Annotated in this window: 46 protein-coding genes and 1 pseudogene (2 of these 47 running past the window's edge); 25 read left to right on the top strand and 22 right to left on the bottom strand. The window is 68.6% G+C overall.

Features of this window, described 5'->3' with window-relative positions; translation table 11 throughout:
• Positions 1-272 carry the 3' portion of an SPW repeat protein gene (locus ACJH71_RS15620; protein WP_406758906.1) on the top strand. It extends 172 nt beyond the left edge of the window, so 272 of the gene's 444 nt are visible here — the last part of the coding sequence; the start codon falls outside the window, past its left edge; the stop codon is at positions 270-272.
• Positions 273-327: 55 nt separating this feature from the next.
• On the opposite strand, the gene ilvD is transcribed toward ACJH71_RS15620, so the two are convergent.
• Positions 328-2,049 carry a dihydroxy-acid dehydratase gene (ilvD, locus tag ACJH71_RS15625; RefSeq protein WP_406758907.1) on the bottom strand — a complete coding sequence of 574 codons (1,722 nt, stop codon included), beginning with the start codon at positions 2,047-2,049 and terminating at the stop codon, positions 328-330.
• A gap of 76 nt (positions 2,050-2,125) precedes the next feature.
• On the opposite strand from ilvD, the gene ACJH71_RS15630 reads away from it, so the two are divergent.
• From ACJH71_RS15630 to ACJH71_RS15645, 4 genes are all read left to right on the top strand, one after another.
• A complete protein-coding gene (locus ACJH71_RS15630) occupies positions 2,126-2,698 on the top strand; it encodes a DUF305 domain-containing protein (protein ID WP_406758908.1) in 573 nt (190 codons plus the stop codon).
• The gene (locus tag ACJH71_RS15635; protein ID WP_406758909.1) at positions 2,695-2,988 is read left to right on the top strand and encodes a metal-sensitive transcriptional regulator; all 294 of its coding nucleotides are present in this window, start codon (positions 2,695-2,697) and stop codon (positions 2,986-2,988) included. The genes ACJH71_RS15630 and ACJH71_RS15635 overlap by 4 nt, the downstream gene beginning before the upstream one ends.
• A gap of 79 nt (positions 2,989-3,067) precedes the next feature.
• Positions 3,068-4,279, top strand: a complete 1,212-nt coding sequence (locus ACJH71_RS15640) for an MFS transporter (RefSeq protein ID WP_406758910.1) — start codon at positions 3,068-3,070, stop codon at positions 4,277-4,279.
• A 160-nt stretch (positions 4,280-4,439) separates the two neighbouring features.
• A complete protein-coding gene (locus tag ACJH71_RS15645) occupies positions 4,440-5,570 on the top strand; it encodes a L,D-transpeptidase family protein (RefSeq protein ID WP_406758911.1) in 1,131 nt (376 codons plus the stop codon).
• 45 nt (positions 5,571-5,615) lie between these two features.
• On the opposite strand, the gene ACJH71_RS15650 is transcribed toward ACJH71_RS15645, so the two are convergent.
• On the bottom strand, positions 5,616-7,622 hold the full coding sequence (locus ACJH71_RS15650; RefSeq protein ID WP_406758912.1) for a M13 family metallopeptidase: 2,007 nt from the start codon (positions 7,620-7,622) through the stop codon (positions 5,616-5,618).
• 51 nt (positions 7,623-7,673) lie between these two features.
• Here ACJH71_RS15650 and ACJH71_RS15655 point away from each other — a divergent pair, with 51 nt between their 5' ends.
• On the top strand, positions 7,674-8,396 hold the full coding sequence (locus tag ACJH71_RS15655) for a hypothetical protein (protein ID WP_406758913.1): 723 nt from the start codon (positions 7,674-7,676) through the stop codon (positions 8,394-8,396).
• Entirely contained in the window at positions 8,393-9,106 is a 714-nt protein-coding gene (locus ACJH71_RS15660) for a hypothetical protein (protein WP_406758914.1), read from the top strand. Before ACJH71_RS15655 ends, ACJH71_RS15660 begins: the two co-directional genes overlap by 4 nt.
• A gap of 24 nt (positions 9,107-9,130) precedes the next feature.
• On the opposite strand, the gene ACJH71_RS15665 is transcribed toward ACJH71_RS15660, so the two are convergent.
• Together ACJH71_RS15665 and ACJH71_RS15670 are read right to left on the bottom strand one after the other, a co-directional pair.
• Complete coding sequence (locus tag ACJH71_RS15665; protein ID WP_406758915.1) at positions 9,131-9,625, bottom strand: helix-turn-helix domain-containing protein; 495 nt, start codon at positions 9,623-9,625, stop codon at positions 9,131-9,133.
• The gene (locus ACJH71_RS15670) at positions 9,622-12,621 is read right to left on the bottom strand and encodes an MMPL family transporter (protein WP_406758916.1); all 3,000 of its coding nucleotides are present in this window, start codon (positions 12,619-12,621) and stop codon (positions 9,622-9,624) included. Before ACJH71_RS15670 ends, ACJH71_RS15665 begins: the two co-directional genes overlap by 4 nt.
• 382 nt (positions 12,622-13,003) lie before the next feature.
• On the opposite strand from ACJH71_RS15670, the pseudogene ACJH71_RS15675 reads away from it, so the two are divergent.
• Positions 13,004-13,303: pseudogene (locus tag ACJH71_RS15675) on the top strand (hemophore); the annotation flags it as partial.
• 19 nt (positions 13,304-13,322) lie between these two features.
• On the opposite strand, the gene ACJH71_RS15680 reads toward ACJH71_RS15675, so the two are convergent.
• Entirely contained in the window at positions 13,323-14,507 is a 1,185-nt protein-coding gene (locus ACJH71_RS15680; RefSeq protein WP_406759025.1) for a YbhN family protein, read from the bottom strand.
• Positions 14,508-14,660: 153 nt separating this feature from the next.
• Between ACJH71_RS15680 and ACJH71_RS15685 the strand changes: the two genes are divergently transcribed.
• Complete coding sequence (locus ACJH71_RS15685) at positions 14,661-15,809, top strand: AI-2E family transporter (protein ID WP_406758917.1); 1,149 nt, start codon at positions 14,661-14,663, stop codon at positions 15,807-15,809.
• Here the strand turns inward: ACJH71_RS15685 and ACJH71_RS15690 are convergent.
• The 3 genes from ACJH71_RS15690 to trmB form a co-directional block, all read right to left on the bottom strand.
• Complete coding sequence (locus ACJH71_RS15690) at positions 15,769-18,675, bottom strand: MMPL family transporter (protein ID WP_406758918.1); 2,907 nt, start codon at positions 18,673-18,675, stop codon at positions 15,769-15,771. The genes ACJH71_RS15685 and ACJH71_RS15690 overlap by 41 nt on opposite strands.
• A gap of 74 nt (positions 18,676-18,749) precedes the next feature.
• Positions 18,750-19,445, bottom strand: coding sequence for an NYN domain-containing protein (locus ACJH71_RS15695; RefSeq protein ID WP_406758919.1), 696 nt, complete (start codon positions 19,443-19,445; stop codon positions 18,750-18,752).
• Complete coding sequence (gene trmB, locus ACJH71_RS15700; protein WP_406758920.1) at positions 19,445-20,206, bottom strand: tRNA (guanosine(46)-N7)-methyltransferase TrmB; 762 nt, start codon at positions 20,204-20,206, stop codon at positions 19,445-19,447. The genes ACJH71_RS15695 and trmB overlap by 1 nt, the downstream gene beginning before the upstream one ends.
• Before the next feature lie 217 nt (positions 20,207-20,423).
• Between trmB and ACJH71_RS15705 the strand changes: the two genes are divergently transcribed.
• From ACJH71_RS15705 to fadD4, 4 genes are all read left to right on the top strand, one after another.
• On the top strand, positions 20,424-21,368 hold the full coding sequence (locus ACJH71_RS15705) for a hypothetical protein (RefSeq protein ID WP_406758921.1): 945 nt from the start codon (positions 20,424-20,426) through the stop codon (positions 21,366-21,368).
• Positions 21,365-22,852, top strand: coding sequence for a hypothetical protein (locus tag ACJH71_RS15710; RefSeq protein ID WP_406758922.1), 1,488 nt, complete (start codon positions 21,365-21,367; stop codon positions 22,850-22,852). Before ACJH71_RS15705 ends, ACJH71_RS15710 begins: the two co-directional genes overlap by 4 nt.
• Positions 22,853-22,983: 131 nt before the next feature.
• Positions 22,984-24,804, top strand: coding sequence for a phosphoenolpyruvate carboxykinase (GTP) (locus tag ACJH71_RS15715; RefSeq protein WP_406758923.1), 1,821 nt, complete (start codon positions 22,984-22,986; stop codon positions 24,802-24,804).
• A gap of 141 nt (positions 24,805-24,945) precedes the next feature.
• Positions 24,946-26,487 carry a fatty-acid--CoA ligase FadD4 gene (fadD4, locus tag ACJH71_RS15720; protein ID WP_406758924.1) on the top strand — a complete coding sequence of 514 codons (1,542 nt, stop codon included), beginning with the start codon at positions 24,946-24,948 and terminating at the stop codon, positions 26,485-26,487.
• A 6-nt stretch (positions 26,488-26,493) separates the two neighbouring features.
• On the opposite strand, the gene ACJH71_RS15725 is transcribed toward fadD4, so the two are convergent.
• Positions 26,494-27,870: a PGRS repeat-containing protein gene (locus ACJH71_RS15725; protein WP_406758925.1), complete on the bottom strand. Its 1,377-nt coding sequence runs from the start codon at positions 27,868-27,870 to the stop codon at positions 26,494-26,496.
• A gap of 319 nt (positions 27,871-28,189) precedes the next feature.
• Here ACJH71_RS15725 and ACJH71_RS15730 point away from each other — a divergent pair, with 319 nt between their 5' ends.
• Complete coding sequence (locus ACJH71_RS15730) at positions 28,190-30,475, top strand: PGRS repeat-containing protein (RefSeq protein WP_406758926.1); 2,286 nt, start codon at positions 28,190-28,192, stop codon at positions 30,473-30,475.
• Between the two features lie 75 nt (positions 30,476-30,550).
• Here the strand turns inward: ACJH71_RS15730 and ACJH71_RS15735 are convergent, their stop codons facing one another.
• Positions 30,551-31,702, bottom strand: coding sequence for an acyl-CoA dehydrogenase family protein (locus ACJH71_RS15735; protein WP_406758927.1), 1,152 nt, complete (start codon positions 31,700-31,702; stop codon positions 30,551-30,553).
• Positions 31,703-31,729: 27 nt separating this feature from the next.
• On the opposite strand from ACJH71_RS15735, the gene ACJH71_RS15740 reads away from it, so the two are divergent.
• Entirely contained in the window at positions 31,730-32,698 is a 969-nt protein-coding gene (locus ACJH71_RS15740; protein WP_406758928.1) for a MaoC family dehydratase, read from the top strand.
• Between the two features lie 101 nt (positions 32,699-32,799).
• Here ACJH71_RS15740 and ACJH71_RS15745 read toward each other — a convergent pair whose 3' ends face one another.
• The 3 genes from ACJH71_RS15745 to ACJH71_RS15755 are packed head-to-tail and all read right to left on the bottom strand — an operon-like array spanning position 32,800 to position 35,927.
• A complete protein-coding gene (locus ACJH71_RS15745; protein WP_406758929.1) occupies positions 32,800-33,957 on the bottom strand; it encodes an acyl-CoA dehydrogenase family protein in 1,158 nt (385 codons plus the stop codon).
• A gap of 1 nt (position 33,958) precedes the next feature.
• Positions 33,959-35,026, bottom strand: a complete 1,068-nt coding sequence (locus tag ACJH71_RS15750) for an acyl-CoA dehydrogenase family protein (RefSeq protein ID WP_406758930.1) — start codon at positions 35,024-35,026, stop codon at positions 33,959-33,961.
• Positions 35,027-35,030: 4 nt separating this feature from the next.
• The gene (locus tag ACJH71_RS15755) at positions 35,031-35,927 is read right to left on the bottom strand and encodes an alpha/beta hydrolase (RefSeq protein WP_406758931.1); all 897 of its coding nucleotides are present in this window, start codon (positions 35,925-35,927) and stop codon (positions 35,031-35,033) included.
• Positions 35,928-36,016: 89 nt separating this feature from the next.
• Here ACJH71_RS15755 and ACJH71_RS15760 point away from each other — a divergent pair, with 89 nt between their 5' ends.
• The gene (locus ACJH71_RS15760; protein WP_406758932.1) at positions 36,017-37,249 is read left to right on the top strand and encodes an alpha/beta hydrolase fold domain-containing protein; all 1,233 of its coding nucleotides are present in this window, start codon (positions 36,017-36,019) and stop codon (positions 37,247-37,249) included.
• Between the two features lie 44 nt (positions 37,250-37,293).
• Positions 37,294-38,712, top strand: a complete 1,419-nt coding sequence (locus tag ACJH71_RS15765; protein WP_406758933.1) for a WS/DGAT/MGAT family O-acyltransferase — start codon at positions 37,294-37,296, stop codon at positions 38,710-38,712.
• Positions 38,713-38,715: 3 nt separating this feature from the next.
• Here the strand turns inward: ACJH71_RS15765 and fadD12 are convergent, their stop codons facing one another.
• The gene (gene fadD12, locus ACJH71_RS15770; RefSeq protein ID WP_406758934.1) at positions 38,716-40,350 is read right to left on the bottom strand and encodes an acyl-CoA ligase FadD12; all 1,635 of its coding nucleotides are present in this window, start codon (positions 40,348-40,350) and stop codon (positions 38,716-38,718) included.
• Between the two features lie 5 nt (positions 40,351-40,355).
• Positions 40,356-41,096 carry a 1-acyl-sn-glycerol-3-phosphate acyltransferase gene (locus tag ACJH71_RS15775; protein ID WP_406759026.1) on the bottom strand — a complete coding sequence of 247 codons (741 nt, stop codon included), beginning with the start codon at positions 41,094-41,096 and terminating at the stop codon, positions 40,356-40,358.
• Positions 41,097-41,285: 189 nt separating this feature from the next.
• Between ACJH71_RS15775 and ACJH71_RS15780 the strand changes: the two genes are divergently transcribed.
• Genes ACJH71_RS15780 through ACJH71_RS15795 form a run of 4 tightly spaced genes read left to right on the top strand, consistent with a single transcriptional unit; the run spans position 41,286 to position 45,138 of the window.
• Entirely contained in the window at positions 41,286-42,116 is an 831-nt protein-coding gene (locus ACJH71_RS15780) for an arylamine N-acetyltransferase (RefSeq protein ID WP_406759027.1), read from the top strand.
• On the top strand, positions 42,116-42,742 hold the full coding sequence (locus tag ACJH71_RS15785) for a S1 family peptidase (protein ID WP_406758935.1): 627 nt from the start codon (positions 42,116-42,118) through the stop codon (positions 42,740-42,742). The genes ACJH71_RS15780 and ACJH71_RS15785 overlap by 1 nt, the downstream gene beginning before the upstream one ends.
• 50 nt (positions 42,743-42,792) lie before the next feature.
• Positions 42,793-44,628, top strand: a complete 1,836-nt coding sequence (locus ACJH71_RS15790; RefSeq protein ID WP_406758936.1) for an acyl-CoA dehydrogenase — start codon at positions 42,793-42,795, stop codon at positions 44,626-44,628.
• A gap of 15 nt (positions 44,629-44,643) precedes the next feature.
• The gene (locus tag ACJH71_RS15795; protein WP_406758937.1) at positions 44,644-45,138 is read left to right on the top strand and encodes a hypothetical protein; all 495 of its coding nucleotides are present in this window, start codon (positions 44,644-44,646) and stop codon (positions 45,136-45,138) included.
• A gap of 7 nt (positions 45,139-45,145) precedes the next feature.
• Here the strand turns inward: ACJH71_RS15795 and ACJH71_RS15800 are convergent, their stop codons facing one another.
• From ACJH71_RS15800 to ACJH71_RS15810, 3 genes are all read right to left on the bottom strand, one after another.
• Positions 45,146-45,901 carry a hypothetical protein gene (locus ACJH71_RS15800; RefSeq protein ID WP_406758938.1) on the bottom strand — a complete coding sequence of 252 codons (756 nt, stop codon included), beginning with the start codon at positions 45,899-45,901 and terminating at the stop codon, positions 45,146-45,148.
• Positions 45,902-45,966: 65 nt separating this feature from the next.
• Positions 45,967-47,439 (bottom strand): aldehyde dehydrogenase, encoded by a 1,473-nt coding sequence (locus tag ACJH71_RS15805; RefSeq protein WP_406758939.1) that lies wholly within the window; start codon positions 47,437-47,439, stop codon positions 45,967-45,969.
• A gap of 54 nt (positions 47,440-47,493) precedes the next feature.
• On the bottom strand, positions 47,494-48,261 hold the full coding sequence (locus ACJH71_RS15810; protein WP_406758940.1) for a class I SAM-dependent methyltransferase: 768 nt from the start codon (positions 48,259-48,261) through the stop codon (positions 47,494-47,496).
• A 123-nt stretch (positions 48,262-48,384) separates the two neighbouring features.
• Here ACJH71_RS15810 and ACJH71_RS15815 point away from each other — a divergent pair, with 123 nt between their 5' ends.
• Positions 48,385-49,539 (top strand): glycosyltransferase family 4 protein, encoded by a 1,155-nt coding sequence (locus ACJH71_RS15815; RefSeq protein WP_406758941.1) that lies wholly within the window; start codon positions 48,385-48,387, stop codon positions 49,537-49,539.
• A gap of 12 nt (positions 49,540-49,551) precedes the next feature.
• Here the strand turns inward: ACJH71_RS15815 and ACJH71_RS15820 are convergent, their stop codons facing one another.
• A complete protein-coding gene (locus ACJH71_RS15820) occupies positions 49,552-50,886 on the bottom strand; it encodes an amidase (protein ID WP_406758942.1) in 1,335 nt (444 codons plus the stop codon).
• 115 nt (positions 50,887-51,001) lie between these two features.
• On the opposite strand from ACJH71_RS15820, the gene ACJH71_RS15825 reads away from it, so the two are divergent.
• Together ACJH71_RS15825 and ACJH71_RS15830 are read left to right on the top strand one after the other, a co-directional pair.
• The gene (locus ACJH71_RS15825; RefSeq protein WP_406758943.1) at positions 51,002-51,427 is read left to right on the top strand and encodes a thiol-disulfide oxidoreductase DCC family protein; all 426 of its coding nucleotides are present in this window, start codon (positions 51,002-51,004) and stop codon (positions 51,425-51,427) included.
• Complete coding sequence (locus tag ACJH71_RS15830) at positions 51,428-52,207, top strand: PhzF family phenazine biosynthesis protein (protein ID WP_406758944.1); 780 nt, start codon at positions 51,428-51,430, stop codon at positions 52,205-52,207.
• Here the strand turns inward: ACJH71_RS15830 and ACJH71_RS15835 are convergent.
• Positions 52,185-53,894: a hypothetical protein gene (locus ACJH71_RS15835; RefSeq protein ID WP_406758945.1), complete on the bottom strand. Its 1,710-nt coding sequence runs from the start codon at positions 53,892-53,894 to the stop codon at positions 52,185-52,187. The two genes, ACJH71_RS15830 and ACJH71_RS15835, sit on opposite strands and share 23 nt — an antisense overlap.
• A 7-nt stretch (positions 53,895-53,901) precedes the next feature.
• Positions 53,902-55,170: a DUF3068 domain-containing protein gene (locus ACJH71_RS15840; protein ID WP_406758946.1), complete on the bottom strand. Its 1,269-nt coding sequence runs from the start codon at positions 55,168-55,170 to the stop codon at positions 53,902-53,904.
• A gap of 104 nt (positions 55,171-55,274) precedes the next feature.
• Between ACJH71_RS15840 and ACJH71_RS15845 the strand changes: the two genes are divergently transcribed.
• The gene (locus ACJH71_RS15845; protein ID WP_406758947.1) at positions 55,275-56,465 is read left to right on the top strand and encodes an acyltransferase family protein; all 1,191 of its coding nucleotides are present in this window, start codon (positions 55,275-55,277) and stop codon (positions 56,463-56,465) included.
• On the opposite strand, the gene ACJH71_RS15850 is transcribed toward ACJH71_RS15845, so the two are convergent.
• A protein-coding gene (locus ACJH71_RS15850; protein ID WP_406758948.1) for a DUF2236 domain-containing protein crosses the window boundary here: on the bottom strand, positions 56,402-57,671 show its 3' portion. Its footprint extends 59 nt past the window's final position; only the last 1,270 of its 1,329 coding nucleotides appear in the window; the start codon falls outside the window, past its right edge; its stop codon occupies positions 56,402-56,404. The two genes, ACJH71_RS15845 and ACJH71_RS15850, sit on opposite strands and share 64 nt — an antisense overlap.

Below are 57,671 nucleotides of genomic sequence, written 5' to 3' on the forward strand. Positions count from 1 at the left end.
GGCTGGCCGTCAACAACCTGGTCGTGGGACTCTGCGTCGCATTCTTGGCGTGCGGGATGGCGGCGGCGCTGGACCGCATGCACGGCCTGGCGTGGACCCTGCCGGTCTTCGGCGTGTGGTTCATGGCATCGCCCTGGATCCTGCTGCACGGATCACCGAGCACCGAGATGATCTGGTCCAACGTGATCACCGGTGCGGTGTTGACGATCCTCGGCCTTAACGCCGCGTACTTCGGTATGCGGGCGCGGGGTGAGTCAGCCCGGCACGCCTGATCACCCGATCGCGAAGAGTCCCCCGCGGGCTGGTGGGCCCACCGACCGCCGAAGGCTAGCCGCAGACCGCGCCGATGGCGGCGGAGCCCACCAGCTTGCGATACTTGGCCAGGACGCCGGTGGTGTAACGCGGCGGCGGCGGGGTGAAACCCTGGGCGCGCGTGGCGAATTCGTCCGGATCCGCCACCACGTCCAGGGTCGCGTTGGCCACGTCGAGGCGGATCTTGTCGCCGTCACGCAGGAACGCGACCGGCCCGCCGTCCACCGCCTCGGGGGCGATGTGGCCGACGCACAGGCCGGTGGTGCCGCCGGAGAACCGGCCGTCGGTCAGCAGCAGGACGTCCTTGCCGAGGCCGGCGCCCTTGATCGCGCCGGTGATCGCCAGCATCTCCCGCATCCCGGGTCCGCCCTTGGGGCCCTCGTAGCGGATCACCACGGCGTCGCCGGCGCTGATCGTGCCGTCTTCCAAAGCGTCCAAAGCGGCCCGCTCGCCGTCGAAAACCCGTGCGGTGCCCTCGAACACGTCGGTGTCGAAGCCCGCGGACTTGACCACCGCGCCCTCCGGCGCCAGCGAGCCACGCAGAATGGTGATGCCACCGGTCGGGTGGATGGGGTTGGTCAGCGCGTGCAACACCTTGCCGTCGACGACCGGGGGGTTGAGCTCGGCGATGTTCTCCGCCATCGTCTTTCCGGTGACGGTCAGGCAGTCGCCGTGCAGCAGACCGGCTTCCAGCAACGTCTTCAACATGACCGGCACCCCGCCGATCTTGTCGATGTCGTACATGACGTGCGCCCCGAACGGCTTGACGTCGGCAAGGTGCGGCACCTTGGCGCCCACCCGAGAGAAGTCGGCCAGGGTCAGATCCACCTCGGCTTCGCGGGCGATAGCCAGCAGGTGCAGCACCGCGTTGGTCGACCCGCCGAACGCCATCACCACCGCGATCGCGTTCTCGAACGCCTCTTTCGTCAAGATGTCACGAGCGGTGATACCCCGGCGCAGCAACTCCACCACGGCCTGGCCGCTGGCGCGCGCATACCCGTCACGGCGCCGGTCGATCGCCGGTGGGGAGGCGCTGCCCGGCAGTGACATGCCCAGCGCCTCAGCCGCACTGGCCATGGTGTTGGCGGTGTACATGCCGCCGCAGGCGCCCTCTCCGGGGCAGATCGACCGCTCGATGATGTCGACGTCCTCGCGAGACATCAGCCCGCGCGAACAGGCGCCGACCGCCTCGAACGCGTCGATGATCGTCACTTCGCGCTCGGTGCCGTCGGACAGCTGGGCGTAGCCCGGCATGGTGGAGCCCGCGTAGAGGAAGACCGAGGCCAGGTCCAGGCGTGCCGCAGCCATCAGCATCCCGGGCAGCGACTTGTCGCAGCCGGCCAGCAGCACCGAGCCGTCGAGTCGCTCGGCGCACATCACGGTCTCGACGCTGTCGGCGATGACCTCGCGGGAGACCAGGGAGAAGTGCATGCCCTCATGGCCCATCGAGATGCCGTCGGAGACCGAGATGGTGCCGAATTCCAGCGGGTAGCCGCTGGCCTCCAGAACGCCCTCTTTGGCGGCTTTGGCCAACCGGTCCAGGGACAGGTTGCAGGGCGTGATCTCGTTCCACGAGGAGGCCACACCGATCTGGGGCTTGGCGAAGTCGTCGTCGCCCATGCCGACGGCGCGCAACATGCCGCGGGCGGCGGTCTTCTCCAGGCCGTCGGTGACGTCACGACTGCGCGGTTTGATGTCGACGGACGCCCCGGCGGCGTCGGTGCTCCCAGAATTCACCAGCTCAGTATGCCGCTAGGGTCGGACCGGGCAAAACGAATAAATACCCCGCGGGGGTATGCGCTAAAGTGGGCGCATGAGAACGCTCCTGACCGTCGTCGTCGCGGCCGGTGTCGGCATGGCCGCCGGCGGGTGCCATCACGCGCCCACGCCGGTGCCCGAGACGTCGACCAGTTCGGCGGGAATGGCCATCGGCAGTCCGGCGGACGTGACGTTTCTGGAGGACATGGTGATCCACCACCAGCAGGGCTTGGAGCTGGCGGCTCTGGCGCCCGGCCAGAGCGCGAACCCTGCGCTGGTGGCGTTCGCCGACCAAAGTGCAACCCAGCAGCGCACGGAGCTACAGGGATGCCAGGCGCAACTGTTGCAGTGGGAGGTCCCCGGCGGTCATTCCGGCCGGGACCACGCCGCTGAGATTCCCGGCATGGTGGACCAGGCCACCATCGACAAGCTGCGCGGTCTGCGCGGACAGGCGTTCGACACGTTGTGGCTGCAGTCGATGATCGCCCACCACCGTGGCGCTATCGCGATGGCGCAGAACGAAATCGAACACGGCGAGAGTCCTGAGGCCATCAGCATCGCGCATTCGCTCGTGCCGTTTCAGCAAGCCGAGATCAACCAGATGAACCAACTGTTGGGGGCGCCATGACCACCGAAGCTCCGGGATACTCCCCGCGCAAAGACAACTACGCCAAGCGGTTGCGCCGCATCGAGGGCCAAGTGCGTGGCATCGCCAAGATGATCGAGGACGACAAGTACTGCATCGACGTCCTCACCCAGATCAGCGCGGTCAACAGTGCGCTGCGGTCAGTGGCACTGAACCTGCTCGACGAGCACCTGGCGCACTGCGTCAGCGGGGCCGTTGCGGCCGGCGGCGCGGAGGGCGACGCGAAACTCACCGAAGCTTCTGCCGCAATCGCGCGGTTGGTTCGTTCCTGACCCCTGCGCCGCTACCATGTGACCCAGCAGTTACCGGGAGCGCCATGCGGCACACACCACTCGACGCTGCCCCCAACACATGACTGTCGAAACCGGAAATGCCCGATTGAGGCCGTGGACGCCACAGACCACGGCACGGTTGGCGATCCTGTCCGCGGCGGCGTTCATCTACGCCACTGCCGAGATCCTGCCGGTGGGTGCGCTGCCCGCCATCTCGGCCGGCCTGGGCGTGAGCGAGGCGCTGGTCGGGACCTTGCTGGCCTGGTACGCGGTGGTGGCAGCGGCGACCACGCTTCCGCTGGTGCGCTGGACCGCATTCTGGCCGCGCCGCCGGGTGCTGCTGCTGACCCTGGTCTGCCTGACCGCCTCGCAGGTGATCTCGGCGCTAGCGCCGAACTTCGCCGTGCTGGCCGGCGGGCGGGCGCTGTGCGCCGTCACGCACGGCCTGATGTGGTCGGTGCTGGCGCCCATCGCCACCCGACTCGTGCCACCCAGCCATTCGGGCCGCGCGACGACGGCGATCTACGTCGGCACCAGCCTGGCACTGGTGGTCGGTATCCCGCTGACCTCGGCGATGAGTCTGCTGTGGGGTTGGCGGCTGGCCGTAGTGGTGATCACGGTGGCGGCGGCGGCCATCACCCTGGCAGCCCGACTTGCGCTGCCGGCCCTGGTGCTCAGCACCGACCAACTGGCGCTGGTCGGCAACCATCACCACCGCAACGGGCGGCTGGTGGCGGTGAGCACGCTGATGCTGATCGCCGTCACCGGGCACTTCATCTCCTACACCTTCATCGCGGTGATCATCGGTGACGTGGTCGGTGTCCCAGGGGCGCGGCTGGCCTGGTTGCTGGCCGCTTTCGGTGCTGCCGGGCTGATCGCGATGCCACTGTTGGCGCGACCGGTGGACCACCGGCCCAAATTGGTCACCGGCGGCTGCATGGCTGCGATGTCGGCGGCGTTCGTCGTCCTGGCGGCGCTGTCGATCGGGGGGCATCACACCACCGGCACCACGGTGGCGGGGGCGGCCGCGATCGTGCTGTGGGGGGCGATGGCGATGGCAGTCTCGCCGATGCTGCAGTCGGCGGCGATGCGCACCGCACCCGACGACCCCGACGGTGCGTCGGGGCTGTACGTGACGGCGTTTCAGGTTGGCATCACCGGCGGCTCGCTGGCCGGCGGGCTGTTGTTCGAGCGGGCCGGGACCTCGGCCATGTTGGCGGCGTCGGCGGTGCTGGTCGGCATCGCCGCAGTCGGCATCGTGGCCAGCAAGCGCCTGTTCATCGTTCCCTGACGGTCCTGGCTCGGTAACGTTCGCCACTTCGCTGACAGCCAAAGCCGCTGTTCAGAAACCTCCTTTCCGTCGTTGTGTGCGGAATTCCATCCGCCGTCGGAGTTAGCTGGCAACCGTCCTGTGAGACACTGGGATCAAGATCGTGACCGGAGGTAGGTAGATGTCGGGATGGAAGCTCGCGCAACTCGGCGCGTGGCTCAGCACCGCTGGCTTGGCCGCGAGTCTCACGCTCGGTTGCGGATCAGCACTGGCCGACCCGCCCCAGCAGCCCGGCGACCCGGCCGCAGCGGATGCCGGCCCGGCCGATCCAGCCGCGCCGCCGCCCCCGCCGGAGTTCCCGCCGCCCCCGCCTGAGCTGCCGCCTCCGCCGCCGCCGGGCGACCCGATGGCGTTCCCGCCGCCGCCACCACCCGAGCTCGCGCCCGGCCTACCCGCCGCGCCCGAGGGGGTCCCCCCGGGTCCAGACCCGCAGGCGGTTCCGGCAGGGTCGGCGGACCCGTCGGCCCCGGCGCAGCCCGGTGCGGTGCCGGCCGCCGCCACCGGGCCGGTCGTCGGGCAGAATCCGGAGCCGTTCACCGGCACGGCGCCGTTCCTGCCGCCGTCCTTCAACCCGGTCAACGGCTCGATGGTGGGTGTCGCCAAGCCGATCATCATCGACTTCCAGCGGCCGATCGCCGACAAGGCGATGGCCGAGCAGGCCATCCACATCTCGTCGAACCCGCCGGTGTCCGGCAAGTTCTACTGGATGACGCCTAGCCAGGTGCGATGGCGTCCGCTGAACTTCTGGCCCGCCCACACCGTCGTCAACATCGACGCGGGTGGCACCAAGTCGAGCTTCCGCACCGGGGACTCCCTGGTGGCCACCGCCGATGACAAGACGCACCAGATGACGATCACCCGAGACGGCAAGGTGGAGAAGACCTTCCCGATGTCAATGGGGATGAGCGCCGGGGGACACGAGACCCCCAACGGCACCTATTACGTGCTGGAGAAGTTCCCCACGGTGGTGATGGATTCCTCCACCTACGGGGTTCCGGTGAACTCCAGTTGGGGATACAAGCTGACCGTGCAGGATGCGGTCCGGATCGACAACAGCGGCGGGTTCGTGCACAGTGCGCCGTGGTCAGTGGCCGATCAGGGCAAGCGCAACGTCAGCCACGGCTGCATCAACCTCAGCCCGGCCAACGCCAAGTGGTTCTACGAGAACTTCGGCAGCGGCGATCCCGTCGTGGTGAAGAACTCCGTCGGTACCTACACCAAAAACGACGGCTCCCAAGACTGGCAGATGTAGGGGGCGCGCCCTCAACCACTGCTCGTACCGGGCACTCGGCGGCGATCAGCTCCAGATGCGCACCCGCGAAGCGGGATCCAGGTAGAGCGCATCGTCGGGCGTGACGCCGAAGGCGTCATAGTAGGCGTCCATGTTGCGGATCACCCCGTTGCAGCGGAACTCCGGCGGCGAATGCGGATCCACCGCCAGGCGCCGGATCGCCTCGGCATCACGGGATTTCGTGCGCCACACCTGCGCCCAGCCGAAGAAAACGCGCTGGGTACCGGTCAAGCCGTCGATCACCGGGGCCTCGGCGCCGGCCAGTGACAACTGGTACGCGAGCAGAGCTATGGAAAGCCCGCCGAGATCGCCGATGTTCTCCCCGACGGTGAACGCGCCGTTCACGTGGCGGTCGCCATCCAGTTCACGCGGCACATAGTTCTCGTATTGGGCGATCAACGCGCTTGTGCGGGAACCGAATTCGGCGCGGTCGGCGTCGGTCCACCAGTCGATCAGGTTGCCGTCGCCGTCGTACTTGGCGCCCTGATCGTCGAAGCCGTGCCCGATCTCGTGGCCGATCACCGCGCCGATACCGCCGTAGTTAGCAGCGTCGTCGGCATCGGCGTCGAAGAACGGCGGTTGCAGGATCGCGGCGGGGAAGACGATCTCGTTCATCCCCGGGTTGTAGTAGGCGTTGACGGTCTGCGGTGTCATGAACCATTCGTCGCGGTCCACCGGCTGGCCCAACTTGGCCAGTTCGCGGTCGTAGTTGACCGCATAGCCACGCAGGTAATTGCCGTACAGGTCCGTTGGGTCGGTGACCAGCGCGGAGTAGTCCCGCCAGGAGGTGGGGTAGCCGACCTTGGCGGTGAACTTGTCCAGCTTGGCCAGGGCCCGCTCGCGCGTTTCCGGGGTCATCCAGTCCAGGTTGGTGATGCTCGCCCGGTAGGCCTCGCGAAGGTTTCCCACCAGCTCGTCGATGCGCGCCTTGGCGTCCGGCGGGAAATGCCGTGCCACGTAAAGCTTTCCGACGGCATCGCCCATCAGGGACTCAACCACGGACACGCCGCGCTTCCAGCGGTCCCGGATCTGCTCGGTGCCCGAGAGTCGCCGTCCGTAGAACTCGAAGTCCTCGGCGACCAGCTCCTCGGTCAGGAGACCTGCGCGAGCATGAATGACGCGCCACCGTGCCCAGTCCTGCCAGTCGGCAAAGTCCGCGCTCTCCCACAGTGCGGCGAACGCTGTCAGGAAGTCCGGTTGGCGCACCACCAGCTCGTCGAGTCCGGCTGAGGCGCCGGGGTGCACGCCAAGAGCGTCCACCCAGCCGGCCCAGTCAAAGCCGGGCGCCTCGGCCGGCAGCCCGGCGAAGGTGCGCAGGTTGTACGTCAACTCGGCATCGCGCCGCTTCACCACGTCCCAGTGCGCGGCCGCCAATCGGGTCTCCAGCGCCACGATGCGTGCCGCGGTCCCGGCGTGGTCGTCCGGTTCGCCGCCGTAGGTCAGAGCAAACATCGCCGCGATGTGTCCGGGGTAAGCGGCCAGGATCTCGGCGTGCTGTTCCTCGCGGAAGTAGGACTCGTCAGGCAATCCGATGCCCGACTGGCTCAGGTGCAGCAGGTAGCGGGTCGAGTCCTTCGAGTCGGTGTCCACATAGAGTCCGACGCCGCCGCCAACCCCGGCGCGCTGACCTGCGCCCAGCACCCGCGCCAGGGCCTCGCGGTCACCGGCGTTGTCGATCGCGGACAGCTCGCGGCGCAGCGGCTCCACACCGCGCTGGCGGACGGCCTGCTCGTCCAAGAAGCTGGCGTAGAGGTCGCCGATCCGGTGCTCGTCGGTGCCGGCCGCATCCGCACTCGCCGCGGCCGAATCGCCGGCCTCGGTGAGCAGGTCGCGGACCTGGATCTCGGCCCGGTCGAACAGAGCGCGGAAGGCGCCGTCGGTGGCACGGTCCGGTGGCATCTCGTAACCGTCGAGCCAGCGGCCGTTGACGTGACCGAACAGATCGTCCTGCGGTCTCACGCCACTATCTATATAGGTGAGATCAAGGCCGGATCGGGTGGCTGATGAGGTCACCGTCCCATCCTTCCACGGCGAACCGTAAAGCTCTCCTGTAGCGTCACCGCCATGCCTGACGAGGAACAACCCGACGTCTCCAATGAGCTGGACGACGGAATCATCGAACCCGGCGCCGACACTGCTGAGAGCGCCGCGGACCAGGACGCCGACGCTGTAGAGAAGGTCGGCAAGAAGGCCCCGGCGAAAGCCGCCAAGAAGACCACCCACGGCAAGCCCGCTCCGGCGGCCTCAGGCGGCGGCCTGTCCGGCTACGGGTGGGGGTCGGTGGTCCTCGGCTTGGTCGCAGTGGCCGCATTGGTCTTCAGCCTGATCACCTTGAAGGTGCACTACGACGACGTCAACGAGCGCGGTTACCGCAGCCGGGTCTTGCAGACCGCGGCCAGCTGGACCAGCGTGCTGATCAACTTGAACGCCGAGAACGTCGAGAAGGGCATGGCGCGGCTGCGGGACAAGACTGTCGGCGAACTCAACAGCGAGTTCGACGCGGCCCTGGCGCCCTACCGTGACGTGGTGCAGCGGATCCAGTCGCGCAGTAGCGGCCGGATCGAAGCCGTCGCCATCGAGCTGGAGCACCACGACCTCGACGAGCCGGCCGCGACCGGCAGTGACAAGCCGTCGAACCCCGGCCGCACCGACCCGGTGATGGTGATCGCCACCTCCGTCGCCGAGAACGTCGGCGGCAGACCGCAGACTGTGCACTGGGCTCTGCACCTCGACGTCACCGACGTCGCCGGCAATCTGATGATCTCCCGATTGAGGTCGATTCGATGAGCAAGCTGGAACTTCTGAAATCGCGGACGCTGTGGCGGGTATTGGCCGTCGACATCGCCGCGCCGCTGGCCGCGATCGGTGGCCTGATGCTGGTCGGGCTGCCGCTGGACTGGCCGGTCTGGTACGTGTCGCTCTGCTCGGTGCTGGTGCTGCTGATCGTCGAGGGCATGGTGGTCAACTTCGTGCTGCTGCGCCGCGATGCGGTCACGGTCGGCACCGACAACGAACGGCCCGGCCTGCGCTTCGGGGTCGTCGGCCTGGCCGCGGCGGCGCTGGTGGCCGCGGCCGTGCTCGGGTACCTGCGCTGGACGGTTCCCGACCGCGACCTGGAGGCGGACTCGGGCGAGGCGGTCAAGACCGCCGTCGCCATGGCCGAGGCTGCGGCCACGGTCTCGCCGGCCAACCCTGACGCATCGATCGAGAAGGCTGCGACCTACATGGTCCCGGACCGGGTCAACGCGTTCCGGGAGAGCATCGGCCGGACCGCCACCGAGATGGCCAACCGCAACATCGCGGTCGAGGCGCAGACGCTCAGTGCCGGTGTCGAGGCGCTCGGGCCGTCGGCCGCGCGGGTCGCGGTCGTGATGCGCAGCGTCCAGACGGTGGCGAACCAGCAGGTCAAGCAGTCGGTAGTGCCGGTGCGGGTGACGCTGACCAAGCGTGGCGGTCAGTGGCTGGTGCTGGAGATGTCACCGATCCACGCCCGCTGACGCGCGGGAGAGGGGCGACCGGCGTCAGACGACGTCGGGCGCCTCACGCGTGTGGAGCTTGACGAAACGGTCTGACAGTCGGCGCATCCGGATCATCAGCGAGGCGGGCGGGCTGATCGTGCCACTGAGGTATTCGCCGAGCGTGTCGGCGGGAACCCCGACCCGCGAGGCGAACTCCTGCTGACTCAGGCCCGACCGCTCGATCAGCACCCGCATGTGACGCCCGACCTCGGCACGCTCGTTGGCCTCCAGGTGCGCTCTGGTGCGGGTCAGGACCTCCGACAGTGCCTTGGCGATGCCGAAGGATTCGGTGCCCTCCAGCACCTCCTCGACCTGGCGTGCGGTGCGACCGTAGGGGTCGCGCTTGAGTGCTACCACGATGAGCTGCCAGGTGGCGATGTCGCCGGTCTGCAGTGCAGCACGGATAGCCGACGTGGGCCAGAACTCGACCGGCCGGTCGGTGTCGCCGGACGGCTGCCGGGGCAGCGGCCCACGGCGTCGGTCCGCGGCCAACGTCACCTCGCCTCCTCCAGCATCGCCACGGCAACTGCCAGGCAGCGCCCTTGGACGTGTTCCCAGTCCGTACTCGCTCCAAGCGCATCGTCGCCGGTGGCGTAGTCGCCGCGTGCGGTGGGCTCCGGATCGGCGAGTCGACAGACCAGCTGGGTGGCCATCCAGTGTCCGTCGGCTGGTTGACCAGAGTAGTACGCATCGATTTCGCTGAGTGCCCCAGCAACGGTTTTCGGGCCCAGCGCATCGGCGAGCTCGGCCAGACCGGCGTAATCGCGGGGGCTGTTGCGCGCCAGTGCCAGGTAACCCGCCAGGCGCAGCGTTTCGGCGCCGGTGGGGATCTGCAGCCGGTCACCGGTGGGCAGTTGAACCGCGGCGGTCTCCATCGGACGGCACCGGGTCAACGACGGGACGTCAAGCCCGATCTCGTTGGCCGCCCATGACTCGGTTTCCAGCGCGTCGAGCGCGATGGCAAGCCGGCGCCGCCACACGGTGACCGGGTGAACCGGACGGATCGTGCGGGGCTGTGCCCGGTCGGTACCGGTTCGCGACTGCCAGCCACCGGCCAGCCGGGCCAGCGCATGGCTCACCGCCCTGCCGCCCGCCGCCGCGGGTGGTCCTGCCGGCCCGGTGGCGACCGGCAGCGCTTCGATCTTGCTGGTGGCCATCTCGGCCACGCCGCAGCCGCGCAGGGCCAACGGGTCGCTGACACAGACCGCGTCGGGAACCAGCCCTTTGAGTCGGGCCGCCGACTTGACCACCACCCGAAGGTCGGCGCTGGGCGTGATCAGGGCGGAGATGTCATCGGGGATCACCACGACGTCTCCCAAATCCACTGTGGGCAGCGGCTTCTCGAAGTCCACCGACGGCAGGATCCGGGCCAGCCAACATGGCAGCCACCAGTTCCACTCGGCGAACATCGCCATCAGTGCGGGAACCAGCACCAACCGCACCACCGTGGCGTCGACCGCGATCGCCACCGCGCAGGCCACGCCCAGCTCGGCGACCAGGGGCATGCCGGCGAACGCGAATCCGATAAAGACCGCGATCATGATCAACGCGGCGCTGGTGATGGTGCGTGCGCTGGTGCTCACGCCATAGGCGACGGCGTCGTGGGTGTTGCCGGTCTGCAGGAAGCGCTCGCGGATACGGGTCAGCAGGAAGATCTCGTAGTCCATCGACAAGCCGAACGTCATCGCCAGCACGAGCGGCGGGATGAACGTGTCGATGGACCCTGTCGCGGCGAACCCGAACCGCTCCAGCCAGCCCCACTGGAACACCATCACCAGGCTGCCGTAGGCAGCGGCCACCGAGAGCACCGTCATCACGACGCCCTTGAGCGCCAAGAACACCGACTGGATCGAGACCAACAGCATCAGGAAGGCGATCAGCGCCACGAAAACCAGCACCATGGGTTCGGCGGCCGCGACCCGGTCGTCGAAGTCCTTGATCAACGCGGTCGGTCCGCCGACATCCACCTGTACGGCCGGCGAGCCGGCCGCCGCCGGCAGGTGTTCACGCATCCAGTCCACGGTTGTCCGTGCGGCCATGTCCTCGGGATCGACGGACAGCACCGCAGACAGCAGCCCGCTGCTGTTGTCATTGCCGAAGACCGGTGGGGACACCGAAGCGATGTTGGGGGCCTGCGACATCTCCTGGCGGATTGCCGCGAACGTGTCGGCGTGGGCCGGCGCCGACGCGTTCGCGCCGGGGATGGTCACCAACACCCGGACGGGTCCCAGCGCACCTGGGCCCAGGGCTTGGGCAGCTGCGGCCACCCCGCCGCGGATTTCGTGGGAGGAGTCGAACTGGCGGAGCATGCTGTTGCCCAGCGACAACGACAGGGCCGGCGCCGCGAGCGCCAGCAGGAAACCCGCGGCCACCAGGGCCGAGGCCCAAGGGCGCCGCATCACCGAAGCCGTCCAGCTGGTCCAGAACCGTGACTGTGCGGTCTGCGGGCTGCGTGCCCAGTGCAGCAGCGCCGACCGTTTGGCCACCGCCCGGCCGAACAGGGCCAGCACCACCGGGGTCAGACTGACCGACGCCAGCACCGCCACCGAGACAGCCAGGATCGCTCCGGTCGCCATCGATACCAGCACCGGCGTATTGATCAGATAGATGCCGGTCAGGGAGGCCACCACGGTCAGGCCCGAGAGCACCACCGCCAACCCGGACGTCGCCATCGCCGCATCGACGGCCTCCTGCGGTTGGCGACCGGCCCGCAGTTCCTCGCGGTAGCGCATCAGAATGAACAGTGAGTAGTCGATCGCCAGCGCGATCCCGAACATCGACACCGTCGACGTGACGAACACCGACATCGAAGTGAACATCGACAGCAGATAGACCAGCCCCATGGTGACGATCACCGTGCCGATCCCGAGAGCCAGCGGGATTGCGGCGGCCGCCAGTGAACCGAACACCGCCAGCAAGACGATCAGCACGATCGGCAGGTTCCATCGCTCGGCTGCGCCGATGTCCTGTTTGGTCTTCGCCGACGCCGCGGCGCCGAGCGCGCCCTGCCCGATCACGTAGAGGTTCACCGAACCGTTGTCGATCCGGCCGGGATGTTCGCCTTCCACGCCCAGCTTCGTGCGCAGCTTCTTGGCGACGTCGACCGCACCGGTGTTGTTGAAGTCCACCCGCAGCGACACCACGTAGGGCCGGTCGGGCCGCGGCGGCGGCTGCGTCGTATCCGGCAGCACCGTCACGCTGGGAACCTCGCCGGCGGACCGTTGGAGCAGCGCTACGGCGTCTTTCATGTCCCGGTAGGTGGCGTCGGCGCGGGGTGCGGCCACCAAGGCCAGCGGTGACGCGCCCTGCTCGGGAAAGTGATCCTCGAGTTGGTACTGCACATGCAGTGACTGCGATCCCTGGACCTCGAAGCCGCCACCGGTGAGATGTCCGGACTGGGTGGCGGCGAGGTAGAGCGAGGGAATCACAGCCAGTAGCCACCCTGTGAAGACCACCCAGCGGAATCTGCGCAGGTTGCTGCTGAAGCGCATCATGAACTGCTGGATTTCGTCTCTCCCCGCTCTCGCCCGCACTGGTGCGCCGCGTGCTGCGAGCCTACCGCAGCAACGTGTCGCGCTGGCCGTTTCTCTCGGCTCTGAGCTGCTCCGATGCCGTCCGGGAACCGCATTGTGACCAGGCCGACCTGTGCTCGGGTGGCGGCATCTGGTGGTTACTGTCAGGATGGGGAAAAGGCCGTCTTTCGATCTGCCGTTGCTGCCGGGGGGCATTGCGCGCGCACCAAAACACCTTCGAAGCGTCATCCGCAACGTGGCGGGGCTCGTCGTGGCCGATCGGGAATCTCGCCAGTTGTGAGGAGAACACGTGAACATCACCAAACTGCGTCGCAGCCCGTCGGGCAAGGGCGTCCTTGCCGCCGTGCCCGTCTTGTTGGGCGGTGCCGTCACGGCGGCGCTGCTGGCCACCCCGTCGACACCCTCGGCGACCGCGGCCAAAGACCCCTGCGTGGCCAGCGAGATCGCCCGGACCGTGGGCAAGGTGGTGACCTCGACCGGTGATTACCTGGACTCGCACCCGGACACCAATCAGGTGATGACCGGTGCGCTGCAGCAGCAGCCCGGCCCGCAGACGCTGGCAAACCTGAAGGCGCACTTCGACGCCAACCCGAAGGTCGGGGACGACTTGGCCAAGATCACCGCGCCGGTGCAGGAGGTGACCGATCAGTGCAAGCTGGCGGTCAGCCTGCCGCAGGTGCTCGGGCTCCTGCAGGCCGTGCAGGCCCAGGGCGGCCTGCCGGGTGGCGGGTTGCCCGGCGGCCTGCCCGTCGGTGGTCTGCCCGTGAGCGGACCTGGAGCCGGGGCGGTGACTCAACCGATAGCGGTTCGCTGAGGACCGGCGCGTATTCGTCGGTGTCGTGGTCGGCCGCGTTGTCGGTGCGGAAGACGAAGAAGAACACCACCCAGCCGGCGGCTGATACCAGCACCCAGCTGATCATCCGATAGATCAGCACGGCGGAGATGGCATCCGGCAAGGTCAGCCCGCTCGATACCAGCCCCGGCACCAGCACGGCCTCCACGACCAGCAGGCCACCGGGGATCAGCGGAATGGTTCCCGCCGCGCGGGCGGCGGCGTAGGCCACCGTCAAACCGGCCACCGACGCCCGCCCGCCGGTGGCATAGGCGGCGCAGGCCAGGCAGGCGACGTCGGCGATCCAGTTGAACAGGGACCAGCCGAACGCCGTCGACAGATCGCGGCGGCCCAGGCTCACCGACTCCAGTTGGCCCAGTATCTTGCGCCAGGTCGCAAGCCCGGCATCCACGGGCCGGGCGCGCACCGAGTTGACCCAGGACAGCGCGCGGACGCCGATTCCGTCGATCAGCTCCGGTCGCGAGGCGACCGCCTGCGCCAGCAGCAGGAGCGCGATGAAGCCGCCGAGGGTGAACAACAGCGAGAACGGATTGCTACGGGCACCGAGAATGAACGCGCCACCCAGGCCCAGCACGGCCAGCCCGACCGCCTGCAGCACCCCCGACATCACCAGCTGCCACGACGCCACCACTGGCGATGCGCCCCAGCGCCGTTGCTGGCGATAGAGGAAGGTCGCCGACAGCACCGGGCCGCCGGGCAGGGTGGTACTGAGCGAGTTGGCGGCGTAGAAGGCGGCCTCGGACCGCCGCTGCGTGACGTGCACACCGGCCGAGCCCAGCAGGGTCCGCTGGATCTGCGCGAAGCTGTGCATCGACGCCGCCGCGGCCAGCACCGCTCCTAACAGCCAGCGGCCGTCGGCTCGGCAGAGACTGCGCCATGCGGCAGACACCTGGTCCCAGACCAGGACGATCTCGACCGTGAGCACCGCCGCGACCAGACCCACGATTACCGGGCGCACCCAACGGTATTTGCTGCCGGGGCGCTGGGGAGCCAAGGCTTCTCGCCCGACGGCTTCGCGAACGACGACGTCTTGCGCGACGCGTTCGTGCGAAACGGGGGCGGGGGACACGAATGTAAAGGTTAGCCGCGTCACGTCGATATTCGGCTACCTGATGTGCACCCGCTGCGGCATCGTTACGCTACCGGAATGTCAGCCAGCGCAGACGAATCCGTACATCCGACGGTCCGCAAAGCGGCGGCGTGGGCCTGGCGCCTGCTGGTGCTGTTCGCCGCCGCATTGGTGGTGCTGCTGGTCATCCGGCGCCTCGAAGTGATCGTCGTCCCGGTGGCGATCGCGATGATGATGTCGGCGCTGCTGCTGCCGGGCGTGGACTGGTTGTCCCGGCACGGAGTGCACCGGGGGCTGGCGGTGTTTCTGCTGCTGCTCAGCGGTCTGGCCGTGCTTGCGGCGTTGCTGAGCTTCGTCGTAGACCAATTCATCGACGGGGTACCCGAACTGGTCGAGCAGGTCACCCAGGTGGTCAACTCGACCCAGCACTGGTTGGTCGAAGGGCCGCTGCATCTGAGCAGCGAGCAGATCGACAGCGTCGGCGACACCGTGGTCAACGGCCTACGCAACAATCAGGCCAAACTGACCAGCGGTGCGCTGTCGACGGCCGAAACCATCACCAAGATCGTCACCGGCGCTTTCGTCGTGCTGTTCACGCTGATCTTCTTCCTCTACGGCGGCCGCGACATCTGGCGGTTCACCGTGAAGTTCTTCCCGAGCCAGGTGCGCGAGCGGGTGCACGCGGCCGGTGTGGCGGGATTCGAATCGCTGATCGGCTACGTGCGGGCCACCTTCCTGGTGGCCCTGGTCGACGCACTCGGAATCGGCATCGGTCTGGCGGTCATGGCCGTGCCGCTGGCGTTGCCGCTGGCCTCGCTGGTGTTCCTGGGCGCCTTCATTCCACTGGTCGGTGCGGTGCTCACCGGGCTGCTGGCCGTCTTGGTCGCCCTGATCGCCAAGGGCTGGATCTATGCGCTGGTCACCCTGGGGCTGATCATTGCGGTCAACCAACTGGAAGCCCATGTGCTGCAGCCGCTGGTCATGGGACGTGCCGTCTCCATCCACCCGCTGGCGGTGGTGCTGGGCATCTCCACCGGCGGAATCCTGGCCGGCATCGTCGGCGCGCTACTCGCCGTCCCGACCATCGCCTTCATCGACCGAGCCGTGCGGGTGCTGATCGGAGCGTCGGATTCGGGCACGCCGGACGGCGCGGACGCCGATACACCGGACTCAGAAGCCGACGACGTCAGTAGCGACCCTCCCGACGCAGCAGTTCAGCCGCGCTGAGACCGCCGGCAGCACCACGTCGCTGCGGGCTCTGTGGGTTGTCCGCAGTGGCGTCGTCGGGTTGGTCACCGACCGCGGTGAACTTCTCGGTAGCCGGGTTCTCGGGGTCGGCTAGGGCGCCCTGAGCCGGGATGGCCGTGGTGGGGGCATTCTCGGTGTTGCCCGCGTCCCCGGTGGGCTTGGGAAGTGACCGGGTCCGCTCGTCGGACGCTTCCGGATCGGTTTCGCCTTGTCGCCCGCGCCGGGCCTGCGCCGCGTCACGGCCGCCGCGCAGCTCGCCCAGCCACGACTCGATTTCGCGTTCCTCGCCCGGGCCGGCGGGCTCCTGGCCGGGGGACGTCACTCGCTCGGTCGCCGGGTCGGCTGCCGAGAAGCGCGTCGTGGGAGGTTCGGCCGGGCCGGTGTTGATCCGATTGGTCCGGGCGTTGGACGGATTACCGCTCACCGGCCGGGTCGGCAGCTGCTCGCCGGGACGCGACCGAGCGGGGGCGGCGCGGCCCGGGGCTGGGTGGGTGGGGTCGTGCGTCGGGCGCGGGGCGGCCGCGCCCACCGGGGTCGGTGCGACCGTTGCCGTGGCGGGGCGGCGAGTCACCCGACGCCGCTCGTCCGGCAGCCGGATCTCGCCCAGACCGATCCGGTTCTGGAGGCGCTTCATCCAGCGTGGCGCCCACCAGCAGTCGTCGCCGAGCAGTTTCATCACCGACGGCACCAGGAACATCCGGACCACGGTGGCGTCGAGCAACAGCGCCGCCATCAGGCCGAACGCCAGGTACTTCATCATCACCAGGTCGGAGAACACGAACGACGCGGCAACCACCGCGAGGATCAGTGCGGCCGCGGTGATCAGCCGGCCGGTGGTGGCTGTGCCGATCCGGATCGCCTCGGTGGTCGACATCCCGGATTCTCGTGCCTCCACCATCCGGGAGACCAGGAACACCTCGTAGTCGGTGGCCAGGCCCCAGCCCACCGCAACAACCAGCGCAATGACCACCACCATCAGTGGGGTCGGGGTGAAGTTGAGCAGCCCGGCGCCGTGCCCGTCGACGAACATCCAGGTCAAGATGCCCATCGTCGACCCGATGGTCAACGCGCTCATCACCGCCGCCTTCAACGGCAGCACCAGGGAGCCGAACGCCAGGAACATCAGCAGCGTGGTGGTGATCAGCAGGAGCGCCAACATCAGCGGTCCCTTGTCGACCATCGCATGGATGCTGTCCTGTTCGAGCGCGGGTGTCCCGCCGACCAGCACGTCCAGGCCCTTGGGTGTGCTCAGGGCGCGCAGCGCCTTGATCTTCTGCGCGGCGTCGTTGCGGTTGACCAAGCCGTTCTCGATCACCCGGACGGAGGGGGACTTGGAGGCCCCGGGAAGGTAGGGGCGCTCCTTCCACATCTCGGCCGGATCGTCATCGGGCACGACGAACCCGCTGATCGCCATCGCGCGGTTGCGGATATCGGCGACCTGCTGGTCGGTGACCGGTTTGTCGGTATCGCTCGTGATGACCAGGGTCAGCTTCTCGGTACGGAAGCCGGGGAAGATCTCGTCGAAGTGCTCTTGGGCCACACGGGCGGTGTTGTCGGGCGGCAGGTACTTCTCGCTCATCCCGCCGAACGACAACTTGCCCAGCGGGATGATCAACAGGATCATCGCGATGACGATGGGGATCGCGAATGCCAGCGGTCGCTGCATCACGTAGTTGACCAGCTTGCCCCAGAACCCGGCCTCGACCTCTTCGCGGGTCTTGGTCTTCTGGGTCTTCTCGGCGAACCAGCCGATGATGCGGTTGGAGAACTCCCATTCCCGCAGGAACGGTATCCGGTAGAGGGTCCGAACCCCGAGGGCGTCCACGTTGGTGCCGAGCACACCCAGAATGGCGGGCAGCAGCGTGATCGACAGGATTGCGGCCAGCCCCACCGAGGCGAAGAACGCGTAGGTCAGCGAGTGCACGAAACCCTGCGGCAGAACCAGCAGGCTGGCGCACGAGACGATGATCAGCACCGCAGAGAACACCACGGTGCGCCCGGCGGTCATCACCGAACGCCGTACCGCCGCCTCGGTGTCGTACCCCTCGGCGATCTCCTCGCGGAACCGGCTCACCACAAAGAGCCCGTAGTCGATCGCGATACCCAGGCCGATCAGCGAGACCACCGGTTGGGCGAAGAAGTGCACCGGCCCGAAATGGGTGGTGAGCTGCAGGATGCCCGTCGCCCCGGCGATGCTCAATCCGCCGACGATGACCGGAAGACTGGCGGCGATCACCCCGCCGAACACGAAGAACAACACCACCGCCACCAACGGCAGGGCCAGCACCTCCATGCGCTGTTGGTCGCTGGCGATAGTCCCGGTCAGGGCGTTGGCGATCGGTTGCAGGCCGCCGAGTTCGACCTTGCCGCCGTCGAGCTTTTGCAGATCCGGCTCGACCGCCTGGTAATTCTTCAGGATGGTGTCGTCGTCGTCGCCCTTGAGCTGGATCGACGCGAATGCATGCTTCTTGCCTGCGTCCGCCATGTTGGCCAGTGCTTCGGGATTGGTGAAATAGCCGACCCAGCTCATGATCTGATCGGGGTGGTCATTCTTGACCTTGTTCAGGCCATTCTTGACCGCGTCGAACCATTCCGAGTCGTCGACCGTCTCGCCCTTGGGCGCGGTGAAGACCGCCACCACATGGCTGGTGCGGTCCCGGCCGTAGACCTCGTCGCCGACGATCGACGCCTGCACCGACTGGCTGCCGTCGTCGTAGAAGCCGCTCTGGGTGACGTGGTCGCCCAGGCTCATTCCGTAGACGCCGCCACCCAGGCAGAGCGCCACCATCACGCCGATTACGATGAACCGGTAGCGGTATACAGTTCGACCCCACCAGGCGAACACCTATTCGCTCCTTACTAAGGTCTGTGGAGACATCTTTCGGACTCGCGCGTCCCTGACTTCAGGCTCTCCAGTTGTCACTCTCGCGAGGTAAGCAGTGAGCTCAGCGGCCGGAACGGCTGGAGCCACGCCCCCTGTTCCGGCAGCGAATCGAGGCTGATCCGCGGCAGCCGCTCCCGGAACACACCAGGGATGTCTTCCAGGTCGACGAACTCCAAGGTATCCGAGGCTAGCGCCCAGCTCGCATGTTCGCGAAATCCGAGCACCGTGGCACCTATACCGAGACCGCAGAGTTCTTCCAGCGGTTCCCGGAACGCCTGACCGTCGGCGGAGGCCACGGCCACCGCCACCAATCCCTGCTCTTTCCGCAGTGCGATGTGTTCAAGCATGTCGGAGTCGACATCGCTGTCCTCATCGATCTTCGGCTTGGCAAAGACCGCGAAACCCACGTTACGCAACGCTTCGACCCACGGCCGGACGACGTCGGCGCTGCCGGGCGCGATGTTGGTGAACACCGTCGCCTCGGGCTCGATCCTGCTCTGCGGATGCAGCGCCGCGACCTCCGCGGTGCGGTTGAGCAACCAGCGGCCCAACGCGTCGAAACGGGGCCGCTCCACGCCGGTCGGACGTCGGCCCAGGATGGCGCCCAGGCCCATGTCCAGATTCGGGGCGTCCCATACCAGCAGCACTCGCTGCGTCGGTGTTCCCTCGTTGGTCGGGTCGGTGCCGGTCGGCTCGGCGTCCGGCCCGGCTGCGAGATCGGGGCTGGTCATCAGGCCCGTACCCAGACGAACTCGTTGATCACGCTGCCCGCAGTGCGGCCCTTCGCCTCGTATTTGGTGGTGGGCCTGGCGATGGAAATGGGCAGGCCGGCGTCCCCGGAAGGGTCGGCCACCCGGCGCAGGCCCGGCTCGCCGTCGCCGGATTCGGCAATCTGCACCGCGTAATCGGCGTGGTCGGTGGCCGCGTGCAGCACCCCGCCCGGTCGCAGTCGATCGGCGATCAACGCCATGGTGGCCGGCTGCAGCAGCCGGCGCTTGTGGTGCCGGGCTTTGGGCCACGGGTCGGGGAAGAAGACGCGTACCCCGATCAGCGATGACGGGGCGATCAGGTATTCCAGCACATCGAGGCCGTCGCCCCGCAGCAGCCGGATATTGCTCAGCTGCTCGCGGTCGATCGCGCACAGCAGCTGTGCCAGCCCGCGCTCGTAGACCTCCACGGCCATCACGTCCAGGTCCGGCTCGGCCTGTGCCATCGCCACCGTGGAGGTGCCGGCTCCGCAGCCGATCTCGAGCACCACGGGGGCTTCGCGGCCGAACCAGCGGCGCGGATCCAGGGGCTGAGGGCGGTCGGGTCCGTCGGGCGGCACGACATCGGCGCCCAGGTCGGGCCAGAGCCGTTCCCAGGTCTGGCGCTGACCGGCCGACAGTGCGGAGTGCCGGTAGCGCACGCTGAAGTTGCGGAAACGGCGTGGAGCCGTGGGGTGGACGCCAGTGACGTCTGATGCCGACTCGACGTCGCGCGGCGCATGCATGCAGTCCATGGTGGCCCATGGACGCCTCTGTACCCACTTCGCGGTCCACATTGATACCCAACAGTTGCCTGAAACGTGTCGAGCGACACGCGGTACCCATTCGCCGGATCTCTTGTTCGCGGGACTACACCGCTCACCGAATCCGGCGGTGACTCGCGCCGCGGCGGAGCAGCTGACACCATGGCCCCCCGGGGCCGATTGCGCGGGAGGCAGGGTCGTGACACAAGGGCACCAGCTCTTCGCCGATGAGCTGACCGTGCTGGCCACGCAGAACTCCGACCCACGCTTGGCGAGAATTGTCGCAGGCATCACCGCGCCGGTGCAGGTCGCGGTGCACGGCCGCCGCGGTGTCGGCCGACGCACCGTCGCCGCGGCGCTGGCCGCCGCCGAGGTTCGCGTCGCCGCGGAGCCCGCCGGGACCGAACTCGCCGAATTGGCCGTGCATGTCGTCGCCGAGGTGGTCAAGCCGGAGGACACCGCCGCATTGCATGCCGCGCGTCGGCGCCCGGTGCTGGTGGTGCTGAACAAGGCCGACCTGCGCGGGCACGAGGTCGCGGTGATGCCGGTGCCGGTTGAACCGATGTCGGCGTTGTTCGCGCTGGCCGCGCTCGGCGGTGGGCTGGACGATCGACTGTGGGAGGCGCTGGGGTGCCTGGCCGTCCGGCCCGCCGATCTGTGCTCCGCCGAGCAGTTCATCAACTGCCCGCACCCGGTGCCTCGTCAGATACGGGAGCGGTTGTGCACCACCATCGACCTTTCCGGGATCGGGGCACTGCTCGATTTGGCCCGCCGGGACGGCACCCTGGCGCAGGCTCGCGCTCGGCTGGGCCGGCTCAGCGGCGTCGACCGGGTCGTCGCCCGGCTGGAGGTGATGGGCGCCGCCGTTTACCACCGGCGGCTGACGGAGGCGGTGACCCGGCTGGAAGCGATGGCGGTCGGCGACAAACGTATCGATGAATTCCTGGTCCGCGACGCGACACTCGCCGCCCGACTGACCGCTGCGGCGGCCGCGATCGACCCACCGGATGAGCCGGTGCTGGCGCGGGCCCGCCGCTGGCACGCTCACCGCAGCGCACCGGTCGGCGCCGCTGCGCGGGCCTGCGCCGCCGACATCGCCAGGGGATCGCTGCGAGCCTGGGCGGCGACGCGGGGCCGCCCATGACCTCCTCGGGTGCAGGTTCGTCCGATCCGGGCCCCGTCGCCGGGGTCGACGCCCTCGTTGCTGAGGTCGCGCCCGGAGTGCGCCCACCGGCGGTGCGGCGCTGCGACGTGGTGGTGGTGACCGGCCCCTGGCTGGCTGGGGTCAGTGCGATGACAGAGGCGCTGGCCGACCGGATGCCGCAGTGGCTCGTGATGGAAGCCACCGACTTGGCGCCCGGGGAGGTGCCGCTGGCGGTGGTGTTCGTGGTGTCGGCAGCCGCCGCACTGACGGAGTCGGACTGCGCGCTGCTCGATACCGTGGCCGCCCACACCGACGTGGTGATCGGCGTGGTCTCCAAGATCGACGCCCACCGGCCGTGGCGGGAGATGCTGTCGGCGGCCCGCGAAACCCTCACCGGCCACGCGCCGCGCTACCGCGACGTGCCATGGGTGGGCGCGGCCGCGGCGCCCGAACGCGGCGACCCGAGGGTCGACGACCTGATCGCCGAACTGACCAAACAGCTCGCGGACGGTGACACTCACCGGCGCAACCGGCTGCGCTCGTGGGAGTTTCAGTTGCGCACCGACGCCGATCGGATCGACCGCGACGCCCGCGCGCAAGGGCGGCGGGCCCGGGTGACGCAGCTACAGGAGCAGCGGGACGAGGTGGTGCGGCAACGGCGAATGTCGAAATCGGAGCGCGTGATCGCGCTGCGCAGCCGCATCGCCCAGGCCCGCGTCCAACTGTCCTACTTCGCCGGTAAACGGTGCGCCTCGGTACGCAGCGAGTTGGGCGAAGACGCGGCGGGCATGACGCGCCGGCGGTGGGCCGAATTCGAGTCCTACGTCCACGACCGGCTGACCGAGGTGGTGGCGGAGGTCGATCAGGGGGTCACCGAGCACCTGGCCGACGTCGCCCAGGAGTTGGGGCTGGCCGGAGACCCACCGTCTGCTGCGTCGTTACCGCAGGTCGACGCCGGCAAGCCGCCGTTGGAGTCCCGGCGGCTGGAGACCCAGTTGATGGCGGTGCTGGGGATCGGCTTCGGGCTGGGCGTGGCGCTGACGTTGAGCCGGGTCTTCGCCCATCTCGCCCCGGGACTGGCCGCGGTCGGTGCGGCCGGATGCGCAGTCGCCGGCGTGGCGGCCACGGTGTGGGTGGTCAGGATTCGGGGGCTGTTGCGCGACCGGGTGGTGCTCGATCGCTGGGTGGGACAGGCCACGAGCGCAGTGCGGTCCTCGGTGCAGGAACTGGTGGCCCTGCGGGTGGTGGCCGCCGAGTCGGCGCTCGCCGCCGAGCTTGCCGGGCACAACGAGACCGAGGCTGCGCGCGTGGCCGACCGGGTTGCCGGATTGGATCGGGAACTGCGCGAGCATGCGGCCGCGACGGCTCGCGCCGCCGCGGTGCGTGATCGAAGGCTGCCGGCATTGCGGCGTGCGTTGGAGAATGTGCGCGCTGAGCTGGGTGAATCAGGCCCGGTCAACGCCGCGGTAACTGGCGAGAGATAGCCCGAGTTGCGATTGTTTCGATCCGTGTAGCTATTGACGGTAATCTCTTATTTAATGACGGTATAAGAGGTGACAGCGGCGCGCAGCTGCGGCAACGCCACCGAGTGACACAGGTTACACAGGAGAGCTCAATGACCTCAGCGACCATTCCCGGTCTGGACACCGCCCCGACGAAGCATGGCGAGTTGCTGGCCTGGGTGCGGGAGGTCGCGGAGCTCACCCAGCCCGACCGGGTGGAGTGGTCCGACGGTTCCGAGGAGGAGTGGAACCGGCTGATGGCCCTGCTGGTGGAGTCCGGCGCGGCGGTCAAGCTCGATGAGGCGAAGAAGCCCAACTCCTACCTGGCGCTCTCCGACCCCGCCGACGTCGCGCGGGTCGAGTCACGCACTTTCATCTGTAGCCGCACCAAAGAAGGTGCCGGCCCCACCAACAACTGGATGGACCCGGACGAGATGCGGGCCACCATGACGGAGCTGTACCGCGGTTGCATGCGCGGTCGCACCATGTACGTCATCCCGTTCTGCATGGGCCCGCTGGGTGCCGAGGACCCCAAGCTGGGCGTCGAGATCACCGACTCGCCCTACGTGGTGGCGTCGATGAAGGTGATGACCCGGATGGGCACCGCGGCGCTGGAGAAGATCGGCGCCGACGGCGCCTACGTCAAGGGCCTGCACTCGGTCGGCGCCCCGCTCGCCGAGGGTGAGCAGGACGTGCCGTGGCCGTGCAACTCCGAGAAGTACATCACCCACTTCCCGGAGACCCGTGAGATCTGGAGCTACGGCTCGGGTTACGGCGGCAACGCGCTGCTGGGCAAGAAGTGCTACGCGCTGCGGATCGCGTCGGCGATGGCCCACGACGAGGGCTGGCTGGCCGAGCACATGCTGATCCTGAAGCTGATCTCGCCGGAGAACAAGGCCTACTACGTGGCGGCGGCGTTCCCCTCGGCCTGCGGCAAGACCAACCTGGCGATGATCCAGCCGACCATCCCGGGCTGGCGGGCCGAGACCCTCGGTGACGACATCGCCTGGATGCGGTTCGGCAAGGACGGCCGGCTCTACGCGGTGAACCCGGAGGCGGGCTTCTTCGGCGTGGCGCCGGGCACCAGCCGCAGCTCCAACCCGAACGCGATGATCACGCTGGAGCGCGGGAACACCGTCTACACCAACGTCGGCCACACCGACGACAACGACGTGTGGTGGGAGGGCATCGACGGGGAGACCCCGGCGCACCTCACCGACTGGAAGGGCAACGACTGGACGCCCGAGTCGGACACCCCTGCCGCACACCCGAACTCGCGGTACTGCACCCCGATGTCGCAGTGCCCGATCCTGGCGCCGGAGTGGGACGACCCGCAGGGCGTGCCGATCTCGGCGATCCTGTTCGGTGCCCGCCGCAAGACCACGGTGCCGCTGGTGAGCCAGGCCCGCGACTGGCAGCACGGCGTCTTCATCGGCGCCACCATGGGCAGCGAGCAGACCGCCGCCGCCGAGGGCACGGTCGGCAAGGTGCGCCGCGACCCGATGGCGATGCTGCCGTTCATCGGCTACAACGCCGGGGACTACATGCAGCACTGGATCGACACCGGCAAGCACTCCGACGAGTCGAAGCTGCCGAAGGTGTTCTTCGTGAACTGGTTCCGTCGTGGCGAGGGCGGCCGGTTCCTGTGGCCGGGCTTCGGCGAGAACAGCCGGGTGCTGAAGTGGATCGTCGAGCGGGTCGAGGGCAACGCCGGCGGCCAGGAGACTCCGATCGGCACGGTTCCGACCGCTGCTGACCTGGACCTGGACGGGCTGGACGTGACCGCCGCCGACGTGGACCAGGCGTTGATCGTCGACGCCGAGGAGTGGCGCGCGGAGCTGCCGCTGATCGAGGAGTGGTTCGAGTTCATCGGCGACAAGCTGCCCACCGGCCTGCGCGACGAGTTCGAGGCCCTCAAGCAGCGCCTGGGCTAGCAGCCCTTTTCGAATACATCCGGAACCGCACTCGGGGGATCCCCCGAGTGCGGTTCTGTTTTGTCCGAGTCGCGGGGACGGCACGCGTGACTCACGCCCCCACTTGACAGCCGTCAAGTTTGGTCCCAGTACAGTCAGCCCATGCAGATTCGCGAACACCTCGGGGCCGCCAACCCGGCCGTCATCCTGCACCCTTCGGGCACCGTCGTCAGCTTCGCCGAGCTGGAAGCCCGGGCGAACCGGTTGGCGCACTTCTTCCGGGCCGCGGGGCTGGTGGAGGGCGACGTCGTCGCGATCATCATGGAGAACAACGAGCACATCCATGCGGTGATGTGGGCGGCGCGGCGCAGCGGCCTGTACTACGTGCCGATCAACACCCATCTGACCGCTGCCGAGGCCGCCTACATCATCGACAACAGCAACGCCAAGGCGATCATCGGCTCGGACGCGCTGCGCCAAACCTGCGCGGATCTGGCCGAGCACTCCCCCGCAAGCGGGAGGGACCCCCAGCCGGCCGGCCTGCCCGGGCTGCTGCTGATCGCCGATGGCGACTTGGAGGGCTGGCAGCGTTACCCGGAATGTGTTGCTGACCAACCGGTTACACCCATCGATGACGAAATCGAAGGTGATCTGCTGCAGTACTCGTCGGGCACCACCGGGCGGCCCAAGGGCATCAAGCGTCCGCTGCCGCACCTGCCGCCGACCGAGGTGCCGGGGCTGATGGCGATGCTGGTGTCGGTGTGGATGGGCCCGGGTTCCGTGTATTTGAGCCCCGCGCCGCTGTATCACACAGCGCCGTCGGTGTGGTCGATGCAAGTGCAGGCGGCCGGGCTGACCACCGTCGTGATGGAGAAGTTCGACGCTGAGTCCGCGCTCGACGCGATCCAGCGCTACCGCGTCACCCACGGGCAGTTCGTCCCGGCACACTTCACGCGGATGCTGAAACTGCCTGCGGGGGTACGGGAGTCGTACGACGTTTCGAGCCTCAAGCGGGTCATGCACGCCGCCGCGCCGTGCCCGGTGGAGATCAAACAGCAGATGATCGACTGGTGGGGGCCGATCGTCGATGAGTACTACGCCTCATCGGAGGCGCACGGCTCCACGCTGATCAGCGCCGACGAATGGCTGAAGCACCCCGGCTCGGTGGGCAAGGCGATGTTCGGGGCGGTGCACATTCTCGACGAGGACGGCAACGAGCTGCCCGCCGGTGAGGCCGGCGAGATCTACTTTGAGGGCGGCAACGCCTTCGAGTACCTCAACGATGCGGAGAAGACCGCGAAATCACGCCACGCGCAAGGCTGGACGACCGTCGGCGACGTCGGCTACCTGGACGACGAGGGCTACCTGTATCTCACCGACCGGCGCCACCACATGATCATTTCGGGCGGGGTCAACATCTACCCGCAAGAAGCGGAGAACCTGTTGATCACGCATCCGAAGGTGTTGGACGCGGCCGTGTTCGGGATCCCCGACGATGAGATGGGCCAGAGCGTGAAGGCGGCCGTGCAGACCGTCGACCCGGCCGACGCCACGCCTGCGTTCGCTGCGGAACTACTTGACTGGGTACGGGACCGCTTGGCGCACTACAAATGTCCGCGGTCGATCTCTTTCGAGGAGCAGTTGCCGCGCACCGACACCGGCAAGCTCTACAAGAACGAACTGGTGACCAAGTATTCGGTGTGATGCCGGTTAGGAGGCGTTGCCCGGCTGGCCGGGGGCGCCTTGGCTGCCGGCCTGGCCGTGAACGGTGCCCGGGCCTGCGGCGCCGCCAGGGCCGCCGGCGCCGGCAATAGCCCCGTCGCCCCCGTTGCCGCCCGTGCCGCCGTTGCCGCCGTCACCGCCGAAGCCGACCCCGTGCCCGCCGGCGCCGCCGTGGCCGCCGGTCCCTCCGACGCCCCCGACGCCAATAGCGTTGCCGCCGTTGCCCGCCGCGCCGCCGTTGCCCCCGTCGCTGCCGCTGGTGCCGACCGTCACCGGGGTGGCACCGCCACCGGCTCCGCCATCGCCGCCGCGACCGCCCCGGCTGCCGGTCCCGGTGGCGGTGCCGCCGTCGCCTGCGTGACCGCCCTGCCCGCCTCCGGCCGCGTCACCGCTGCCCCCGACTCTGCCGCCGTCACCGCCGTTGCCCCCGGACCCGCCGACAGTGCTGTCGCCGGTCGCCGCCCCGCCCTGGCCGCCGTTGCCGCCGGCACCCCCGCCGCCGGCCAGCTGGCCGCCGTCGCCGCCCCGGCCGCCATTGCCCCCGGCCCCGGCGGTCCTACCGTCGCCCGCGGCGGCGCCACCTTTGCCGCCGTCTCCGCCGGCGCCCCCGCTGCCGTACAGGTAATTGCCGTCGCCGCCGTTACCACCGTTGCCGGCCGAACCGCCGTCTTCGGCACCGTCCCCGCCGTGCCCACCATTGCCGCCGTTGCCCCACACGTCGCCGCCGTTGCCGCCGGTGCCGCCGTCGGCGCCCAGGCCACCAGCCCCGCCGTCACCGCCGTTCCCGAACAGTCCGGCGCTGCCGCCGTTGCCGCCGGCTACGTCGTCAAGGTTCGACGTCCAGCCGTCGCCCCCGTCGCCGAACCACAGTCCGCCGGCCCCACCGTCGGGATGGTCCGCGGTCCCATCGACGCCGTTGCAGATCACGCCGCAGCCGCCCTCGGTCAGCGGTGCGAACAGCGGGTTGACCAGGTTGTCGAACAACTGGCCTGACGGACTGTCGAGCCAGTCCTGCACGGCGTCGTGCAGCCACTCGTAGAGGCCGGCGGTACCGGACGCGTCGGCAGCTAGCGCCAGCACGTCGCTGCCACCGAGGTCCGGGCTGCTCAAGCTCCAGACGGTGGGATCCAACCAGGCCAGGCCCGCGGTCGATGCGCCCATGTCTTGGTCCGTAAACCCGAAAAGCGGGCTGAGCATGTCGACGATCCAGTCGAACTCATCCGCTTGTGCGCCGGGAGCGGGACCGACCGGAGTCAGGGCGAACGCGGCCAGGGCCGCCAGCGCCGGAACTGCCCGTCGCACGCCATGATTCGGTGCGGGATGCGCCTGGCGGACCCGCGTGGCCTTACTGAGGTGAAGCGGCATTGCTGAGCAACCTTCCGGGTGGCACACATGGTGCGAAGCGGGCGTGCCCGACCGGGTGGGCCTTCACGAGCAGGTCAGGTCCTCATCCAGACGGCGACTGAGAGTCTACATATATGGCATAAATCAGACCATTAGTACGTCTTTATGGCATTCTGCCGTACGTTCAAGTGGACATTGGTCGGCTCAAACGCTACCGTCAAGCACCGTAGGGGGACGGGCACAGATTTCATTAAGCCCAAGCAAAGTTTCAGTAAAGTTCAGAAGGGGTGGGCCAACGGTGGCACATATTCGACGCGGTAGTCACAACACTCAATCGGCAGTGCGGCGGCGCGACCGCGCGATCGGGGCGGCCGCCTCGGTCGGGGCATTCTTCGCGTTCGGAATGGCACCCCTGGCGTCCGCCCCGACCGCGCAGGCCGACGACTTCGGCCTGGACGCGTTCTGGGACATGTTCGGCGTCGGCGACAGCAACACCTCGGGCTTTGACCTGTTCGACGTCTCCGCGTGGGGTGTCCCGGGCGCGGCCGACAGCGGCCTGTTCGACGCCGACTTTGCCCAGATGTGGCAGGAGAGCTTCTACCTCCCGCTGCACGCGATGATGCAGGACTGGATCACCAGCGACTTCGGTTCGAGCGTCAACGGTGTGGTCAACCAGTTGTTCGCGCCGTTCACCGACGGCTTCTGCGGGATGATCTGCAACGGCGCCGACGGCACCGAGACCAGTGTGGACGGCCAGGCCGGTGGGTTGTGGTTCGGCGACGGCGGCAACGGCTGGGGCTCGAACCTCGAGGGCGTAGGCGGCGGCAACGGCGGCCACGCCGGCGGTATCGGCAACGGCGGTGACGGCGGCGTCGGCGGCCTGGGCGCCGATGGCGGCAACGGGGGCCACGGCGGCGAGATGTGGGGCAACGGCGGCGACGGTGGCGCCGGCGGTAACGGCACCGCCACGTTGGACGCGGGTAACGGCGGCAACGGTGGCTCATCGGGCCAGGCCCAGGACTTCTTCGGTATGGGCGCGTGGGGCAACGGCGGCAACGGCGGGGCCGGCGGCGCCGGCTGGACCGGTACCAACGGCTCCGCGGGCAGTGGTTCCGGGGGCGCCGGTGGTGACGGTGTTGCCGGTGGCAACGCCGGCAACGGTGGCGTTGGCGGCGCCGGTTCCTCGTACGTCGGCATCGGTGGCAACGGTGGCGCGGGCGGAGTCGGCGGCTCCGGCGGAAGTGGTGGCAACGGCGCGGCCGGCGACGGTGGCACCTTCGCCAACAACGGTTCCGGAGACGGTGCCGTCGGCGGCAACGGTGGTAACGGTGCCGTCGGCGGCAAGGGCGGTGTCGGTGGTGCGGCCGGTGTCGGAGGTTCGGCCAACGGCACGATCGGTGCCGACGGTGACGGCGGCGTCGGTGGCAACGGCGGGCTCGGTGGCGACGGTGGTACCGGTGCTGCCGGCCTCGCGGTGAACGGCGTCGGCGCCAACGGTGCCGGCGGCGGTAACGGTGGCGCGGGCGGTAACGGTGGTGCTGCGGCAGCCGGTGGTGCGGCCGGTGGAGCCGGGGCCAACGTGGGCGCGGCCGGTGTCGACGGCGACGGCGGCGATGGCGGTAACGGCGGCAACGCCTCGGCCGCGACCGACGGCCGCGACGGCGTCAACGGCTACCGCGACGGCGGCACCCCGCCCGACATCTCGGCTACCAGTGGCGGTAGTGGTGCTGCCGGAGGTAACGGCGGCGCCGGCGGCAGCGGCGGCGGGACCGCCGGTAACGGCGGCAACGGCGGTGTCGGCGGTGCCGGCTCCGATGGCGGCAACGGCGGCCATGGCAGTGCCTCGATTCACGGGACGACCGATTCCGTACACGGCCTGTACAACGCCCCCGGCAATGGTGGCTCGGGCGGTGCCGGCGGTAACGGTGGTGCGGCCGGTGCCGGTGCGGCCAACGGCAACGACGGGCTGATCGGCGACGGCGGTAACGGCGGTAACGGTGGTAGCGGCGGCGACATCGCCGACGTGACGGGACAGGCCTCCGTGGAAGGGCCGGGCGGCGCAGGCACGCTGGGCCCGCAGGGCTCGGCTGGTACCGGTGGCGTTGGCGGCAACGGCGGTTCCGGTGCCACGGGCGGTACCGGCGGAAACGGTGGCAACGGCGGCAGCGACCCGAACGCCGGCGGTGCGCACGGAGGCGACGGTGGTGCCGGTGGAGCCGGTGGTCAGGGCCTGGCGAACGCTGACGGCTCGGGCGGCGTGGGCGGCGACGGCGGTATCGGTGGAAACGGCGGCAACGGCAGCAACATTCGATGGGGTGACCCGGACTGGAACACCACCTCCAACGACTCGTCCTCGGGCCCGATCGACAACGTTCACGGCGGTGCCGGGGGTGACGGCGGTGCCGGCGGTACTGGGGCCACCACCGGTGGCAACGGCGGCACCGGTGGTGACGGCGGCGACGTCATCACCCCGCATCTCGGGGACGACGGCCTCAACGGTGGCGCCGGCGACACCCCGGGTACCGGCAGCGCCGGTGGTACCGCCGGCACCGGTGGCTCCGCCGGTACCGGTCCCGACGCCGGTAGCGCCGGTCAGGACGGCACCCCGGGCGTCGTTCTGCCCTAGTAAGTCAGCTCGAGAGAAGCACCCCGCACACGCGTGCGGGGTGCTTTTCATTCCGGCCGCGACCGGTCCTAGGAGCTAAACGCCGCCTCGGGCAACCAACTGTGCCGCAATGACATTGCGCTGGATCTCGTTGGTGCCCTCGCCGACGATCATCAGCGGCGCGTCCCGGAAGTAGCGTTCCACGTCGTATTCGGTCGAATAGCCGTAGCCGCCGTGGATACGCACCGCGTCCAGCGCGATCTCCATGGCGGCCTCCGAGGCGAACAACTTGGCCATGCCGGCCTCCATGTCGCAGCGTTGCCCGCTGTCGTAGCGCTCCGCCGCGTACCGGGTGAGCTGGCGGGCAGCGGTGAGTTTGGTGGCCATGTCGGCCAGGTAGTTGCCCACACTCTGGTGCTTCCAGATCGGCTTGCCGAAGCTCTCCCGCTGCTGCGCGTAGGCCAGCGCATCCTCCAGCGCTGCAGTAGCCACACCCAAGGCTCGCGCCGCCACCTGAATACGACCGGTCTCCAATCCCTTCATCATCTGGGCGAAACCGTTGCCGGGCGTGCCGCCGAGCACCGCCGACGCCGGCACCCGGCAAGCGTCGAAGCTCAGCTCGCAGCTCTCCACCCCCTTATAGCCCAGCTTCGGCAGGTCGCGTGAGATCGTCAGCCCGTCGCTGGGGTTCTCCACCAACAGCACCGAGATGCCGCTGTGTCGCGGGGTGGCCTTCGGATCGGTTTTGGCCAGCAGCGCAATCAATCCCGAGTAGCGGGCGTTGGAGATCCAGGTCTTGGAGCCATTGATCACCAGCGTGTCCGGGTCGGCAGCAGCCGCAGCGGACGTCGTCATGTTCTGCAGGTCGCTGCCCCCGCCCGGTTCGGTCAACGCCATGGTGGCGCGCAGCGCTCCGGTGGCCATGGCCGGCAGGTAACGCTGCTTCTGCTCCTCGGTACCGAACAGGGTCAGCAGCTTGGCGACCACGGTGTGGCCGCCCATCGCCCCGGCCAGGCTCATCCAGCCGCGGGCCAGTTCCTGTGTGACCAGCACGTAGCACGGCATCGACACCGGCGTCCCGCCGTACTCCTCGGGAACAGCCAGACCGTAGATGCCGAGGTGCTTCATCTGTTCGATCCACGCCTCCGGGTAGGTGTTGGCGTGCTCGACGTCGCGGACCGTCGGCTTCACCTCCCGGTCGATGAACTGACGCACGGTTTCGACCAAGATCGACTCTTCGTGGTTCATCGGTTCACCGTATGCCAGGATTTTCTTGTGACCAGCGGCCCCTACTTCGACGAACTCCAGGTCGGTCAGGTGTTCGACGCGGCCCCGGCAATGACCCTGACGGCCGGTGCGGCGGCGCTGCACCAGGCCATCCTCGGAGACCGGCTACGCCTGCCGCTGGACGCCGAGTTGTCCCGGGCGGTGACCGGCGCGACGACTCCGTTGGCCCACCCCGGACTGGTGTGCGACGTCGCGATCGGGCAGTCCACTCTGGTCACCCGGCGCGTCAAGGCGAACCTCTTCTACCGCGGCCTGGCCTTCTTCCGGTATCCGGTGATCGGCGATACCGTTTTCACCCGCACCGAAGTCGTTGGACTGAAGCAGAATTCGGCGAAGATCGGGCGCGAACCCACTGGGCTGGTGGCGCTGCGGGTCACCACCATCGATCAGGTGGACCGGCTGGTGCTCGACTTCTACCGCTGCGCGATGCTGCCGCTGTCGCCGGGTGTCTCCGATACCGGCCACGCCGATGACCTGTCCGCCATCGGCGCGGGGCTCGCGGCGCCGCCGGACGTGACCGCGGATTGGAACGCCGCGGAGTTTCGTCAGCGGGTGCCGGGGCCACACTTCGACGCGGCGATGGCGGGGACGGTGCTGACCAGCACCGGTGATGTGGTCTCTTCAGCTCCGGAGCTGGCTCGGCTGACCCTCAACGTTGCTGCCACCCACCATGATTCGCGGGTGGCCGGGCAGCGGCTGGTCTACGGCGGACACACCATCGGCCTGGCGCTGGCGCAGGCTTCCCGGCTGCTGCCGAATCTGGCCACGGTGCTGGGCTGGCAGTCCTGCGATCACACGGCGCCGGTCCACGAAGGCGACACCCTCTACAGCGAACTGCACATCGAATCCGCCCGCGACAGCGTGTTGGAGCTGCGGTCGCTGGTCTACGCCGCCGGTGCCGACGGTGAACCGGACCGTCAGGTGCTGGACTGGCGCTTCACCGCCTTGCAGTTCTGAGGCCGGGTTCCTACTTTGCGCGAGCGCGCGTGTTTGCACCCGACACGCCGCGCTCTTGTGTACAACTGCGCACGTTCACGGCTGATCGCGAGCGTGCGCGGTTAGTGCGGTAGGTCCCGGAACGGGGCGTCGCGATAGGGGTCGGGTTCCTTGGGCAAGCCCAACACCCGCTCGCCGATGATGTTGCGCTGAATCTGATCGGTGCCCCCGCCGATCGAGGTGAAGTAGGCGTTGAGCGCCCGGAAGGTCACCGCGTCGCCGACCGGATTGTCCGGACCGCTCAGCAGCGACTCGACGCCGACGATCTCGGTCTGGACCCGGGCGGTCTCGTGCAGGATGCGCGACATCGCAATCTTGCCCAGTGCCAGCAGGGTGGCTGATTCGGCGCGGTCGCTGCTGGTCTTAGCCCGCTGATTGTTCCAGCGGTTCACCGTCGTCAGCGCCTGGATGCGGGCGATCTCCTGGCGGATGTGCGAATCGGGAAGGCAACCGGCATCGCGGGCCAATTCCACCAAACCGCTGGACTTCTCCTTGCGGCGCGCAGTGCGTGCGACGTCGCCCATCAGCCGGCGCTCGTAGCCCAATGCCACCTGCAGCACCGACCATCCCTCGCCCGGCTCGCCGATCCGGTTGGCGTCGGGGACCCGGGCGTTGGTCAGGAACACCTCATTGAACTCCGATTCGCCAGTGATCTGGTGGATCGGCCGGACCTCCACGCCGGGCTGGCGCATCGGCAGCATGAAAAAGGTGATGCCGTTGTGCTTGGGCACGTCCGGGTCAGTGCGCGCGACCAGCATGCCGTAGTCGGCGGTGGTCGCGAACGACGTCCAGACCTTCTGCCCGTTGATGATCCAGTCGTCGCCGTCGCGCTCGGCGCGGGTGCGCAGACCGGCCAGGTCCGATCCCGCGCCGGGTTCACTGTAGAGCAGGCACGACTTGGTCTCGCCGCGCAGCGCCGGCGGCAGCAGCCTGTGCTTCTGCTCGTCGGAGCCGCGGTCATGGATTGTGCAGGCGAACAGGTCGGCCCGGTCGTGGCCGGTTCCGGGAGCGCCGACGGCAGCGAACTCCGCTGCCACCAAGCGGGATTGGCGGTCAGTCAGGCCGCGGCCGTAGCAGTCCGGCTCCCAGCTCGGAGCGGTCCATCCGGCAGCGAGGATCGCCGCGGCGAAGGTGGCCCGGTCGGTACCGGGTGACCAGTTGGCGGCCAGCCAGTTGCGGACTTCACCGCGAAGTTCGTCGTTGGGGTCGGGCAGCGTCATCTCACGCTCCGATCTCTTGCAGGTAGCGCTCCCGGTGCCAGGAGGGGCTGCCGAACAGGTGGGCGTCACTGCGTGCCCGGCGCAGATACCGGTGGGCGGGATGTTCCCAGGTGAACCCGATCCCGCCGTGCACCTGAATGTTGGTGGCGCCCACAAAGACGAAGGCATCCGAGCAATACGCCTGGGCCAGTGCGAGATCGGCGGACCAGTCGCCGGATCCTTCGGCGCCGGCCGCGGCCACATGGCGCGCGGCCGTCACCGCCGACTCGGCCTCCAGCAACATGTCGGCGCACATGTGTTTGACGGCCTGAAAGCTGCCGATGGCCCGGCCGAACTGATAACGGGTCTTGGCGTAGTCGCGGGCCATCTCCATGGCGAACCGGGCGGCACCGGCCTGCTCGCCGAGCAGTGCCACCGCGGAACGGTCCAGCGCGGCGGTCACGGCGGCGACGCCGGCTCCGGCCGACCCCACCGGCGTTGCCGGGGCGTCGGCCAATCGGACGAGACACAGCCGGCGGGAGGGATCGACCGTGGTCAGCGGTTCCACCGTCACGCCCGGTCCGGCCGGGTCGACGGCGAAGATCCCGGGTCCATCCGATGATCCGGCCAGCACGTAGAGCAGGTCGGCGGCGTCCGCGTCGAGCACGAACCGCTTCTCGCCGGAGACCAGCGGGGTCGCTTCGCCGCGGGCCGTGGTGGTCGGCGTCGCGGGTGGACGGGTCGAATCGCCCTCGGCGAAGGCGACCGCGACCCGGGTGCGCCCGGCAGCGATGCCCGGCAGCACCGCCTCGCGCTGTGCCGGGTCGTCCGCTGTCATAAGAAGATTGACCGCAAGTACCGCCGAGGACAAATACGGACCGGAGTACAGGACCCTGCCCAGCTCTTCGGCTACTACGCCTACCTCGACCAATCCGGCGCCGGCGCCCCCGTACTGCTCGGGCACCAACAGTCCGAGCAGGCCCATGGCCGCCAACTCTGACCAGACATCGTCGTCGGGCGAGCGTTTGGTCATCAACTCGGCGACCCCGCCGCGCAGTGCCCGCAGTTCCTCCGGGCTGGAGCCGGCCACCGGGTCAGGCCTTCCGGCCGAAGGCTTGCCGCAGGCTCTCGCATTGGCCGGCGAAGAACGCCCGCGAGACTGTGGCTTTGGGCATCAACAGATCGAAGCCGTGGAACGCCCCCGGGACGGTCTCGACCTCGCAGGGGACGCCGGCTTGACGCAGCCGCTCTGCGTAGGCCAGATCCTCGTCGTGGAACAGGTCCAAGGTGCCCACCCCGATCCAGGCCGGTGCCAGCCCGCTCAGGTCGGCACGCCGTGCCGGTACCGCGACCTGTGGATCCGCGTCGCCCAGATACGCGGTCCAGCCGAACAGGTTGCTCCGCGGAGTCCACAGTCGGTAGCTCCGATTGGCCGGCAGTGCCGCGCTGCGATCATCGAGCATCGGGTACACCAGCAGCTGCAACACGGGGGATACCTCTCCGCGGTCGGCAGCCCATTGCGCCAGGGCCGCGGCCAGCCCGCCGCCGGCACTGGCGCCGCCGATCGCGATCCGGGCCGGATCGACCCCGGGCAGCTCAGCGAGCCGGGTCAGTGCCGCCCAGCAGTCCTCCAGCGCGGCGGGATAGGGGTTCTGCGGCGCCAGTCGGTAGTCCACTGACGCGACCGTGGCACCCAGTTCGGCGCTGAACCTGCGGCAGAGGCGGTCGTCCTGGGCGGCCGTGCCGATGACGTAGCCGCCACCGTGGATCCACAGCAGTGCCGGTGCGGGATCGGCGGGCCGATTCGGCGGCCGAAAGAGCCGGACGCCGGCGCCCGAGGGCAGGCTCAGGACCTCGACGTCGCCGGGAGTGCGCCGGCCCTGTATCCCGGTGAGTGTCTGCAGCACCGGCAGCGTCCGACGCCCGATCCCGCCTCGCGGAAGGAATCGGGCAGTTCTGCGCAGATCTGGATGGAACCCGCTGCTTACCATCGGCTCAGTATTACCGGCGCCGCACTGGCGGCGTCGCCAACCCACCCGATTGCGGTCGCCTCAGACCCCAAACGCGGTACCCTGCGCCAATGACGGGACGATCGCAGACCCCGGAGACCGGGCTCGACCTGGCCGGCCGGCTGCGTTGGCTGATGCGAGCTCGGCCGAGCGACTACCTGCTGGCACTCAGCGTTGCCTCAGCGTCCTTGCCGGTGGTCGGGAAGCACCTCGAACCCCTGGGCGGGATGACCGCGATGGGGGTATGGGGCACCCGCCACATGCCGGAGTTCTTCTCCAATGCCGCCAAATCCTGGCTGGCCCCAGGGGCCGCGACCATCCGCAAGCAGGAGCGCGAGCAGACCCATGTGGTCAGCGATGCCGCGCTGCGCGGTGTGGTCTCGGCGGCCGATCTCGACATCGATTGGCCCGAACCGGAGCAGGCTCCGCCGGTGGTGAAGGCGTTGCAGCACCGGCGGCACATCTATCGCTCCGGTGTGCAGTACGGCAGCGATCCCGCGCAGGTGCTCGATGTGTGGCGGTCCAGCGAGCTGCCGGACGGTCCGGCGCCGGTCCTGATCTATGTTCCCGGTGGTGCCTGGGTACACGGCAGCCGGCTCTTGCAGGGTTATGCGCTGCTGTCCCACTTGGCCGAGCAGGGCTGGGTGTGCCTGTCGATCGACTACCGGGTCGCGCCGCACAACCGGTGGCCGAGCCACATCGTCGACGTCAAGACCGCGATCGCCTGGGCGCACGCCAACGTCGACAAATTCGGCGGCGACCGCAATTTCGTGGCCGTGGCGGGTGCCTCGGCCGGCGGGCATCTGGCCGCCCTGGCCGGGCTGACCGGAGGCGCGGTCAGCGACCCTGAATTCGCCGACCAATTGCCGGCCGGCGGGGACACCTCCGTGGACGCCGTGGTGGGTATCTACGGGCGCTACGACTGGGAGGATCGCTCCACCCCCGAACGGGTCGCATTCGTCGACTTCTTGGAGCGGGTGGTGGTCGGTCGATCGATGCGGCGCCATCGCGACCTCTACCGGCAGGCCTCCCCGATCGCGCGGGTTCATCCGGATGCGCCGCCGTTCCTGGTGGTCCATGGCAGCGCCGACACGGTCATCCCGGTACAGCAGGCCCGTAGCTTCGCCGACCGCCTGCGAGCGGTGTCACGTTCCAAGGTCGGGTACCTGGAGCTGCCTGGAGCCGGGCACGGTTTCGACATGACCGACGGGGCCCGCACCGGTGCGACGAGCACGGCAATCGGTTTGTTCCTCAACCAGATTCACCGCGACCGCACCACGGTCGGGAGCAAACAGATCATCTGAACCCGTCCGCCACGGTATGGTCCGTGCATGGCGAGGGGTGTGGGGTGAAGCGGCTCACCGGGTGGGATGCGGTTCTGCTGTACAGCGAGACGGCGAACGTGCACATGCACACTCTCAAGATCGCGGTGATCGAGCTGGATTCCGATCGGCACGGCTTCGACGTCGAGGCGTTCCGGCGGGTGATTCATGGCCGGCTCTACAAGCTGGATCCGTTCCGCTACCAACTGGTGGACATCCCCGGCAAGTTCCACCACCCGATGTGGCGGGAGAACTGCGAAGTCGACCTGGCGTATCACATCCGGCCGTGGTCGCTGCCCGCTCCGGGCGGCCGCCGTGAACTCGACGAGGCGATCGGTGAGATCGGCAGCACGCCGCTGGACCGTAGCCGCCCGCTGTGGGAGATGTACTTCATCGATGGGCTGGCAAACAACCGGATCGCGGTGGTCGGCAAGATCCATCACGCACTGGCCGACGGGATCGCGTCGGCGAACCTGATGGCCCGTGGCATGGATCTGGTGGCCGGTTCGCAGAACGAGCGTGACTCTTACGAAACCGATCCCGCGCCCACCGGCGGCCAGCTGGTGCGGTCGGCATTCCGTGACCATTTCCGGCAGATGGGCAAGATCCCGGCGACCATCGGCTACACCGCGGCCGGCATCGGCCGGGTCCGGCGCAGCACGCGCAAACTCTCCGCCGACCTGACCCGGCCGTTCACCCCGCCGCCGAGCTTCATCAACCACGTACTCACGCCCGATCGCCGGTTCGCCACCGCCACGCTGGCGCTGGCCGATATCAAGGCGACCAGCAAGCAGTTGGGCATCACCATCAACGACCTGGTGCTGGCCATCTCGGCCGGGGCGCTGCGCACGCTGCTGCTGCGTTACGACGGGAAGGCGGATCACCCGCTGCTGGCGTCGGTGCCGATGAGCTTCGACTTCTCCGCCGACCGGATCTCCGGTAATCGGTTCTCCGGAGTGTTGGTGGCACTGCCGGTCGATGTGGCCGACGTTCGGGAGCGGATCGCAAAAGCCCGGGAGGCGGCCGATTTAGCCAAGGAGGCCCATCACCTGGTCGGGCCGGAGCTGGTCAGCCGGTGGTCGGCGTACCTGCCGCCGGCGCCGGCGGAGTCGTTGTTCCGATGGTTGTCGGGTAAGGACGGTCAGAACAAGGTCCTCAACCTCAACATCTCCAATGTTCCCGGCCCGCGAGAGCGCGGCAGGGTCGGCGGCGCGCTGGTCACCGAGATCTACTCGGTGGGGCCGTTGACCGCCGGCAGCGGTCTGAACATCACCGTGTGGAGCTACGTGGACCAGCTCAACATCTCAGTGCTGACCGACGGTGTCACCGTTGAAGATCCGCATGAGGTGACCAGTGCACTGGTCAACGAGTTCGTCGACATCCGCCGTGCCGCTGGGCTTTCCGAGCAGCTGACCACCGTCGAGACCGCGATGGCGCCCGCCTAGATCTCAGTCGGACGCCGCCAGCGCCTGCAGCTCGCGACGCAATACCTTGCCGGTGTTGTTGCGTGGCAGCGCCTCCATGATGGTGATGTCACGCGGCACCTTGTAGCCGGCCAGATTCTCCCGGACATGCTGCTTCAGCTCGTCGACCGAGGCCGAGCTACCGGGCGTCAACACCACGAAGGCCACCAGCCGCTGCCCGTAGTCGGCGTCGTCGACACCGATCACCGCCGCCTCGGTAACGGCACCGTGCTTGATCAGTGCCTTCTCCGTCTCGATCGGGTAGACGTTCTCGCCCCCCGAGACGATCATCTCGTCGTCCCGGCCGACCACGAAAAGCCTTCCGGTGTCATCGAAGTAGCCCAAGTCGCCGGACGCCATGAAACCGTCGTGGAACAGCTTCGAGTCACCCCCGGTGTAGCCGTCGAACTGCGAGGAGTTGCGCACGAAGATCTGCCCGGTCACCCCGGCCGGAACTTCGGCGAAGTCAGCATCCAGGATCCGGACCTCGCTCCCCGGTGCGGGGCGACCGGCGGTGTCGGGGGAGTAGCGCAGGTCTTCCGGTGTTGCCAGCGCGATCATGCCGGCCTCGGTTGCGTTGTAGTTGTTGTAGACCACGTCGCCGAAAGTGTCCATGAACGCCGTGACCACGTCGGGATGCATCCGCGAGCCGGAGGCCGTCGCGAATCGCAGTGACTTGCAAGGGTATTGAACCTTAACCGCGTCCGGCAGTGCCATGATCCGGTCGAACATGACCGGTACCACGCACAGTCCGGCCGCGTGGTTGGACTCGATCAAGGCCAGGGTGGCCTCGGGGTCGAACTTCCGCCGGGTGGCGATCGTGCAGGCCATGGTCAGCGCCAGCGCCAGCTGGGAGAAGCCCCAGGCGTGGAACATCGGCGCGGCGATGACCACGGTTTCCTCGGTGTGCCAGGGGATCCGGTCGAAAATGGCTTGCAGGTCGGCGATCCCGCCCCCGCCACGTCCGGAGCGGCGTGCCCCCTTGGGGGTACCGGTGGTTCCGGAGGTGAGCATGACCAGCTTGCCGCTCCGCGACGCTTTGGCCGGTCGACGCCCGGCGTTGGCGTCGATCAACTCGTCTGCGGTCAGGCCGGGGACCTCGCTGTCGGTCCAGCTCACCACCCTCGTGCACCCGGAGGCTGCCGGCACGGCCAGATCCACGGCGGCGGTGAACTCTTCGTCGTAGAAGATCAGGTCGACGCCTTCGCGGGCGACCACTTCGGCCAACGCCGGCCCGGCGAAGCTGGTGTTGAGCAACAGCACGTCGGCGCCGACCCGGTTGGCGGACGCCAGCGCTTCGATGAAGCCGCGGTGGTTGCGGCACATCAGGGCGATTGCCCGGGGCGTGCGGCCGGGCAGCCGTTGCAGGCCGGCGGCCAGCGCGTTGCAGCGCCGGTCGAGCTCGGCGTAGGTGCACGTGCCGCGCTCGTCGAGGATCGCCGCGCGGTCGCCACACCTCTGGGCCGCCATGGCGATCCCGGTGGTGGTGGTTCCACCCTCGGCGGCGGCAGCGGCGGCTATCCGGAGGTATTTGTCCGGGCGCATGGGCGCCAACAGTCCGGCCCGGCTGAAGGTCACCAGCATCGAGCCGACCCGATTGAGCGAGTCGAACAGGCCCATACCGCTCAGCCCAGGATCGGTAGACGGCGCTCGCTGGCGAGCTTGTCCAGCGCCTTCTGCATGACTTCGCGCACGTGCGCGTCGACGACGTCGATGTCGGGGTCCTCGCCGAACTCCGCGACGATGTCGATCGGCTCGCATACCTGCATGACGATCTTGGTGGGCAGCGGCAGGTTGACGGGCAACACCGCGGAAAGCCCGAACGGGAAACCGAACGAGATCGGCAGGATCTTGACCCGCATCAGTTTGTCCAGCCGCAGAGCCTTGGCCAACCCCGTGCCGCGGGTCAGATAGAACTGGCTCTCCTGGCCGCCGATCCCTACCGTCGGCACGATCGGCACACCGGCGTTGAGCGCGGCGCGGATGTAGCCCTTGCGGCCGCCGAAGTCGATCTTGTTCTCTTCCAACGTCGGTCGGTACACGTCGTAGTCGCCGCCCGGGAAGACCACCACCACACCGCCGGAGCGCAGGGCCTCGTCGGCGTTGGAGTGGTTGGCCGGGATGAACCCGGTCTTGCGGAAGAAGTCGGCGGTGAAACCGGTGAAGATCAGGTCATGGCTCAGGGTGTAGACCGGACGCTCGTAGCCGAACGTGTCGTAGAAACCAGTGGCGAACACCGGGACATCCATCGCGAACAGGCCGCCGGAGTGGTTCGACACCACGAGGGCGCCGCCGTTCGGGAATGATTCGAAGCCCCGTACCTCGGCGCGGTGGTAGCCCTTGATGAATGGTCGCAACAGGCCCATCACCCGTTCGGTCAGGCCCGGGTCCCACTTCGTGATGGGCCGTGGAACGTCGTCCGACCAGTCGTTGTCCGGCGTGTCCACCGCGGCCCCCTCAATTGAAACGTGTTCTAGTTTTACCTATATTACCGGCTCAGACCCGCTGGTGGATACCATCAGCGCACTTGTTCCGAGAGCCGAGGGGAGCTCCGCATCGACCTGCAGGCGTACTTCGACCGCATCGGCTATCGCGGTGGCACCGAGCCGACGCATGAGACGCTCACCGCCCTGGTGTCCGCGCACGTCCGGCGCATTCCGTTCGAGAATCTCGACCCCCTGATGGGTGTACCGGTGATCGACCTCAGCTCGGCGGCACTGAGCGCCAAGCTGGTGGCGCGACGCCGTGGCGGCTACTGCTACGAGCACAACAACCTGATGTGCGAGGTGCTGTCTGAACTCGGCTTCGGGGCCGAGCGGCTGGCCGCGCGGGTGGTGTGGATGGCCCCGGAAGGGCTGGAAGGCCCGCCGAGCCCTCAGACGCACCAGGCCTTGGCGGTGACGATCCCGGGCTCGGACCAGCTCTATCTCGTCGACGTGGGATTCGGCGGGCAGACACCGACCGCACCGATCCCGATGGTCCCCGACGAAGTTCAGCAGACCTCGCATGAGCCGTTCCGGTTGCGTCGGCACGGCAATGACGCGGACGAGTTGGTGTTGGAGACGCTGATCGGTGAGCGCTGGCGGCCGCTGTACATCTTGGGCCTGCGGCCGCGGCCGCTGATCGACTTGCAGGTGGGCAGTTGGTATGTGTCCACCTTCCCCGAGTCGAATTTTGTGGTCGGCCTCAGCGCCTCCTTGGTGACCGACGATGCACGCTGGAACCTGCGCGGTCGCAACCTCGCCATCCACGCCGGCGGTGGCACCGAGCGGATTCGGTTCGACGACGCCGCCCAGGTGTGCACGGCCCTGACCGACCGCTTCGGCATCGATCTGGCCGAGCTGGGCGACGTCGAGGCCAAAGTGGCATCGGTGCTGGACACCTGATGGGCAAGATCGCGTGGGCGGGCGTCATGACGGCCGCGGGACTGGCCTTTGCCGGTGTCGCGTCGGCCGGGCCGATGCCTGGCATCGAGCTGCTGGACGACAACAGCAGCTGCACGGCGGGCTTTCTCACCCAGGACGACGTCGGCGGCTACTACCTGCTGACCAGCGGGCACTGCGACTCGCATGACGGATCGCAGTGGACCGACATCTTCGAGACGCCGCTCGGCATAATCACCGCCAGCGAGGACAACGGTGAGGACCGCGACGCCGCGATCATCCGGCTCGACCCGGATGCCGGTCGACCCAACCCCAAGATTGCCGGCCGCTACCCGGTGGCGGGCGTGCTGTCGGCGGATCAGATTCACGTCGGGATGACGATTTGCAAGACCGGCGCCCAGACCGGTGAGACCTGTGGTCCGGTGACCGCCGTCAACGGCAACCTCGTGGAAACCCGCGTGTACAGCACCATCGGGGACAGCGGCAGTCCCGGCTTCGTGGTCAACCCCGACGGCAGCGTCAGCGCGGTCGGGATTCTGCAGGGTGGACCCGTGGACGACGACTCCAGCACCGACTTCGTCCTGGTGGAGCCGATCCTGCGCCAATGGGGATTGCACGTAGTGCGTTAGAACGTTGCGATTCCGGCGACCCGCGCATCGTCAAGGTGCATGCTGGAATCATGGGTCACTTCAAGAGCAATGTGCGCGACCTGGAGTTCAATCTGTTCGAACTGCTGAGCCTGGAGAAATGCCTGGCTGATGGCGCGTTCGGAGATCTCGACGGCGACACCGTGCGCCAGATGCTGGCCGAAGCCGCCCGGCTGGCCGAGGGGCCGGTAGCCGAGTCCTTTGCCGCCAGCGATCGCCATCCGCCGGTGTTCGATCCGGCCACCCACCATGTGACGCTGCCCGAACCCTTCAAGGAGTCGTTGCGGGCCTGGAAAGAGGGCGAGTGGTTTCGGATCGGCCTGGTCGAGGAGGTAGGCGGGGTGCCGGCGCCGTCGATGGTGTCCTGGGCGATCAACGAACTGGCGCTGGGCGCCAATCCCGCGGTGTTCATCTTCATGGCCGGCCCGATCTTCGCCAACATTCTCTACGGGCTGGGCAACGAGCAGCAGCGGCACTGGGCCTCCATGGCGATCGAGCGGAACTGGGCCGCCACCATGGTGCTCACCGAACCCGACGCCGGCTCTGACGTCGGGGCGGGCCGAACCAAGGCCATCGAGCAGCCCGACGGCAGCTGGCACATCGACGGCGTCAAGCGATTCATCACCAATGGCGACACCGACGACCTGTTCGAGAACATCATGCATATGACCCTGGCCCGACCCGAGGGTGCCGGACCGGGGACCAAGGGGCTCAGCCTGTTTCTGGTGCCGAAGTTTTTGCCGGACCCCCAGACCGGGGAGCCCGGCGAGCGCAACGGGGTCTTCGTCACGGGGCTGGAACACAAGATGGGACTGAAGGTTTCGACCACCTGCGAGCTGACCTTCGGTCAGCATGGCATCCCGGCGAAAGGGTGGCTGGTCGGCGACACTCGCAATGGCATCGCGCAGATGTTCCACGTCATCGAATATGCGCGAATGATGGTGGGAACCAAGGCGATCGCCACGCTGTCCACCGGCTATCTCAATGCCCTGGAGTACGCCAAGACGCGCATTCAGGGGGCCGACCTGACCCAGATGACCGACAAGACCGCGCCGCGGGTGTCGATCATCCATCACCCGGATGTGCGGCGCGCCCTGATGATGCAGAAGGTCTACGCCGAGGGCATGCGGGCGCTGTACCTCTACACCGCCGCCCACCAGAACCCGCAAGTTGCCATGCAGGTGTCGGGCGCCGACGCCGAGATGGCCGAACGGGTCAACGACCTGCTGCTTCCGATCGTCAAGGGCGTCGGCTCGGAGCGGGCCTATCAGTACCTGACCGACTCGCTGCAGACCTTCGGCGGCTCGGGTTTCCTGCAGGACTATCCGATCGAGCAGTACATCCGTGACGCCAAGATCGATTCACTGTATGAGGGCACCACCGCGATTCAGGCGCAGGACTTCTTCTTTCGCAAGATCGCCCGCGACCGCGGGGTGGCATTGGCGCATCTGGTAGCCCAGATCGAGGCGTTGATCGACAACGCCGACGGCCACAAGGAGCTGGCCGACTCGCGCAAGCTGCTGGCCGCCGCGCTCGACGATGCCCGGGCGATGGTGGCCGCCATGACCGGATACATGTTCGGCTCACAGCAGGACCCCCGAGAGCTCTATCGGGTGGGCCTGGGCTCGGTGCGGTTCCTGCTGGCCGTCGGCGATCTGGTGATCGGCTGGCTGCTGATGCGTCAGGCCGAGATCGCGCTGACGGCGCTGGACCAAGGGGCGTCCGGTGACGAGCAGCATTTCTACCGCGGAAAGGTGGCGGCGGCAAAGTTCTTCGCGGCCAACGTGTTACCCCGCCTCGGCGCAGACCGACGCATGGTGGAAAGCGAGGATCTCGCGTTGATGGATCTCTCCGAGGACGCGTTCTAGCGAAGACGTCCCGCCGTGGACACCCACACCCGGAAGTACCAGCTGCCCGACCACGGCTATGCCATCGTGCGGTGGGCCCACGAGCTGGCCCAGGGCCGCGGCGCGGTCGTGGTGGAACCGGACATCGAGGCGGTCCGCCGTCGTGACGGCGCACTGACCTTCGTCGACGTGGCACCGTTCAAGACCGTGCCGGACGGGCCGCTGTCGGTGCTGCGCGAACTGCTTGACCTCGAAGTCCTGGAGCTGCGCGCCTGGAGCAAGCGCGGATTCGCCCGGTTTCACAAGCGCGCCGCCGCCAAGCGGGCCGAGCGGATCTGCCGGGAACACGGCAGTGACGCCGCGGTCGAATGGGTGCTGGCCAACGCCAGCACCGATCAGGTGGATGTCGGTGAGCTCCGGGACCGACTCGGCGCGCGGCTCTACACCGCCGGCGGGCGCGACGAAGATTTCTACCGCGCCCAGGTGGGGCGCTGCATCGAGCACCGCCGACGCCGCCGACTCAACGGCTGAGCGCGGATCAGCTGCGCCGTTGGCGAACCTTGTAGGTGGACGGCCACGACACTCGGGTGTCGTCGCCTGACAGCGGGGTTCCCTTGGTGCCGACGGTGACGTTGTAGGCCTCCTCGCCGGGGCCGACTTCACGGGTGGCGTGTTCGGTGGCCAGGTAGTACAGCTGGTCGATCTCCAGGTCGACGAAGGCGACAAAGCTCGTCTTGCGCACCGCGTCGCCGAAGCCGGCGGTCATCCGATCCGACAGGATGCGCGATGCGATCGCCGCCGCGGCCAGGGTCGCGAACGGAATGACCCAGGAGCACAGGTAGATCAGCGGTGTGCCGGCGTCGGGCAGCAAGATCTCCGGGATTACCGCCGAGACCAACATTGCCGTCACAGCGCCCACCCAGATCCACGTCACCCGATCCACGACGGGACGCAGCAGTTCGGATTGCGCCACCGCCGCCGGCAGATCCGCCTTGACGGCGGCTGCTACCACGGATCTGCCCAGGGCCATGCCGACAAGCAGCGTCGCGAGCAGTCCGGCGAAACTCAACGCCAGCACCCAGCGCTGCGCCCCGGTGAACGCCAGCGGCAGCGCCGCCAGCACCGTGAAGGTCGCAACGGCGCCGATACTCACGGGCCGTTCCGACGAGTCGCGGTTGCTGACCAGGACGGTGAACGCAACAACCAGCGCCACCGCCGCCGCGATCACTGGCGGCGCATTTCCTACCAACACCCAATACACCGCCCAGGGTGCAAACCACACCAGCACGCCCACGCACGGCAGTATAGGGACTTACCGTTGCAGCAACGGCAAGGTGAACTGATCTGAGCCGCTACCGATCAGGCGTCCAGCGTGTAGCCCATCGGCATCAGCACGCTCTTCTGCTGGGTGAAGTGCTCGACGCCCTCTTTACCGTTCTCCCGGCCGATCCCGGAATTCTTAAAGCCGCCGAACGGGCAGCACGGGTCGAAGGCGTACCAGTTGATCCCGTACGTCCCGGTGCGGATCTTGTTGGCGATCTCAATCCCGCGCGGGACATCGGAGGTCCACACGCTGCCGGCCAGGCCGTAGACCGAGTCGTTGGCGATCGCGACCGCGTCGTCCTCGGTGTCGTAGGCGATGATGGACAGCACCGGCCCGAAGATCTCCTCCTGGGCGATGGTCATGGAGTTGTCCACGTCGGCGAACACGGTCGGCTCCACGAAGAAGCCGGAGTCCAGGCCCTCGGGGCGGCCGCCGCCGCAGACCAGCCGGGCGCCCTCCTCGATGCCCTTGGCGATGTAGCCCTCGACCCGCTCGCGCTGCTTCTCACTGATCAGCGAGCCGATCTGGGCGCCGGGGTCATTCGGCAGGCCGACCGGCAGTGCGGTGACGAAGTTCTTGACCGCCTCCACGACCTCCTCGTAGCGCGAGCGCGGCGCCAGGATGCGGGTCTGGGCCACACAGGCCTGACCGGTGTTCATGATCCCGGAGAACACCAGCATGGGGATCGCCGATGCCAGGTCGACGTCCTCGAGGACGATGGACGCCGACTTGCCGCCGAGCTCCAGCGTGCACGGCTTGAGCAGGTCCGCGGCGCGCTTGCCGATCTCCTTGCCGACGGCCGAGCTGCCGGTGAAGGAGAAGATGTCCACGTCCGGGTTGGAGGTCAGTGCCTGGCCGGTCTCGGCGCCGCCCGGCACCACCGACAGCACGCCTTCGGGCAAGCCCGCGTCGGCGAACGCCTGCGCCAGCAGGTTGGCGCTGAACGGTGTCTCGGCGGCGGGCTTGAGCACCACCGTGCAGCCGGCCAGCAGCGCCGGCCCCAGCTTGTTGACCGCCAGGAACAGCGGCACGTTCCACGCCACGATCGCGCCGACCACGCCGATCGGTTCGCGGCGCACGATCGTCTGACCGTAGGCGCCGGTGCGGACCTCTTCCCAGCTGACCTCGTCGGCGGCGGGTCCGGCGAAGAAGTTCAGGGCGCCCAGCGAGCTCATCCAGTGCATCGTCTCGACGCTCAGCGGGGGCTGGCCGGTCTCGGCGCCCAGCAGCGCGGTGAACTGGTCCTTGCGCTCTTCCATCAGCTTGATCGCCGCGGCGATCACCGCGGCCCGCTCGGCCGGCGGGGTCGACGGCCACGGGCCCGAGTCAAACGCGGTGCGTGCGGCGGCCACCGCGGCGTCCACGTCGCCCTTGGCTGCCAGCGGCACCTTGCCGACATACTCGCCGGTGGCCGGGCTGTGAACTTCGATCACCCGATCGGTGGACGGGGCGGTCCACTTGCCGCCGATGAAGAGGGTGTCGTATTCGGTGATGCTGGAGTCGGTCATGGGCGCCACCCTACCTAGCCGGCGGACGGATTAGAACACGTTGCAGTCAATCCGTTATTCCGGTTGCAGCACCAGCACCAGGTTGCTCACACCGAACTCGCGAATACCCGGCACCTTCGTCATCGACCACGCCCATCGCGGGTGATAACGGGGGAAAGCCGCGACCAGGGCGCCGGTGTGGCGGGCCCAGTCCAGACCCTCGGCGGCGGACACCGCGAACAATGACGAGCCGTAGTTGTTCTTCGGCGGATGACCATGCCGGCGGGTGTAGCGCCGGGCGGCGCGCTGCCCGCCCAGATAATGCGTCAGACCCATTTCGTGGCCGCCGAACGGGCCCAGCCACACCGTGTAGGACAGCACCGCCAGGCCGCCGGGCCGGGTGACCCGCAGCATCTCGTCGCCGAGCTGCCAGGGCCGCGGCACGTGCTCGGCGACGTTGGATGACAGGCAGATGTCCACGCTGGCGTCGGCGAAGGGCAGGGCCATGCCCGAGGCCCGCACGAAGCTGCCTGTGGCATCTGCGGGCCGCGGGCCCGCCGCGTGCATCTCGTCAGGGTCGGGTTCCACCCCGATGTAGCGCAGCCCGGCGGCGGCGAACGCGGCGGCGAAGTAGCCCGGCCCGCCGCCGACGTCGAGCACCGTCTTACCGGCCGGATCGTCGCCGCAGACCCCCCGCCACAGCTCGCTGACCATGGCGGCAGTGTCGTCGGCCAGCGCGCCGTAGAACCGGGCCGGCTCGCTCTGCTCGTAGCGGAACTGGGACAGCAGGCGCACCGAACGGGCCAGCGTCGCGCGTCGCGCGAACAGGTCGGTGGCAGCCACCGAGCCAGCCTAGAACCCGGCCTTGAACCCGCCGAGGGTGAAGGTGGTCGCGCGCCGGGGGCCGAACGTGCAGCTGGCTTCACGCTCGACGGGGCGAGGAGACGGCCGACTACCCTTGTCGGCGTGCCTGCTGTCCGCTCTGTCCTGCTGCTGTGCTGGCGTGACACCGGGCATCCGCAGGGTGGCGGTAGTGAGACCTACCTGCAGCGCATCGGCGCCGAGCTGGCCGCCGCCGGCGTGGCGGTCACGCTGCGTACCGCCCGCTACCCGGGCGCGCCCCAACACGAGATCGTCGACGGGGTGCACATCAACCGGCGCGGCGGGCCGTACACCGTGTACCTGTGGGCGGGGGCGGCCATGGTGGCCGCCCGGTTCGGTCTCGGCCAGCTGCGCCGGGTGCGGCCCGACGCGGTGATCGACACCCAGAACGGGTTGCCGTTTTTGGCCCGGCTCGCCTACGGGCGGCGGGTCGCGATGCTGGTGCACCACTGCCACCGCGAGCAGTGGCCGGTGGCTGGGCCGGTGCTGAGCCGGATCGGCTGGATGGTGGAGTCGAGGTTGTCGCCCTGGCTGAACCGGCGTAATCAGTACCTGACCGTGTCACTGCCCTCGGTGCGCGACCTGATCGAGCTCGGGGTGGGGCCCGAGCGCATCGCGGTGGTGCGCAACGGCCTCGACGAGGCGCCACCGGCGACGCTGACCCATCCACGCTCGCCGACGCCGCGGGTGGTGGTGCTGTCCCGCCTGGTGCCGCATAAGCAGATCGAGGACGCGTTGGATGCGGTCGCGGCCCTGCGTGCCCAGGTGCCGGGTCTGCACCTCGACGTCATCGGTGGAGGTTGGTGGAGCGACCGGCTGGTGGAGCACGCCGCGGAGCTGGGGATCACCGACGCGGTCACCTTCCATGGCCACGTCGACGAGGTCACCAAACACGAACTGGTGCAACGGGCATGGGTGCACGTGTTGCCGTCCCGCAAGGAGGGCTGGGGCCTGGCCGTCATCGAGGCGGGCCAGCACGGCGTGCCCACCATCGGTTACCGGTCCTCGGGTGGGCTGTCCGATTCGATCGTCGACGGGGTCACCGGGATGCTGGTCGACGACCGCGACGAGCTGGTCGAGCAACTTCACCGGCTGCTGGCGGATCCGGTGCTGCGCGAGCAGCTCGGCGACAAGGCGCAGGACCGCAGCGCCGAATTCTCGTGGCGGCAAAGCGCCGAAGGGCTGCACACCGTGCTGGTGGCGGTCCGAGAACGCCGCTACGTCAGCGGCGTGGTGTGAGGTTTCGGCTCGCTAAGCAGTGCGCGGCCAGGGTTGGAGCCGCTCGAGGTGAGCGGCGAGGCCCAGCAGGGTGCGCTCGGACCCGGGTTTGCCGACCAACTGCACGCCGACGGGCAGGCCGTGGCGGTCGAGTCCGGCGGGCACGGTCATCGCGGGCCAACCGATGATGTTCCACGGTGCCGCGAAGGGGGCGTAGCGCGCGTTGGTGACCAGCGAGGTGAGCCAGCCCCGCTGAGCCCAGCGTCGCGATCTGATCGGCGGCTGAGCCAGCGTCGGCGTGACCAGGACGTCGGTGTCGGCGAAGAAGTCGAACGCGCGCTGCCGCCACACCTCGCGCCCCTTGGGGTTCGCAAGACCCCGCTTCTCGACAGCGTCTCCGATCCGCACATGGATGCGGTTGCGGCGCTCCAACAAGGACGTGTTCACCGAAGCGCGTGCATCGGCCGCGGCTCCCGCCGTCCACAACGCCAGCGCGGTCGTGTTCATCAGCGTGGCCGGGTAACGCGGGGTCGCCGACCGAATAACGTGGCCGCCGCCGCGAAGAAGATCGGCCGTCCGATGGACCGTCTCGGCCCAATCTCGCGCTACCGGCGTCGCCAGGCTGGGGGCCGAAGTCGACACGGCGATCCGCAGGGTGGGCCCAGGGATCAGAACCGCGGCATCGGGATCGTCGGCCATGACGGAGAACATCAGCGCGGCATCTGCGACTGTGGTCGCGAGCGGTCCGTTCTCCGACATCCCTCCCCAGGATGCGTGCGCCTCTCCGACCGGCACCACCCCGTGACCAGGCTTGAGGCCAACCAATCCACAGCAGGCGGCCGGGATCCGAATGGAGCCCATGCCGTCGTTCCCGTGGGCGATGGGTACCGCTCCCGATGCGACCGCAGCCGCGGACCCTCCGGACGAGCCTCCCGGAGTCCGCTCCGGATTCCAGGGATTGCGGGTGACGCCGAAGGCTGAATCGGTTGCGCCCCAAATGCAGAGTTCGGGGACTCGAGTCAGCCCGACGATCACCGCGCCGGCGGCGCGAAGGCGACGAACCACCTCGTGATCGGCTGCTCGAGGCGCCGCACTGGTGGCCAGCGTGCCGTCCCGCATCGGTTCACCGGCGACGGCGATGTTGTCCTTGATGGCAATCGGAACGCCCGCCAACGGAAGCGACCCGCGATCGTCACGGGCATCGATCGCGTCCGCCTCGGCCAGCGCAGCGTCGTTGCGGATCACCTGCCACGCGTTGAAGATCGGCTGGGTCTGCTCGATCCGGTGCAGCGCCCGCTGTGTGGCGGCTCGGGCCGTCAGCATTCCGCGCTGAACTGCGGCCGCAATCTCGGTCGCGGTGAACTCCACGTCGAGACCCTATCGCCCGCAATCCTCAGTTGGCGCCGACTTCCTACCGGTTGGCGAACTGCTTCATACTGGCCTAAGAGCCTAAGAGGTTGTGCAGACACGTGGAGGTGCGCCGGTGACCGACGACCACCCAGCTCCGGTGCTGCTTTACGACGGCGTCTGCGGAATCTGCAATCGATCGGTGCAGAGCATTCTGCGGTTCGACCGGCGCGGCACCCTGCGATTCGCGGCACTGGAAAGCGACTTCGCTCGCGCGATCATCGAGCGCCACCCGGAGCTGCGGGATGTCGATTCGATGGTCTTCGTGGAGAACCCCGGCCGGCCCGATGAGCACATCGACGTTCGATCCGCGGCGGCCCTGCGGGTGCTCAGTTATCTCGGTGGCCCGTTCCGGCTGCTGCTTGCGGCCCGCGTCATCCCGGCACGGCTGCGTGACTGGCTCTACGACCGCTTCGCCGCCGTGCGTTATCGATTGGGCGGTCGGCACGACACCTGCCCCATCCCGGGCCCCGGCGTGCGGGCCCGCTTCCTGGACGCCTAGGTGCCCGTCCCCGCTTATTTGGTAGACACTTTCACGACGACCAGGTTCCGCGGGAACCCCACCGGCGTGGTGCTGCTGGACGGTCCGGCCGACACTAGGTGGATGCAAGCGGTCGCAGCAGAGTTCAACTGCCCGGCAACAGCATTCATCGGTCTGGCCGAGTCGGACCCCGCTGCGCGACCCCTACGGTGGTTCAGTCCGGTGGCCGAACTGGCGTTGTGCGGTTCGGGAACCCTGGCCAGCGCTCATGTCCTTGGCGGTGATCAGTCGTTCAGGGCGGGCGACCGGGTGTTGTTCTGTACGACGGGGCCCGATGGTGCGATCAGCATGGGTTTTCCGGCGGATCCGGTGCGCGCCGAGTCGCCGACAGCGGAACTGGTGGCGGGCCTGCCCGGGGTGAGCATCCGCTCGGTGTGGCGGGGAAGCATGGACGTGGTGGTGGAAGCCGGCTCGGCCGCCGAAGTCCGTGCGCTGAACCCGGACACGGCGTCGCTGGCGAAGGTCGACGCCCGCGCCGTCGTGGTGACCGCAGGCGGTGACGGCGCCTCCGACGTCGTGAGCCGGGTGTTCGCGCCCCGCTTCGGGTTGCCCGAGGATCCGGTGACCGGCTCAGCGCACTGCACCCTCGCGGCGCTGTGGGGCGAGCGGCTGGGGGTCGCCGAGTTCTCGGCCGAGCAGGCCTCAGCGCGCGGCGGGGAATTGCGGGTCCGTTGCGACGGTGACCGTGTCCTTCTGATCGGTCACGCCGTCACAGTCTTCAGTGGCGAGCTGCGCCGTTAGCCGGCAGATGACGTCGTAGCGCGGGCGCCGCCAGTCCTCCCGCGCCCACCGCCAGCATCGCCAGCCACACCAGGTGGGCGGCCAGCGCGGCCCGGCGCGGCCCGGCCGAAGCCTTCGGCGCACGGCCCCCGACCCGGTACACGATGAAGTCCGAATCCTTGTAGGCCACCGGAAGCCGACTCAACGTCTTTGCTGCAGAGCCTATTTCGCCATCCGCGTCGGTCTCCTTGACCACCCATCCCACTCCGTTGACGCCGAGCGTGGCGGGTTCAGCGCCGGACAGCAGGGCCTGCTGCACCGCCCGGGCGTGGGTGCCCTCGCCGGGGACGGTCTGCCCGCCCACGGTCAGGTCACCGGTGGTGAGCACCTCGGCACGCACCCACCGGGGCAGCGGATCGAGCACCGGAGCCGGTCCCACCCAAAGGAAGTGGCGCATGGTGTCGGCCGGCAGCACGGCCACCGGGCGCGGATCGGCGTTGATCTTGGCCGCCACCGCCGCCCACCCGGGCGGGTAGTGCACCGGAGTGACCCGTCCGGCCACACCCCAGGCCAGGTCGGGCAGCACGACGACCAGCGCGACACAGCACACCAGCGCCGCGCGCGCCGGCGGCAGCCGGTCCCGCAGCCCCACGACCGCCCCTGCGCCGGCCAGCGCGTAGCCCGGCACCGCCAACGCCACCCACTTCTGACCGTCGCGCAGCATCCCGATCCCGGGCGCGATATCGGTGGCCCAGCGCAGCAGCGCCAGCCCCGGCCCGGTGGCCAACAGGGTGAACGCCAGCACCGTCGAGCCCGCCAGGATCAGCAGCGGCCGCGCCGCAGGCAGGTCACGCACCGACGACCAGCCCAGCCCCAGCACCCCGATGAACGCCGCCGTCGCCAGCAGCGCAAAAGCCGTTCGTCGCGAACCGGGCACCGCCTCGGCGTTCCAGATCCCGCCGAGCCCGGCGAGGCTGCCCAGGGTGCCCAGGCCGGGCTCGGCGCGGGCCGCGAATGCCGCCACCCCGGCCGACTCGCCCTGTGCGGATCCGGGGCTCAGCACCACCGCCATCAGCCAGGGCAGGGCGGCGGTCGCCGCGATCGCCACCGCACTCACCGCGCACCACCATCGCGGCGGCCCGGCACCGGGCGCCGCGACGCACACCAGCGCCACCACCGCCGCCAGCAACAGCCCGGTGGGGGTCAAACCGGCCAGCGCCAGGAACAACACCAGGCCGAAGAGTCCGGTCGCTCCGGCGCGCAATCCGAGCATCGCCGCCGCCACCCACGGCAGGCAGCCGTATCCGACCAGCAGGCTCCAATGGCCCTGCAACAGCCGCTCGGCCACATAGGGGTTCCAGATCGCCACGGTGGTCGCCACCAGTTGACCGGGCAGCCCGGCCTCCGGCAGCACCATCGCCACCAGCCGTGCCGCACCGCATCCGGCCAGCCACAGGCCCGCGAACAGCAGCGCCTTGACCACGGTGCCGCCGTCGATCAGTCGCGACGCCAGCGCCACCGCGAAGTCCTGCGGCACCGCTCTCGGTGACGCCTCACCCAACCCGAGGGCAGCCCCGGTCAGATATGAGCGGGGCGTCGAAACCGCGTCTCGCAACAGCAGATAACCCGGACGCAGCACTGGCGCCAGGATGAACAACGTCAACCCGAGTGCATAGCAGGGCGCGATCGCGCGCCTGGCTCGCACCACCGCGGAACTACGACTGGTCGGGAGCTGAATCCGGGGTGGCGCGCTCCGGGGGGCTCGATTCCGGAGGCCCCGACGGGCGGTCCAGCTGGGGACGTTGCGCCGGCAGCTTCTCGGTCTCGGCCTCGGCCCCCGACGGGCGGTCGGCCGTCGGGGCCTTGGGCGCGAACCCGCCGAAGAATCCACCGTCGGAGCCGTGCCGGTCGCCACGGCCCAGCGCGGCCTCGGCCGGCAGGCTGAACCAGCCGACCAGGATGCCGCCGATCAAGCAGATTAGCCCGGCCGCGGTGAAGGTGATCGGCAGGATCCGGGACCACAGTGCCACCCGGTCGCGCTCGTTGCGGGCCGCGTTGACCTGCGCTTCGATGGTCTCCTCGGAGCTGGTGACCGTGTAGTCGGCCAGCGCAATCTCGGGCTTGAGCGCATCCCGGGCGTAGTAGTGGTTGGCGTGCAACTTCGACTTCACGATGGTGCCTGAGACGGGGTCGACCCACATCGTGCGCTGCGCGGCGTAGTACCGCGTCATCGTGACGTCCTCGTCGGGGTCGGCGCCTTCGATGTTCCAGAGTCGGGCGGGCGCGGTGATCTCACCGTCTTCGTCGTGGCCGTACAGCGACGGGTAACGCACCGGCTCGGCCAGGCTGCCGTCGCCGTCGTAGCCGACGTTCTGGACGAACCGGTAGGTGGTCAGCCCGTTGACGTCGTCCTCACCCTCGTAATTGGCCTCGTAGGCCTTCTGCGCGATCGGGTCGAAGTACTGGTAGGACTGCTTCTTGGTGTCGAAGGGGAACCGGTAGGACAGTCCCTCGTGCGGCAGGGCGATGTTGGTGGGCGGGGTCTCGTCCTCAAAGTTCCGCGGCCGCTGGACCGAGCCGCCCGGGTGGGTGTCATCCGAAATCGCCTCGGCGGTCGTGCGGTTCAGCGTCACGGTGTCGACGATGGCCAGCAGCAGCCCGGTGTCCTTCTGCCGGTCCGCGCGGCGCAGCGACGAGCCGACCTGCAGGGTCACCACGTCTGCGTTGGCGGGCGATTCGACACCGATCTGCTGCTGGGACACCAGCGGCACGTCCTGGTCGACGACGGCGTGCTCACTGCCGAGGGACTCCGGGTCCAACGCGGCGCCGCTGCCGTTGCCGATCAGCGTGACATCGATGTCGAGGGGAATCTTGGCGATCTTGCCCACCGTGTAGGTGGACAGCAACAGTGCCGCGACCATCAGGGCGGCGCCGAGACCCATGACTGCGCATGCCGCGATACGCATCATGATTGCTCGGTTCACGTCGCCGCTTCCTCCTTTTGACCCCGTACCCAAATTTGTTTGACCCTAACAGCAGCAGACGCAACAGCTACTGTGTGTCCATCGATGCCTCGGTCGGAAAACAGATGAGTCAGCAGGTAGGTGGCGTACGCAGCTTCCTGCCCGCCGTCGAGGGTATGCGCGCCTGCGCGGCCATCGGGGTGGTGATCACGCATGTCGCGTTTCAGACCGGGCATTCGACGGGGATCAGCGGCCGGCTCTGGGGTCGTTTCGACATGGCCGTCGCGGTGTTCTTCGCGCTGAGCGGATTCTTGCTCTGGCGTGGCCACGCCGCGGCCGCGCGCGGACTGCGCCCCGCGCCGCCGACCGGGCATTACCTGCGGTCGCGGGTGGTGCGGATCATGCCGGCCTACCTGGTGTCGGTGGTGGTGATCCTCGCGCTGCTGCCCGACGCCGGGGGCGCCAGCCTGGTGGTGTGGCTGGCCAATCTCACGATGACGCAGATCTATGTGCCGCTGACCCTGACCCCGGGCCTGACCCAGATGTGGAGCCTGGCCGTGGAGGTCAGCTTCTACATCGCACTGCCATTGCTGGCGCTGGCGGCGCGGCGGCTACCGGTGCGCGCCCGGATACCGGCGATCGCGGGCGTGGCGCTGCTCAGCCTCGGCTGGGGATTCCTGCCCATCCACACGCCCTACGGGGTGAACCCGTTGAACTGGGCGCCGGCTTACGGCTGCTGGTTCGGGGCGGGCATGCTGCTGGCGGAGTGGGCGTACAGCCCGGTCGGCCGGGTGCACCGCCTGGCCCGTCGGCGGCTGCCGATGGCGCTGCTGACCGTGGTGGCGTTCGGAGTGGCGGCGTCGCCGCTGGCCGGACCGGAGGGGCTGACCTCGGCCACCGTCGGGCAGTTCATCGTGCGCACCGCGATGGGCGGCGTGCTGGCCTGGGCGCTGTTGGCACCGCTGGTACTGGACCGGCCGGACACACCGCACCGGTTCTTGGCCAGCGCGCCGATGGTGACGTTGGGCCGCTGGTCCTACGGGATCTTCATCTGGCACCTGGCGGCCCTCGACATGGTGTTCCCCGTGATCGGCCGATTCGCGTTCACCGGGGACATGGCGGTGGTGCTGGCGCTGACGATGGTGTTCACCGTCGCTATCGCCGCGGTCAGCTATGCCCTGGTCGAGCAGCCGTGCCGGGAGAAGCTACGCGGCTGGGAGACCCGGCGTCCGGCGGAGCGCCCCGATGTCGCTCAGGCGGCTTTGCCCGACGGGGTGTACTCGGCGGAGTCGCTGGTGAATTCGGGCGTGCCGTAAGCGGCCAGTCGCCGTTTGAGCAGCCGCAGCACGTAGGCGTTGGTAAGCCGGCGCAGGCCGGGGGTGCGCACCGCGCGTTGCACCACCAGCAGGCGGCCCGTCACGAACGGAGCCGTCAGGGCGATCCGCGCATAGTCGCCCGCACTGAGAGTGACGCTCATCTTCTTGGCCACGTCACGTTTCCCGCCGCAGAACGTCTTGACGAAAAAGGCCTTGCTGTAGCTCTTCTCGACCGCATCGGCGATGCGCTCACTGAGGGTCTGCTCCTGGCGCAGGTAGGCGGCCATCGTCGAGCGAACCAACTCTCCGCAGGTGGAGTCGTCGAAGTCGTCGCGCAACAGCGCAGCACGGGCGCTGAACACTCGGATGATCTCGTCGGGTGTGGTCGGCAGCAGCTCCTCGGGCAGGCCGAGCAGAACGCAGCGGTAACGGGTGAACTCGACCTGAGCGCGCTCGCTCGGCGTGAACTCCGTGCGCTTTTGGCGGCGGGCGTCCATCGCCAGCACGAAGAGGTTGATCATCCCGGCCGGCATCTGGTCGATCTGCGGAATCGGCAGGCCGTAGATGCCGATGTCCCACTTCGGGGATCGCTTGAGCGCGTTGAAGCGGACCATCGAGTGCATCAGCCGCACCATGGCCGCCGCCTCGAAACCCGGGCCGTGCCGGTCCAGCGCGCCGGGCAGCGTGGTGACGGCGAAGAAACTGGTGGTCTCGTTTACCCGCCCGGCGGCACGCTTGCCCGAGAGTGCGCCGGTCAGGGCCATCGGCAGGGCGGCGTAGGTGTTGAGGAAGGTCGCGATGAACGCACCGCGGACGACGAACGGCGCCAACAGCGCCATCGGGAGTCGGGAGTGCTCGGCGCCTTTTCGGACCAGGTCCATGTCCAGCCAGTCCGGGGTGGCCTCCATGTCGGCGATGAACGCCGCCAGCTCCGGCGGCGCGTCGGCCACGGCGTCGATACCGTGGCGACAGGCCTGCTTGAGCATGCCGATCAGGGTGCTGACGCTGTACTGGCCCATCAGTGCGGCGTAGGAGTCCGACACCACATCGCCCAGCCAGGTGGCCGTCGTGATCAATTCGACGGCGGCATCGTCGGCCAGCAACTTGGCCCGGTTGGCCGGATTGCCGGGCAGTGACGAGATGTCGTCGGGGGAGTTCGCCGTGCGGTAGGGCTGTACGTCGAAGTCCAGGTCGCCGTAGAGCTCC

Source organism: Mycobacterium sp. SMC-15 (assembly GCF_045310925.1).
Classification (GTDB): Bacteria; Actinomycetota; Actinomycetes; order Mycobacteriales; family Mycobacteriaceae; genus Mycobacterium.

Excerpts from the sequence above, each read along its gene's own strand:
- ACJH71_RS15755 (WP_406758931.1), bottom strand. The coding sequence starts at position 35,927 with ATGGTAAGCAGCGGGTTCCATCCAGATCTGCGCAGAACTGCCCGATTC.
- ACJH71_RS15775 (WP_406759026.1), bottom strand. The coding sequence starts at position 41,096 with ATGGGCCTGTTGCGACCATTCATCAAGGGCTACCACCGCGCCGAGGTA.
- fadD12 (WP_406758934.1), bottom strand. The coding sequence starts at position 40,350 with ATGGGCCTGTTCGACTCGCTCAATCGGGTCGGCTCGATGCTGGTGACC.
- ACJH71_RS15790 (WP_406758936.1), top strand. The coding sequence starts at position 42,793 with ATGGGTCACTTCAAGAGCAATGTGCGCGACCTGGAGTTCAATCTGTTC.
- ACJH71_RS15785 (WP_406758935.1), top strand. The coding sequence starts at position 42,116 with ATGGGCAAGATCGCGTGGGCGGGCGTCATGACGGCCGCGGGACTGGCC.
- ACJH71_RS15745 (WP_406758929.1), bottom strand. The coding sequence starts at position 33,957 with ATGACGCTGCCCGACCCCAACGACGAACTTCGCGGTGAAGTCCGCAAC.
- ACJH71_RS15655 (WP_406758913.1), top strand. The coding sequence starts at position 7,674 with ATGCCTGACGAGGAACAACCCGACGTCTCCAATGAGCTGGACGACGGA.
- ACJH71_RS15805 (WP_406758939.1), bottom strand. The coding sequence starts at position 47,439 with ATGACCGACTCCAGCATCACCGAATACGACACCCTCTTCATCGGCGGC.
- ACJH71_RS15685 (WP_406758917.1), top strand. The coding sequence starts at position 14,661 with ATGTCAGCCAGCGCAGACGAATCCGTACATCCGACGGTCCGCAAAGCG.
- ACJH71_RS15660 (WP_406758914.1), top strand. The coding sequence starts at position 8,393 with ATGAGCAAGCTGGAACTTCTGAAATCGCGGACGCTGTGGCGGGTATTG.
- ACJH71_RS15670 (WP_406758916.1), bottom strand. The coding sequence starts at position 12,621 with ATGATGCGCTTCAGCAGCAACCTGCGCAGATTCCGCTGGGTGGTCTTC.
- ACJH71_RS15725 (WP_406758925.1), bottom strand. The coding sequence starts at position 27,870 with ATGCCGCTTCACCTCAGTAAGGCCACGCGGGTCCGCCAGGCGCATCCC.
- ACJH71_RS15635 (WP_406758909.1), top strand. The coding sequence starts at position 2,695 with ATGACCACCGAAGCTCCGGGATACTCCCCGCGCAAAGACAACTACGCC.
- ACJH71_RS15695 (WP_406758919.1), bottom strand. The coding sequence starts at position 19,445 with ATGACCAGCCCCGATCTCGCAGCCGGGCCGGACGCCGAGCCGACCGGC.
- ACJH71_RS15845 (WP_406758947.1), top strand. The coding sequence starts at position 55,275 with ATGAGTCAGCAGGTAGGTGGCGTACGCAGCTTCCTGCCCGCCGTCGAG.
- ACJH71_RS15710 (WP_406758922.1), top strand. The coding sequence starts at position 21,365 with ATGACCTCCTCGGGTGCAGGTTCGTCCGATCCGGGCCCCGTCGCCGGG.
- trmB (WP_406758920.1), bottom strand. The coding sequence starts at position 20,206 with ATGCATGCGCCGCGCGACGTCGAGTCGGCATCAGACGTCACTGGCGTC.
- ACJH71_RS15640 (WP_406758910.1), top strand. The coding sequence starts at position 3,068 with ATGACTGTCGAAACCGGAAATGCCCGATTGAGGCCGTGGACGCCACAG.
- ACJH71_RS15645 (WP_406758911.1), top strand. The coding sequence starts at position 4,440 with ATGTCGGGATGGAAGCTCGCGCAACTCGGCGCGTGGCTCAGCACCGCT.
- ACJH71_RS15630 (WP_406758908.1), top strand. The coding sequence starts at position 2,126 with ATGAGAACGCTCCTGACCGTCGTCGTCGCGGCCGGTGTCGGCATGGCC.
- fadD4 (WP_406758924.1), top strand. The coding sequence starts at position 24,946 with ATGCAGATTCGCGAACACCTCGGGGCCGCCAACCCGGCCGTCATCCTG.
- ACJH71_RS15760 (WP_406758932.1), top strand. The coding sequence starts at position 36,017 with ATGACGGGACGATCGCAGACCCCGGAGACCGGGCTCGACCTGGCCGGC.
- ACJH71_RS15735 (WP_406758927.1), bottom strand. The coding sequence starts at position 31,702 with ATGAACCACGAAGAGTCGATCTTGGTCGAAACCGTGCGTCAGTTCATC.
- ACJH71_RS15715 (WP_406758923.1), top strand. The coding sequence starts at position 22,984 with ATGACCTCAGCGACCATTCCCGGTCTGGACACCGCCCCGACGAAGCAT.